Annotated in this window: 48 protein-coding genes and 3 pseudogenes (2 of these 51 cut by a window edge); 28 read left to right on the top strand and 23 right to left on the bottom strand. The window is 70.6% G+C overall.

The features are described 5' to 3' along the window. From ACIOHC_RS20925 to ACIOHC_RS20910, 4 genes are all read left to right on the top strand, one after another. Window positions 1–732, top strand: the end of a protein-coding gene (locus ACIOHC_RS20925) for a putative baseplate assembly protein (protein ID WP_365692377.1). It extends 3,117 nt beyond the left edge of the window; 732 of the gene's 3,849 nt are visible here — the last part of the coding sequence; its start codon lies beyond the left edge, outside the window; its stop codon occupies window positions 730–732. Next, window positions 732–2,891: a hypothetical protein gene (locus tag ACIOHC_RS20920; RefSeq protein WP_351080690.1), complete on the top strand. Its 2,160-nt coding sequence runs from the start codon at window positions 732–734 to the stop codon at window positions 2,889–2,891. The genes ACIOHC_RS20925 and ACIOHC_RS20920 overlap by 1 nt, the downstream gene beginning before the upstream one ends. Before the next feature lie 65 nt (window positions 2,892–2,956). Then, window positions 2,957–4,522, top strand: coding sequence for a DUF6519 domain-containing protein (locus ACIOHC_RS20915; protein ID WP_351080688.1), 1,566 nt, complete (start codon window positions 2,957–2,959; stop codon window positions 4,520–4,522). Further along, complete coding sequence (locus ACIOHC_RS20910; protein WP_351080686.1) at window positions 4,522–5,418, top strand: peptidoglycan-binding protein; 897 nt, start codon at window positions 4,522–4,524, stop codon at window positions 5,416–5,418. Before ACIOHC_RS20915 ends, ACIOHC_RS20910 begins: the two co-directional genes overlap by 1 nt. Before the next feature lie 238 nt (window positions 5,419–5,656). On the opposite strand, the gene ACIOHC_RS20905 is transcribed toward ACIOHC_RS20910, so the two are convergent. Next, complete coding sequence (locus ACIOHC_RS20905) at window positions 5,657–7,534, bottom strand: transketolase (RefSeq protein WP_365692379.1); 1,878 nt, start codon at window positions 7,532–7,534, stop codon at window positions 5,657–5,659. Between the two features lie 156 nt (window positions 7,535–7,690). Then, window positions 7,691–8,461 carry a dienelactone hydrolase family protein gene (locus ACIOHC_RS20900; protein WP_351080682.1) on the bottom strand — a complete coding sequence of 257 codons (771 nt, stop codon included), beginning with the start codon at window positions 8,459–8,461 and terminating at the stop codon, window positions 7,691–7,693. A gap of 260 nt (window positions 8,462–8,721) precedes the next feature. Between ACIOHC_RS20900 and ACIOHC_RS20895 the strand changes: the two genes are divergently transcribed. Continuing rightward, window positions 8,722–9,120 carry a DUF6221 family protein gene (locus ACIOHC_RS20895; protein ID WP_351080680.1) on the top strand — a complete coding sequence of 133 codons (399 nt, stop codon included), beginning with the start codon at window positions 8,722–8,724 and terminating at the stop codon, window positions 9,118–9,120. Here the strand turns inward: ACIOHC_RS20895 and ACIOHC_RS20890 are convergent, their stop codons facing one another. The 5 genes from ACIOHC_RS20890 to ACIOHC_RS20870 form a co-directional block, all read right to left on the bottom strand. After that, window positions 9,121–9,330, bottom strand: a complete 210-nt coding sequence (locus ACIOHC_RS20890; protein ID WP_401843440.1) for a metal-sensitive transcriptional regulator — start codon at window positions 9,328–9,330, stop codon at window positions 9,121–9,123. It lies immediately after the preceding gene. 45 nt (window positions 9,331–9,375) lie between these two features. Then, the gene (locus ACIOHC_RS20885) at window positions 9,376–10,296 is read right to left on the bottom strand and encodes a sulfite exporter TauE/SafE family protein (protein WP_351080678.1); all 921 of its coding nucleotides are present in this window, start codon (window positions 10,294–10,296) and stop codon (window positions 9,376–9,378) included. After that, window positions 10,293–10,877, bottom strand: a complete 585-nt coding sequence (locus ACIOHC_RS20880) for a rhodanese-like domain-containing protein (RefSeq protein ID WP_351080676.1) — start codon at window positions 10,875–10,877, stop codon at window positions 10,293–10,295. Before ACIOHC_RS20880 ends, ACIOHC_RS20885 begins: the two co-directional genes overlap by 4 nt. 116 nt (window positions 10,878–10,993) lie before the next feature. Continuing rightward, window positions 10,994–12,382, bottom strand: a complete 1,389-nt coding sequence (locus ACIOHC_RS20875; protein ID WP_351080674.1) for a rhodanese-like domain-containing protein — start codon at window positions 12,380–12,382, stop codon at window positions 10,994–10,996. Window positions 12,383–12,477: 95 nt separating this feature from the next. Next, the gene (locus tag ACIOHC_RS20870) at window positions 12,478–12,804 is read right to left on the bottom strand and encodes a rhodanese-like domain-containing protein (protein ID WP_351080672.1); all 327 of its coding nucleotides are present in this window, start codon (window positions 12,802–12,804) and stop codon (window positions 12,478–12,480) included. A 169-nt stretch (window positions 12,805–12,973) separates the two neighbouring features. On the opposite strand from ACIOHC_RS20870, the gene ACIOHC_RS20865 reads away from it, so the two are divergent. Then, window positions 12,974–14,242 (top strand): MFS transporter, encoded by a 1,269-nt coding sequence (locus tag ACIOHC_RS20865; protein WP_365692381.1) that lies wholly within the window; start codon window positions 12,974–12,976, stop codon window positions 14,240–14,242. Between the two features lie 648 nt (window positions 14,243–14,890). On the opposite strand, the gene ACIOHC_RS20860 is transcribed toward ACIOHC_RS20865, so the two are convergent. Then, window positions 14,891–17,122 carry a serine/threonine-protein kinase gene (locus ACIOHC_RS20860; RefSeq protein ID WP_351080669.1) on the bottom strand — a complete coding sequence of 744 codons (2,232 nt, stop codon included), beginning with the start codon at window positions 17,120–17,122 and terminating at the stop codon, window positions 14,891–14,893. A gap of 909 nt (window positions 17,123–18,031) precedes the next feature. On the opposite strand from ACIOHC_RS20860, the gene ACIOHC_RS20855 reads away from it, so the two are divergent. Both ACIOHC_RS20855 and ACIOHC_RS20850 read left to right on the top strand, forming a co-directional pair. Continuing rightward, window positions 18,032–19,129, top strand: coding sequence for a hypothetical protein (locus ACIOHC_RS20855; RefSeq protein ID WP_351080667.1), 1,098 nt, complete (start codon window positions 18,032–18,034; stop codon window positions 19,127–19,129). A 360-nt stretch (window positions 19,130–19,489) separates the two neighbouring features. Further along, window positions 19,490–20,134: a protein-L-isoaspartate(D-aspartate) O-methyltransferase gene (locus ACIOHC_RS20850; RefSeq protein ID WP_351080666.1), complete on the top strand. Its 645-nt coding sequence runs from the start codon at window positions 19,490–19,492 to the stop codon at window positions 20,132–20,134. Window positions 20,135–20,138: 4 nt separating this feature from the next. Here ACIOHC_RS20850 and ACIOHC_RS20845 read toward each other — a convergent pair whose 3' ends face one another. Next, window positions 20,139–20,591: a YbhB/YbcL family Raf kinase inhibitor-like protein gene (locus ACIOHC_RS20845; RefSeq protein WP_351080664.1), complete on the bottom strand. Its 453-nt coding sequence runs from the start codon at window positions 20,589–20,591 to the stop codon at window positions 20,139–20,141. Window positions 20,592–20,700: 109 nt separating this feature from the next. Here ACIOHC_RS20845 and ACIOHC_RS20840 point away from each other — a divergent pair, with 109 nt between their 5' ends. Next, complete coding sequence (locus ACIOHC_RS20840; protein WP_351080662.1) at window positions 20,701–21,261, top strand: nucleoside-triphosphatase; 561 nt, start codon at window positions 20,701–20,703, stop codon at window positions 21,259–21,261. Between the two features lie 571 nt (window positions 21,262–21,832). Here ACIOHC_RS20840 and ACIOHC_RS20835 read toward each other — a convergent pair. After that, window positions 21,833–22,255, bottom strand: coding sequence for a secondary thiamine-phosphate synthase enzyme YjbQ (locus tag ACIOHC_RS20835; RefSeq protein WP_351080660.1), 423 nt, complete (start codon window positions 22,253–22,255; stop codon window positions 21,833–21,835). Window positions 22,256–22,347: 92 nt separating this feature from the next. Between ACIOHC_RS20835 and ACIOHC_RS20830 the strand changes: the two genes are divergently transcribed. The 6 genes and pseudogenes from ACIOHC_RS20830 to ACIOHC_RS20805 all read left to right on the top strand — a co-directional run bounded on the left by ACIOHC_RS20830 (window position 22,348) and on the right by ACIOHC_RS20805 (window position 27,128). Beyond that, the gene (locus ACIOHC_RS20830; protein ID WP_350692898.1) at window positions 22,348–22,431 is read left to right on the top strand and encodes a putative leader peptide; all 84 of its coding nucleotides are present in this window, start codon (window positions 22,348–22,350) and stop codon (window positions 22,429–22,431) included. A gap of 196 nt (window positions 22,432–22,627) precedes the next feature. Next, window positions 22,628–23,286 (top strand): annotated as a pseudogene (locus ACIOHC_RS20825) (ABC transporter permease). Continuing rightward, window positions 23,259–24,068, top strand: a complete 810-nt coding sequence (locus tag ACIOHC_RS20820) for an ABC transporter ATP-binding protein (protein ID WP_351080658.1) — start codon at window positions 23,259–23,261, stop codon at window positions 24,066–24,068. Before ACIOHC_RS20825 ends, ACIOHC_RS20820 begins: the two are co-directional and overlap by 28 nt. Beyond that, a pseudogene (locus tag ACIOHC_RS20815) lies at window positions 23,999–24,586 on the top strand (ABC transporter substrate-binding protein); the annotation flags it as partial. The gene ACIOHC_RS20820 and the pseudogene ACIOHC_RS20815, both read left to right, overlap by 70 nt. Continuing rightward, window positions 24,583–25,791: an LLM class flavin-dependent oxidoreductase gene (locus ACIOHC_RS20810; RefSeq protein WP_389637456.1), complete on the top strand. Its 1,209-nt coding sequence runs from the start codon at window positions 24,583–24,585 to the stop codon at window positions 25,789–25,791. The pseudogene ACIOHC_RS20815 and the gene ACIOHC_RS20810, both read left to right, overlap by 4 nt. A 200-nt stretch (window positions 25,792–25,991) precedes the next feature. Further along, the gene (locus tag ACIOHC_RS20805; protein ID WP_389637454.1) at window positions 25,992–27,128 is read left to right on the top strand and encodes an NAD(P)-binding domain-containing protein; all 1,137 of its coding nucleotides are present in this window, start codon (window positions 25,992–25,994) and stop codon (window positions 27,126–27,128) included. Between the two features lie 125 nt (window positions 27,129–27,253). Here ACIOHC_RS20805 and mltG read toward each other — a convergent pair. Continuing rightward, window positions 27,254–28,101, bottom strand: a pseudogene (gene mltG, locus ACIOHC_RS20800) (endolytic transglycosylase MltG). A 386-nt stretch (window positions 28,102–28,487) separates the two neighbouring features. Further along, window positions 28,488–30,293 (bottom strand): ABC transporter ATP-binding protein, encoded by a 1,806-nt coding sequence (locus ACIOHC_RS20795; RefSeq protein WP_401843432.1) that lies wholly within the window; start codon window positions 30,291–30,293, stop codon window positions 28,488–28,490. Between the two features lie 141 nt (window positions 30,294–30,434). Here ACIOHC_RS20795 and ACIOHC_RS20790 point away from each other — a divergent pair, with 141 nt between their 5' ends. The 5 genes from ACIOHC_RS20790 (at window position 30,435) to ACIOHC_RS20770 (ending at window position 39,462) form a co-directional block, all read left to right on the top strand. Then, entirely contained in the window at window positions 30,435–30,878 is a 444-nt protein-coding gene (locus tag ACIOHC_RS20790) for a MarR family winged helix-turn-helix transcriptional regulator (RefSeq protein ID WP_401843431.1), read from the top strand. Window positions 30,879–30,961: 83 nt separating this feature from the next. Next, window positions 30,962–33,913 (top strand): FAD-binding and (Fe-S)-binding domain-containing protein, encoded by a 2,952-nt coding sequence (locus ACIOHC_RS20785; protein WP_401843429.1) that lies wholly within the window; start codon window positions 30,962–30,964, stop codon window positions 33,911–33,913. Between the two features lie 240 nt (window positions 33,914–34,153). Then, window positions 34,154–35,608 carry a Gfo/Idh/MocA family protein gene (locus ACIOHC_RS20780; protein WP_401843427.1) on the top strand — a complete coding sequence of 485 codons (1,455 nt, stop codon included), beginning with the start codon at window positions 34,154–34,156 and terminating at the stop codon, window positions 35,606–35,608. Between the two features lie 180 nt (window positions 35,609–35,788). Then, entirely contained in the window at window positions 35,789–37,684 is a 1,896-nt protein-coding gene (locus tag ACIOHC_RS20775) for an ABC transporter ATP-binding protein (protein ID WP_365692386.1), read from the top strand. Beyond that, window positions 37,681–39,462 (top strand): ABC transporter ATP-binding protein, encoded by a 1,782-nt coding sequence (locus ACIOHC_RS20770; protein ID WP_351084766.1) that lies wholly within the window; start codon window positions 37,681–37,683, stop codon window positions 39,460–39,462. Before ACIOHC_RS20775 ends, ACIOHC_RS20770 begins: the two co-directional genes overlap by 4 nt. Before the next feature lie 288 nt (window positions 39,463–39,750). Here ACIOHC_RS20770 and ACIOHC_RS20765 read toward each other — a convergent pair whose 3' ends face one another. The 4 genes from ACIOHC_RS20765 to ACIOHC_RS20750 are packed head-to-tail and all read right to left on the bottom strand — an operon-like array spanning window position 39,751 to window position 43,765. Then, the gene (locus ACIOHC_RS20765) at window positions 39,751–40,635 is read right to left on the bottom strand and encodes a nucleoside hydrolase (RefSeq protein WP_365694094.1); all 885 of its coding nucleotides are present in this window, start codon (window positions 40,633–40,635) and stop codon (window positions 39,751–39,753) included. Window positions 40,636–40,690: 55 nt separating this feature from the next. Then, window positions 40,691–41,557, bottom strand: coding sequence for a carbohydrate ABC transporter permease (locus ACIOHC_RS20760; RefSeq protein ID WP_351084770.1), 867 nt, complete (start codon window positions 41,555–41,557; stop codon window positions 40,691–40,693). A gap of 4 nt (window positions 41,558–41,561) precedes the next feature. Next, a complete protein-coding gene (locus tag ACIOHC_RS20755) occupies window positions 41,562–42,473 on the bottom strand; it encodes a sugar ABC transporter permease (protein ID WP_365694096.1) in 912 nt (303 codons plus the stop codon). After that, complete coding sequence (locus ACIOHC_RS20750; RefSeq protein WP_351084774.1) at window positions 42,470–43,765, bottom strand: extracellular solute-binding protein; 1,296 nt, start codon at window positions 43,763–43,765, stop codon at window positions 42,470–42,472. Before ACIOHC_RS20750 ends, ACIOHC_RS20755 begins: the two co-directional genes overlap by 4 nt. Before the next feature lie 115 nt (window positions 43,766–43,880). Between ACIOHC_RS20750 and ACIOHC_RS20745 the strand changes: the two genes are divergently transcribed. Next, the gene (locus ACIOHC_RS20745) at window positions 43,881–44,939 is read left to right on the top strand and encodes a LacI family DNA-binding transcriptional regulator (RefSeq protein ID WP_351084776.1); all 1,059 of its coding nucleotides are present in this window, start codon (window positions 43,881–43,883) and stop codon (window positions 44,937–44,939) included. A gap of 25 nt (window positions 44,940–44,964) precedes the next feature. On the opposite strand, the gene ACIOHC_RS20740 is transcribed toward ACIOHC_RS20745, so the two are convergent. Next, complete coding sequence (locus ACIOHC_RS20740; protein WP_351084779.1) at window positions 44,965–45,756, bottom strand: metal-dependent hydrolase; 792 nt, start codon at window positions 45,754–45,756, stop codon at window positions 44,965–44,967. Between the two features lie 78 nt (window positions 45,757–45,834). Between ACIOHC_RS20740 and ACIOHC_RS20735 the strand changes: the two genes are divergently transcribed. Continuing rightward, entirely contained in the window at window positions 45,835–48,408 is a 2,574-nt protein-coding gene (locus tag ACIOHC_RS20735; protein WP_351084782.1) for a DUF3516 domain-containing protein, read from the top strand. Between the two features lie 49 nt (window positions 48,409–48,457). Continuing rightward, window positions 48,458–49,330, top strand: a complete 873-nt coding sequence (locus tag ACIOHC_RS20730) for an acyl-CoA thioesterase II (RefSeq protein WP_351084784.1) — start codon at window positions 48,458–48,460, stop codon at window positions 49,328–49,330. A 12-nt stretch (window positions 49,331–49,342) separates the two neighbouring features. Here ACIOHC_RS20730 and ACIOHC_RS20725 read toward each other — a convergent pair whose 3' ends face one another. Then, a complete protein-coding gene (locus tag ACIOHC_RS20725) occupies window positions 49,343–49,582 on the bottom strand; it encodes a DUF6011 domain-containing protein (RefSeq protein WP_376221074.1) in 240 nt (79 codons plus the stop codon). A 69-nt stretch (window positions 49,583–49,651) separates the two neighbouring features. On the opposite strand from ACIOHC_RS20725, the gene ACIOHC_RS20720 reads away from it, so the two are divergent. Beyond that, on the top strand, window positions 49,652–50,359 hold the full coding sequence (locus ACIOHC_RS20720) for a hypothetical protein (protein ID WP_365694100.1): 708 nt from the start codon (window positions 49,652–49,654) through the stop codon (window positions 50,357–50,359). 34 nt (window positions 50,360–50,393) lie between these two features. Here ACIOHC_RS20720 and ACIOHC_RS20715 read toward each other — a convergent pair whose 3' ends face one another. The 3 genes from ACIOHC_RS20715 to ACIOHC_RS20705 all read right to left on the bottom strand — a co-directional run bounded on the left by ACIOHC_RS20715 (window position 50,394) and on the right by ACIOHC_RS20705 (window position 52,146). Further along, window positions 50,394–50,690 (bottom strand): SHOCT domain-containing protein, encoded by a 297-nt coding sequence (locus tag ACIOHC_RS20715; protein ID WP_351084788.1) that lies wholly within the window; start codon window positions 50,688–50,690, stop codon window positions 50,394–50,396. 87 nt (window positions 50,691–50,777) lie between these two features. Next, the gene (locus ACIOHC_RS20710; RefSeq protein ID WP_376275429.1) at window positions 50,778–51,155 is read right to left on the bottom strand and encodes a DUF6325 family protein; all 378 of its coding nucleotides are present in this window, start codon (window positions 51,153–51,155) and stop codon (window positions 50,778–50,780) included. Window positions 51,156–51,708: 553 nt separating this feature from the next. Further along, window positions 51,709–52,146, bottom strand: coding sequence for a hypothetical protein (locus ACIOHC_RS20705; RefSeq protein ID WP_365694102.1), 438 nt, complete (start codon window positions 52,144–52,146; stop codon window positions 51,709–51,711). Between the two features lie 157 nt (window positions 52,147–52,303). On the opposite strand from ACIOHC_RS20705, the gene ACIOHC_RS20700 reads away from it, so the two are divergent. The 3 genes from ACIOHC_RS20700 to ACIOHC_RS20690 all read left to right on the top strand — a co-directional run bounded on the left by ACIOHC_RS20700 (window position 52,304) and on the right by ACIOHC_RS20690 (window position 54,179). Beyond that, on the top strand, window positions 52,304–52,885 hold the full coding sequence (locus tag ACIOHC_RS20700; protein ID WP_351084794.1) for an XRE family transcriptional regulator: 582 nt from the start codon (window positions 52,304–52,306) through the stop codon (window positions 52,883–52,885). A gap of 49 nt (window positions 52,886–52,934) precedes the next feature. Next, a complete protein-coding gene (locus tag ACIOHC_RS20695; protein WP_401843420.1) occupies window positions 52,935–53,513 on the top strand; it encodes a GNAT family N-acetyltransferase in 579 nt (192 codons plus the stop codon). A gap of 177 nt (window positions 53,514–53,690) precedes the next feature. Then, window positions 53,691–54,179, top strand: a complete 489-nt coding sequence (locus ACIOHC_RS20690) for a glutathione peroxidase (protein WP_351084799.1) — start codon at window positions 53,691–53,693, stop codon at window positions 54,177–54,179. 183 nt (window positions 54,180–54,362) lie between these two features. Here the strand turns inward: ACIOHC_RS20690 and ACIOHC_RS20685 are convergent, their stop codons facing one another. Next, window positions 54,363–55,589, bottom strand: a complete 1,227-nt coding sequence (locus ACIOHC_RS20685) for an acyl-CoA dehydrogenase family protein (protein ID WP_351084801.1) — start codon at window positions 55,587–55,589, stop codon at window positions 54,363–54,365. 175 nt (window positions 55,590–55,764) lie between these two features. On the opposite strand from ACIOHC_RS20685, the gene ACIOHC_RS20680 reads away from it, so the two are divergent. Further along, window positions 55,765–56,415 (top strand): TetR family transcriptional regulator, encoded by a 651-nt coding sequence (locus ACIOHC_RS20680; RefSeq protein ID WP_351084803.1) that lies wholly within the window; start codon window positions 55,765–55,767, stop codon window positions 56,413–56,415. Between the two features lie 12 nt (window positions 56,416–56,427). On the opposite strand, the gene def is transcribed toward ACIOHC_RS20680, so the two are convergent. Further along, window positions 56,428–56,759 carry the 3' portion of a peptide deformylase gene (def, locus tag ACIOHC_RS20675; RefSeq protein ID WP_351084805.1) on the bottom strand. The gene runs 214 nt beyond the window's last position, so the window shows 332 of its 546 coding nt (coding positions 215–546); its start codon lies beyond the right edge, outside the window; the stop codon is at window positions 56,428–56,430.

Here is a 56,759-nt window from a genome sequence, read left to right as displayed (position 1 = left end):
GGGATCGGCCGGGCCGTCGCGGGTGAACTCTTCGACGGGCGACGGCGCGTCCTGCATGTGACGGTCGCGGGCACGGACGATGTCCCGCTCGCCGACGCCGTCGGGGATTCGGCCGTGCTGCGCGCGCTGCGCGGCTCGCTCACGAAGTACGGTGACGCGAGCCTGCCCGTCCGGGTCGACGTCCGCGAACCGGTGCTGCTCCTCATCTCCGCGAAGGTGAAGCTCGAACCCGACCACACCTGGGAAGTCGTCGAGCCGCGGCTGCGCCGGGCCCTGCTGCACCGGCTCGGTTTCGAAGGAAGGGAGTTGGGCGAGCCGGCGCGCCTCTCGGAGGTCCTCGCGACGGCGCATTCGGTGCCGGGGGTCGACTACCTGGATGTCGATGTCTTCACCGGCATCTCCGCTTCCGACGTCGCCGGCGCCACCGCACAGGAGCTGACACGGCTGCTCGGCACGCCCGGCGAGCCGCGGTCCACGGTCCCGGCGCGCGCGGCGACGTTCGACGAGAAGATCCACACCGTGCGCGAGAAGGGCGGCGAGACGCTGTCGGAGGTCTGCGCCCGGCACGGCGTGCCGCTCGCCGAACTCCTGCGCCTCAACCCCGACATCACCGATACGCGACGCCTCGCCGAGGGCCGTTCGGTGTTCGTCTTCCGCGGCATCCGCCCGGCGCAGCTCGTGATGCTGACGCCGGCGGCCGCGGACACGCTGATTCTGACGGAGGTCAAGTGATGTCCAGGGAGCCGGACGGGCTCGCTCAGCTGCTCCCCCCGTGGCACCGCCTCAGGGACGCCGAGGAGGGCGAGCCGCTGCGCGCACTCCTCGCGGTGATGGCCGAGCAGATCGATGTCGTACGCAACGGGGTCGAGCAGGGGTATGAAGACCTGTTCGTGGAGACGGCGGCACCCTGGGTGCTTCCCTACCTGGGCGATCTGGTGGGCTACCGCACTCTGCCCGGCTATGAGCGCGTCCTCACCACCGGTCTGCGGGGCGGCAGTTCGGCCGCCGCGCTGACGGAGGCGATCGCACCGCGGCGGGACGTGGCCGCCACGGTCGCCGATCTGCGCCGCAAGGGAACGCTGCACCTGCTCGAAGAGCTCTGTGCCCAGGTGACCCGATGGCCGTCCCGGGCGGTCGAGCTGTCCCGGCTGGTCTCGCACCACCAGCCGGTCAAGCTGTACGGATCCGGGGTCTTCGGGTCCGTGCACGCGAGCCGCTCGGAGCGCGGGCGTCTCGCCGATCTGCGCGACGGGTCCGCTCTGGACCTGGCGGGCTCCGCCTTCGGTGCCGTGGCCCGCTCGGTCGACGTCAGGAGCGCTTCCTCCGCCCGCAGGCAGGGCGGTTCGACGCCTGCCGGGGTCGGCCTCTTCGTCTGGCGGCTGAAGGCGCACTCGCTGACGTCCTCACCCGCGTACTGCATCGACCGGGCCCGCAACCTGTACACCTTCTCGATCCTCGGCAACGACGGCCCGCTGGTGACCAAGCCGGTCCCCGAACCGTCGGCGACGCACATCGCCACGATCGACAACGTCCCCGCGTTCATCCGGCGCCGCCGACTGCACGACCGGCTCGCCGATCACTACGGTCCCGGCAAGAGCTTCGTCATCCGGCGTGACGGCGAGGACAGGCCGGTGCCTTTGTCGGACATCGTGGTGGCCGATCTGTCGGACTGGCGCTACCGGCCCAAGCACGGACAGGTGGCCGTCGATCCGGAACTCGGGCGGATCGCGTTCGGGTCGCGGTCCGCGCCCCGGCAGGGCGTCTGGGTCGACTACCACTACGCGTCCGGTGCCGACATCGGCGGCGGCGAGTACGCACGGGACTGTCGGCCCCGCCCGGACGCCACGGTCTACCGGGTCGGGCCCGAGCAGTCGTACCGGCAGATCATGGACGCGTACCGGGCCTGGCAGCACGACCGTCGGGCCGGGACCTGCGGGCCCGGGGGCATCATCGAGATCACACACAGCGGCGCCCATCAGGAGCAGCTGGACTTCGACCTCGACCCCGGCGACCGCCTCGAACTGCGGGCGGCGGAGGGCACCCGCCCCGTGATCCGCCTGCTGGACTGGTACAGCAACCGTCCGGACGCGCTCAACATCCGGGCCGTGGACGGGGATGGCGCACCGGGCGAGCGTCCGCGGATCACTCTCGACGGGCTGCTCGTCGCCGGACGCGGCATCAATGTGACGGGGCCGATGGGCGCGGTCGTCGTGCGCCACACCACACTCGTGCCCGGCTGGTCCCTCGAACCCGAATGCGATCCGCACTCCCCGCAGGAGCCGAGCATCGTGCTGGAGCGCACCACGGCATGCCTGCAGATCGAGGACAGCGTCCTCGGCACGATCGAGGTCATCGGCGACGAGGTGACCGAGGAGCCTCTCGACATCCACATCCGCGACAGCGTCCTGGACGCCACCGGAAACGAGCGCCCGGCCCTGTCCGCCCCGGACTGCCGTCATGCCCACGCCGTACTGCACGCCCACCGCACCACGGTGATCGGCGAGGTGCACACGCACGCGGTGGCGATCGCGGAGGACTCCCTGTTCACCGGCCGGCTCCACGTGGCACGTCGCGGCATCGGCCGCCTGCGCTTCTCGTACGTTCCCGCGGGGTCGCGCACGCCGCGCAGGTACCGCTGCCAGCCGGACCTGGCCGGTGCCGACGAGGCCTCCCGCGTACGGCCCCTGTTCACGTCCGAGCGCTACGGCACGCCCTGGTACGGGCAGTTGGCGGACCGCTGTGCCCGGGAGATCCGGCGCGGGGCGCAGGACGGGGCCGAGATGGGCGCCTTCCACGACCTGTTCCGGCCGCAGCGCGAGGACAGCCTGCGGGCGCGGCTCGCGCAGTACACGCCCGCGGGCACGGACGCCGGGATCTTCTACGTCACCTGAGCGGGCCGTTCCGAGCCCGACGACACCCACGACCCGCACCTTCCTGAACCAGGGGGACTCCCTTCATGCACGCTGATCTCTCCCGCTCCACGTTCCGCCCGGAGCGGCACTATTCCGCGGTCATCTCCCAGCAGGGCCGCGTCCAGCTCGACGCCGACGCCAACGAGCAGGCCGCGATGGAGCTGCACCGGGTGCGTACGCTCGCCGCCGATCTGATCGGCCGGCACGGAGCCCCGCGCGACGCCGCGGGCTTCCGCATCCAGTACGTGGGCGGCAAGCACGACATCGACACCCTGAACATCTACGGCGGCCGCTATTACGTCGACGGCATCCTGTGCGACGCGGACCGGATCGCGCCCGGTGTGCCGGTTGCGGACGAGGGCGCCACGGACAACGATGCCGAGGCGAGCGCGGCCTCCGCGTTCTGGACGTACTGGGACCAGCCCGACGGCTTCCGGGATCCGGAGAGGCCGGGCGACCGGCTGCCGTCGCCCGCTCAAGTGCCCTTCGTGGTCTATCTGCAGGTGTGGGAACGATCGGTCACCGCGGCCGAGGACCCGGCGCTGCGCGAGGTGGCGCTCGGTTCGGCGATGCCGGACACGGCGGCGCGCGCGAAGGTCGTCTGGCAGGTCCTCGCGCTGACGCTCGCCGAGCTCGGCATCGAGGAGACCGATCCGTCGAAGGAGGAGGTGAGCGAGAAGTTCACCCAGTGGGCGCTCGCCCGGAGCGCCCCCTCGGCGCACCTCGCGGCCCGCGCCGAGCGGCCCGACCACGCGGACGGGGACCCGTGCCTGGTCAAGCCCGACGCCCGGTACCGCGGCCCGGAGAACCAGCTGTACCGGGTGGAGATCCACGAGGGGGGACCGGCCGGGGACGCCACGTTCAAGTGGTCGCGCGAGAACGGTTCGGTCGTCTACCCGGTGGACGAACTGGACGGCACCTGGGTGCAGTTGGCCACTCTCGGTCAGGACGACAAGCTGGACCTGGACGTCGGCGACCAGGTGGAGTTCACCGACACCGCGTACGCCTCACGTCTGGAGGCCCTGCCCCTGCTGCGGGTCGAGGAGCTGGACCTTCCGGCCCGTCGGGTGCGACTGTCCGCCGAACCGGAGCCGGGTGTGGGGCGGCTGCCCCACCTGCACCCGTTCCTGCGCCGCTGGGACCACCGGACGGGCCCCGGACGCCGGGGCCGTACCGCCGGTCTGCGGCGGGGCGCGATCGCTGTCCGGGAGTGCGAGTGGCTGTCGTTGGAGGATGGCGTCGAGGTGTACTTCGCCAAGGGCGGCACCTATCGCACCGGCGACCACTGGATCATCCCGGCCCGCACCGCGACCGGTGGCGTCGAGTGGCCCACCAACGACGCCCGCAAACCGCTGCTCCAGGCCCCCGCGGGCATCGCGCGGCACTTCGCGCCCCTGGCCCTGGTGAAGGGCGAGGACGCCCCCGTCGATCTGCGTCTCGTCTTCGCCCCGCTCGCGCACGTCGCGCCGGCTGCGGACGAGGCGGCGCTCGCCGCGGAAGCGCTCGCGGCCGACGAGGAGTACGCGGCGGAGGCCGCTCAGGACGCCCCGGCGGGACCCCGGTCCCAGACCACCGCCGAGGCGGAGACCGCAGTGGAAGGAGACAAGTGATGGCCACGCCACTGAGCGCGTCCAAGCTGGTGGAGATACTGCGCGCGGAGGGCCTGACGGTCCATGAGGTTCGCAACTGGCGCACGCACAACCGCAATACCAAGGGTCCGTGGGGTCCGATGAACGGTGTGATGATCCACCACACCGTCACCTCGGGCACCGATGCATCCGTGGACATCTGCTACAACGGCTACTCGGGCCTGCCGGGCCCCCTGTGCCACGGTGTGATCGACAAGCAGGGGCACGTCCACATGGTCGGCAACGGCCGCGCCAACCACGCCGGCCTCGGCGACGGTGACGTCCTGCGCGCCGTCGTCGACGAGCGGAAGCTGCCGCCGGACAACCAGGCCGACACCGATGGAAATCGCCACTTCTACGGCTTCGAGTGCGTCAACCTCGGCAATGGCAAGGACCCCTGGCCGGAGGCCCAGAAGGCGGCCATCGAGAAGGTCTCGGCCGCGATCTGCCGGGCCCACGGCTGGAGCGAGCGTTCCGTCATCGGCCACAAGGAGTGGCAGCCGGGCAAGCAGGACCCGCGCGGCTTCACGATGGACGGCATGCGTGCCCGTATCGCCGACCGCCTGCGGAACCACAAGCCGGGCGGTGGTGGAGGCACCCGGCCGCCGACCGGACCCCGGCCCTCGTACGAGCCGTTCCCCGGCACGGCCTTCTTCCGGGCCGGCCGTCGCGACCAGCTGATCACCGCCATGGGCAAGCGCCTGGTCGCGGAGGGCTGCGGCCGTTACGAGCAGGGCCCCGGGCCCGAGTGGACCGACGCGGACCGCAAGTCGTACGCGGCGTGGCAGCACAAGCTGGGCTTCAGGGGCAAGGACGCGGACGGGGAGCCGGGAAAGGCCAGTTGGGACAAGTTGAAGGTACCGGCGTCGCGTTCGTAGGAAGCCGAGGGTCTGCCCGCCGAAGGGCGGGCGGACCGGTGCACCGGTGGCATCCGACGGTGCCGGCCCGCACGAGCGGCTTCGGGCCGGCCGCTCCCGTGCCGACCGCCACGGGGTGGGACGTCGTCGTGGACGCGCTGCGCACCGTCGTCCGAGTCGTTCGTGACCTCGGTCAGGGCGATCGCCTCCGGGCCCGATGCCGCGTCGCCCGGAACGGGGCCGTGGCGGGAAACGGTGCTCAGCGGGCGGCGAGGTCGCGGGCGGTCCGGGCGATGTGGGTGCGTGAGATGCCCGCGATGTCGAGGAGCTCGGAGGAGGTGCCGGAGCCCGGCAGGTTGCGCACGGCGAGGTGGACGACGGTGGGCGCGAGTCGCTGTGTGGCGAGTGCGGACAGCACGGCCTCACCGATGCCGCCCTCCGGGTGGTGGTCCTCGACGACGACCAGCGCGCCGGTCTCCCGGGCCGCGTGGGCGAGTGTGTCGAGGTCCAGTGGCTTGACGGAGTACAGGTCGATGACCCGGACGGGAATGCCGTCGTCGGCCAACCGGTCGGCGGCGGCCAGGCATTCGTGGAGGGTGACACCGGCACCGATGAGGGTGACCCGGTCGCCGTCGCTCGCACGCAGGGTCTTGGACCCACCGACGGGGAAGGTCTCGTCGGGGGCGTAGAGGACGGGGTAGGCGCCCCGGGTGGTGCGCAGGTAGGAAATGCCGTCCAGGTAGGCCATGGCGGCGGTCAGGGCCGTGGCGGAGGTGGCGTCGCTGGGGTAGAGCACGGTGGAGTCGTGGACCGCCCGCATCATGGCGAGGTCTTCCAGGCCCATCTGGGAGGGGCCGTCGGCGCCGATCTCGGTACCGCAGTGGGTTCCGCACAGACTCATGGAGATCTGCGAGACGGCGGCCATGCGGATGAAGTCATGGGCTCGGGTGAGGAAGGCGGCGAAGGTGGTGGCGTAGGGGCGGTAGCCCCGTACGGCCATGCCGACCGCGCTGGCGATCATCTGCTGTTCGGCGATGTAGGTCTGGAAGTACCGCTCGGGGTGCGCCTTGCCGAAGTCCTCCGCGTGGGTGGAGTTGCCCACCTCGGCGTCCAGGGCCACGATGTCTGGCCGAGCACCGATCGCGGCGAGCGCCTTGCCGAAGGCGACGCGGGTGGCCACGGTGTCACCGACCCGGAATTGCGGCAGCGTCACCGGTACGGGAAGGGCCTGGGCGGCGGCGGGCGGGGCGGGCGGACGGGGTCCGCGTACGGTGAGGTGACGCACGCCGCCCAGTTCGTCGACGGCGCGCGCGGCGAGGTCGGCGGGCAGCGGTTTGCCGTGCCAGCCCTCGGCGTCGGCGACCTCCCGGACGCCCTGCCCCTTGACGGTCTTCGCGACGACGACGGTGGGGGCCTGCCCGTCGGCCGCGGCGGCCAGGGCCTGTTCGACGGCGGCGAGATCGTGGCCGTCGACCACGAGGGCGCGGCAGCCGAAGGCTTCGGCTCGACGGGCGTAGGCGCCGGTGTCCCAGCCCAGCTCCGTGGGGCCGCTCTGGCCGAGACGGTTCACGTCGATGATCGCGACGAAGTTGGCCAAGCGGTGACGGCCCGCCTTGTCCAGGGCTTCCCAGACCGATCCCTCGGTCATTTCGCTGTCGCCGCACAGCACCCACACCCGGTACGACTCGTGTTCCAGGTCGCGTCCGGCCAGTGCGATGCCGACACCGTAGGCGATGCCCTGGCCGAGAGAGCCGGTGGCCACGTCCACCCAGGGCAGCACCGGAGTGGGGTGGCCCTGCAGACGGGCACCGTCGCGGCGGTAGGTGGCCATCAGCTCTTCCTCGCCGATCGCACCGGCCGCGAGGAACATCGCGTACAGGAGCGGGGAGGCGTGCCCCTTGGAGAAGATCAGGTGGTCATTGCCCGGGTTCTTCGGGTCCTGCCAGTCGTAGCGCAACTGGCGTGTCATGAGAACGGCCATCAGATCTGCGGCGGACAGGCTGGAGGTGGGGTGCCCGGACCCGGCGGCCGTGCTGGCGCGCACGGAGTCCACGCGCAGCTGCTGAGCCAGCTGGAAGACCTGGTCCAGGCCGCTGTCGGGCCCGAGGGAGACAGTGGTGGTGTTCTCGGCCGACATCGCGGCCTCCTCTCTCGTCCTGCCTTCCGATCCGGTCGTTCCTGTCCCGACTGCTGATCCGGCCGTTCGGCAGTTGCGGTGCGCGAGCCGCGCACCGGGCTGTGCGTGGCACCTGTGCCCCTGCCGACCGTATGTCCGTGGCGCGAGCGCCGCGATTCAACCGCGTGCGGGTCCGATGGTGCGGTCCAGCAGCGCCGTCAGCGCCGTCCAGTGGCGTTCGTCCGCCGTGCTGTCGTACGCGGCGGTGTCGGCCTGGGTGAAACCGTGGTGCGCCCCCGGGTAGACCTCGCTGCGGTGGCGTACACCCGCTGAGGTGAGGGCGTCGTCGAGGCGGTCGATCTGTTCGGGGGGCAGCGAGGAGTCCTGGTCGGCGTGGCCGAAGTACAGCTCGGCGGTGATCCGGCCGGCGAGCAGGTGCGGGCTGTCGGCGGAGTCGGTGGCCAGGCGCCCGCCGTGGAAACCGGCCGCGGCCGCGACCCGATCCGGGTACGTGCCCGCGGTGCGCAGGGCCAGTCCGGCGCCCATGCAATATCCCGTGACGCCGACCGGCCCGTCAGTGGTCAGGGGCGATTCGGCCAGCCAGGTCAGGTAGGCGTCCGCGTCGCGCATCGCCGCATCGGGTGTCAGTGACTGCATCATCGGGCCGATGCGCTCGAAGAGCTCGGGGCGTGCGGCCGGGTCGATGAAGTCGGGAAGTTCGACCACCGGCGCTCGCCCATGACGGTGGAAGACATTGGGCACCAGAACCACGTATCCGGCCCCGGCCAGACGATCGGCCATCTTCTTCAGCCGCGGACGGAGCCCGAAGGCATCCGAGTAGACCAGCACAGCGGGGTGGGGACTGCTGTCGTCGGGGTGGGCCAGGTAGGCGTCGGCGACACCGTCCTGTGTGGGAATGTCCACGGATGTTCCGCGCACGGAGGTCATGGGCGGCTCTCCTCTCCTGTCGCGGTCAGTGATCGTAGACGGCCGGTGATCGCTCCGCCGGTCACCGGGCCGCGACCGGGCGCGTTGCCGGGCTGCGACCGGCGACGAAACTCGGGCAGGAACCGTCACGTCGTGGGTGCTGTGCCGGGCTTCCGACTCGGTATCGTCGTCCGGCGGCCCGGGTGAGCGAACAGGGACCGAGCAGGCAGCAGGTGCCGTTCCCGGCAGGGAGCCAAGACGGTGAAGGATCCGTAGCCCCGATGACAGACAACTCCGAGATGATCGACTTCGTTCGGGCGCGCCTCGCAGAGGAGGAACAGATCGCACAGGCGGCGGGCGGCGAGAGCTGGCGGTGCCCGGCCGACGTGACCGGTGAGGTCCACGACCGCTCCGGCGGCATCGCGTTCGTCCTGCGCGGGCGCGGCTTCGACCGGCATATCGCTTTCCAGGATCCGGCGCGTACGTCCCGGCGCATCGAGACGAGCAGGGTTCTTCTCGATGAATACGCGGAGATCGCCGACAGGGACACCGACCGACCCGAGCACGACTTCCCGTCCGGCCGAGCTGTCGGCCTCGGCTTCGCCGTCCGGCAGATGGCGGCGGAGCACGCCGGCCACCCGGACTACCGGGCCAAGTGGCTGCCACGGTTCATGCAGTAGTCACCGTCGCCGTCGGCCGGTGCCCTCGCCGGTGGCGTGCACGCCGCTGTGCCGCGGCCGGTCGTTCATGCAGGACGCCGCGGCGAGCTGGGTGACGACGTCCTTGCAGTCGCATCCGGCCTCCACCATCGCGATGACAGCCGCCAACTGCCCCTGGGCCCGCCCGAGTCGGTACAGGAAGGGTCGCACGGTCTCTTCTTCCACCTGCACGGAGTCCCTCCTCCAACCATTCCCGAATACCCCAGGGGGTATACGTTACTTCTTTCCGCCCGTCTCGTGGTGTCCTGCCGCGGCAGCCGGACGCGTCCGGGACGTCTCGGCGGAGCGTCGGTGCGGTGCGCGTCCGGCCTGCCGTGTCCGTGTCGCGGCGGCAGCGAGAAGCGCGATGCCGAGTCCGGCCCACGTGACGGGGTGGGTCCGGATGGCGGTGCTGAGCTGCTGGGCGAGGACGAAGACGCCCATGACGACGACGAACCACCCGAAGGCCGTGCGCAGGGTGTCCTGCGGAATGCGACCGGCGAGGCGCGCGCCGAGGAGACTGCCGACGACGGCCGCCGCGGTGACGGCCAGGGCGAGGCCCCAGTCGATCTGCACGTCCGAGAGGTGTCCGGCCAGTCCGGCGAAGGATTTCATGGCGATGACGAGAAGCGAGGTGCCCACCGCGATGCTCATGGGCAGCCCACCGAGGATCGCGAGTGCGGGCACGACGAGGAAGCCACCACCGGAGCCCACCAGGCCCGTGACGGCGCCGACGACCAGACCCTCGACAGCGATGTGCTTCAGAGGGAGGTCACGGTGCCGGGGCTTCGGTTCGGCGCCTCTGCGCGGCTTGCGAAGCATCGCCACCGCCGTGGCGAGCATCATCAGGGCGAACGCGACGAGGAGAGCGGTACCGGGGACGTACTCGGCGACCCGGCCGCCGCCGTAGGCACCGGCCATGCTGAAGGCACCGAAGAGCAGGCCGGTCCTCCACCGCACCCGGTGGGCACGCGCATGGGGGATCAGGGCGACCACGCTGGTCACACCGACGACGAACAGAGAGGTGGCGATGGCCTCCTTGGTGCCCTGTCCGGCCAGGTAGACGAGGATCGGCACGGTCAGGATCGAGCCTCCGCCGCCGAGAACGCCGAGGCTGACTCCGACGAACAGCGACGCCGCGACGACCAGGACGGTCATGACGTGCCCCGCAGTTCCGTGATCACCTTGCGGATGTCGGTGCGCGGTCCGCGGTTGTAGGGGAGCTTGGACAACAGGACGCCCATGGCACAGGAGTTGCTCAGAGCCGCGTACGTCAGGCCGGCGCCGACCGCGGTTCCGACGAGGTGCGCGCCGGGAACGAAGAGGCCCACCACCCCGGTGGCGAGGACGATCGAGCCGGCGACGAGCCGGACCTGGCGCTCCATGTCCCAGCGGTCGGCGCCGCGGTTCGTGGGAGCGCCTGCCATCTCCCAGGCACTGATGCCGCCCTCCAGCACACGGAGGTTCGGCAGGCCGGCCTCGGCCAGAGCCTTCTCGGCCTGGGCGGCACGGGCCCCGGAGCGGCAGACCAGGACGATGTCCTCGTCGAGGTGGGCCAGCAGTTCGTTCCGGTGCTCACGCAGGGTGTCGAGGGGCACGTTGCAGGCGCCGGGGATGTGGACCGTGCGGAACTCACCGGACGTGCGCACGTCGAGGATGCGCGGCGCGCGTTCCTCCTGCACGAGGCGGTGCAGGACGGCGGGGGTGATCGAGGAGGTCCGGGCGGACTTCTCAGTCATGAGGGGCTCCGTTCGAAGAGTTCATATGCGTGGGTGGTGGTTGATGGCCCGAGCAACCGCCCTGGGCAGGGGTTTCCCCGCCCAGGGCACGCCGGGAGACTGCGGGAGCAGAGCGGTCAGACGTCGGCGGGTTCCGCCGACAGGGCCCAGGCGGAGTAGCCGCCGAGGATGTCGGAGACGTCCTCGAAGCCGCGCCGGCGCAGGAGGCTGGCCGCGATCGAGGAGCGGTGGCCACCGGCGCAGTGCAGGACGAGGGGGCGGTCGGCGGGGATCTCGTCCAGGCGCTCGGGCAGTTCGCTCAGGGCCATGTGCAGGGCGCCCTCGATGAAGCCGTTCGCGCTGCGCTCTCCGCAGGTTCGCACGTCGATGACGAGCGGAGGGTTCTCTCCTCGCAGGGCGGTGCGCAGTTGCGCGGCGGCCAGGCGGCTCGCGGGAGCGACCTCCCCGGTCAGCGCCTTGAGGGAGTCCTCGGGGTTGCGCAGGTAGCCCACCGCACGGTCGAAGCCGATACGGGCGAGGCGGGTGACGACTTCCTCCTCCCGGTTCTCCGGAGCCATGAGAATCAGCTCGTCGGCCGGATCGAGGACGGTGCCGGCCTGTTCCGCGAACCGGCCCTCGACGGGGACGTTGACCGCCCCACGCAGGTGGCCGTTGGCGAATTCCTGCGGGGAACGGGCGTCGACCACGACCACCCCCGCCCTGCGCAGTTCGGTGAATTCGGCCAAGGACAGCGGCCGTGGCGCCGCGGCCGAGTCGAACAGGAGACGGTCCTTGCGGTTGAGTTCCGCGTCGAAGGCGAAGTAGCCGGGCGCGGCGGACTGGCCGGCGGTGACGAGTGCGACGAAGTCCTCACGGCTCATCGGCACGCACGCGTAGTTGGTGGCGCGCTGCTCCCCGATGGTGGACTGCTTCTCGGTGGAGAGGTTCTTGCCGCAGGAGGAGCCGGCGCCGTGGGCGGGAAAGACCCGGACCGCGTCGGGCAGTGCCATCAGTTTGTTCTGGACACTGTCGTGGAGCATCGCACCGAGTTCGTCGGCGGTCACGCCCACGGAAGCGAGCAGATCGGGGCGGCCGACGTCGCCGATGAACAAGGCGTCGCCGGTCAGCACCCCGTACGGAACCGTGTCATCGGCGTGCTCGTACACGAGGACGCTGATCGACTCGGGCGTGTGCCCCGGGGTCTCCATGATCTGCAGGGTGACATCGCCGAGGGAGACACGTTCGCCGTCGGCGAGCTTGCGGATGGGGTACTCGGTCTCGGCACGGCGGCCGTAGCCGATCCAGGCGCCGGTGCGGTCGGCCATCTCCAGGTGCCCGGCGACGAAGTCGGCGTGGAAGTGGGTGTTGATGACGCCCACGACGGTGAATCCGTGCGCCCGGGCGTCGGCCAGGTACTCCGAGACGTCTCTGCGTGGGTCGACGACCACGGCCTGGCCGGTCGTCTCGTCGGCGATCATGTACGACGCCTGCGACAGGCAGTCGAGGTAGTACTGGGTGAAGAGCACGGTGGAACCTCCGTCGGGGGACGCGCACCCGGCCGGGTGCGGAGTGTTGGCCGAAGGCGCGACAGCGCCTTCCGAATGGGTCCGGGGTCGAGGCTTCAGGCCGACTCGGCGGCCGCAGCGCCGTGGTCGAGGGAGTGACCTGCCCGTACCCCTGCGGCGGTGCCGCCCGCGACCGGGACGGCGCCCGCACCGAGAGCCTCGACGTGCTCGGTGGCCCGGCGGCTGCGGCTGCCGCTCGCGCAGATCACGGAGACGCTCCGGTCCCCGGGCAGAGCACTCACGACGGCGCCGAGCGCGGACGGCGGCGCGGGGTGCGCGCCGGGCACATGGCCGGCCCGGTACTCGTCGGGCTCCGGGACATCGATCACGAACGCGCCGTTCGCAAGCTCCGCAGCGAAGACGATCAGATCCACTTCACGCATGAAGATCTCCTGCTCTCGGATACCCCCATAGGTATTGATTGCTCCGACCGTAGGCAGTCCGGCAGCGGAAAGTCAAATACCCCTGGGGGTATTCTGGCTCACACGAAAAAATACCCATAGGGGTATTCTGGCCTGCGGGTTTTCTGATCCTGATCGGAATGGAGGAGCGATGGAACAGCGGACCGGCGCGGTCTCGCCCACACCTGGGGTGCGGCTGGGCCTCCGGGAGAACTGGGCTCAGTTCACTCTGCTGGTGATCGTCACAGCCGGCGTCGGTTCACTCGTCGGCCTGGAGCGCACCACGGTTCCACTCATCGGCACCGATGTCTTCGGGCTGACGAGCAATCTGGCCGTCTTCTCCTTCATCGTCGCCTTCGGCCTCGCCAAAGCCCTCACCAACCTCGCGGCAGGCGCCCTCACGGCCCGCTTCCGACGTCGGCAGATCCTCCTGGCAGGGTGGCTCGTCGGCGTTCCGGTGCCCTTCGTCCTGGCGTGGGGCCCGTCCTGGTGGTGGATCCTGACCGCGAACGTCCTGCTGGGCGTCAACCAGGGCATGACGTGGTCGATGACCGTGAATATGAAGATCGACCTCGTGGGGCCGGCGCGCCGGGGTCTGGCCACCGGACTCAACGAGGCCGCCGGTTACGTCGCGGTCGGGACGACGGCGCTGCTCACCGGCTACCTGGCAGCCTCCTACGGCCTGCGGCCGGCCCCCGAGGCGATCGGCATCCTCTTCGTCGCTGCCGGACTCGGTCTCTCGCTCCTGGTGCGGGACACCAGCGCCCATGTCGCCCTCGAACTGTCCCGGACGCCGCCCGCCCGGACCCCCGAGGAACGGAACCCCTCATTCGCAGCAGTGTTCGCGCGCACATCGTGGCGCGACCGCTCCCTGCGCGGCGCGAGCCAGGCCGGCCTCGTGAACAACCTCAACGACGGCCTCACCTGGGGCGTCTTCCCGCTGCTCTTCGCCGACCACGGGCTCGGCATCGCCGCCATCGGCCTGATCAAGGGGCTCTATCCGCTCCTGTGGGGCATGGGGCAGATACCCGCCGGCCACCTGGTGGACCGGATCGGTCGCAAACCTCTCATCGTCACGGGCATGCTCGTCCAAGCCGGCGGCCTCCTCACCGCTTTGGCGATCCTCGACCGTCCGCTCCTCGCGGGTGTCCTCTCCGCCGTAGCCCTCGGGATCGGCACCGCGATGGTCTACCCGGCGCTCATCGCGTCCGTCTCCGACCACGCCCACCCCGCCTGGCGGGCGAACGCGCTGGGCACCTACCGATTCTGGCGCGACCTCGGTTACGCGGCCGGAGCCCTCGCCGCGGGCATCCTCGCCGACGCACTCGGCCTGCGGACGACCGTCCTCACCGCCGCCGCCCTCACCGCGTCGTCCGGCCTGCTCGCCGCGCGCTGGATCACGGAACGACCGGGCCGGTGACACCCGCGGCGCAGCCTGAGACGGCGAGCGAGCGCGGGACTCCTGCGCAGCCGGTCCCGTCGCCGACGTGGCACACCGGAACGCCGCATCGGGTCCACCGTCGCCCCACGGGCCACACCTTCGAGCAGGAGCCCGCCGCGGACCCGACCGTCATGGTCGGACGCCAGAGCCGTCGGGGCCGCACCGGCAACGGCAGCGAGCACCGCTCACCGTCCGCCCGAGGGCACGGCCGGCCCCGCGGACGGGAACGTCCTCCTCACCGGGCCCCGCCGACAGGTACGTGACGTACGGGTCCCGGGCCGCCGCATGCACCTGGGACTCGCCACTTGCGTGGACTTCCACCAGAACCGGCCACAGCTCTGACTCATCGTCAGGCGCACTCGGTCCCAGGGTCATTCTCCGGTGATGCGCTGGTCCCGCCCTGCCGTGAAGGCGGCGTCCGGTGATTGGCCGAGCACGGCCCCCGAGCACCGTGCCGCAACCGTCGTCCCGACCTCATTCCGACTGCACGTTGATGTTGATGCAGCGGGATCGCCGCCTGCCCTACGGGTGCGTCGCGCTCGCACAGGACGCGACCTCGCTGCGCAAGCGACCGAGTGCGCCGCTGAAGTGTCCGCACGGCGAGGAAGGCGACCGGTTCCGCCGGGATCAGCCCGACTTCGGCGGCATCCGCGCGTCGAAGGCGAAGAGAGTGTTCTTGGCCGCGGCCACGATCACCGCACGCCCCGCGACGGTCACGCGCGGGCTTGCGCCCTGCTCCCCCGTCAAACCATCGGCCTGCGGATCCGTTGCCCACAGAGGTTTGCCATCGTGCGGCGACAGCGCGACCACCCGGCCGGTGGCCGAGCTGAAATACAGCGCGTCGGTTCCCGCCACGGGACCCGACGCGCCCTCCACGCCCGTCTGCCGGAACCAATTCGTCCGGCCGGTCGCGGGGTCGAGCGCCGTGACGAGACCGGTCTGGCTGCTCACGTAGAGGGTGCCGTCCGTCATTCCCGGCGTCCCCGAGTATGTCTCGGCCAGTCGGGAGTACGTGACCTTCCGCGAGGCCGGGTGGACCCGCGCCACCCCGTCGTAGCCGGCCAGGGCCGTTCCCTCCATGTGCACCTGAAGGAGTACGAGCCTGCCGTTGGCGACGCCCATCGGCACGGCGGGGCCGTTGACCGCGATGGGCCTGCCCAGTGTCCCCGAAGCGCGGTCGACCGGGTACAGGGTGGGGTGGCGCACCTCCAGGGCATCCACCTCCGCATCCGTCGCGCACATCGCGAAGAGCTGCGTGCCCACCGGGACGGGAGCGCACTGTGTGCCCACGGGGAACGGCGTCTTCCAGGCAACCGCACCGCTGTGCGCGTCCCGGGCCTCGAAGCGGGAGTTGGAAGCGTCGACCGTCACAACCGCGGAACCGACCACAAGGGCGTCCTGAGTCCGACCCGTGACAGCCTTCGACTGGGCGCCGGACGGCACGGACCACAGCTCCCGGCCATTGTTCGCGTCGATGGCCACCACCTCACTGCGAGGGTCCTGCGGGGCGTCCTGGGCGGCGAATCGGTAACCGAGCACCGTGTCGTCGGTGGCGCCCACCAGATGCATGCCCTGGACGGGGACGCCCGGACTCTTCGCCGTCCACACCCGCGAGCCGTCCGAGGCCCTGATACGGGTCGCGACAACACCGCCGCCCCCGCAGAACAGCGCGTCGCCGCGTGCGACGCAACGCAGTTCGTCGGGGATGTCCTCGCGACCGCCCGGCACAGTCCTGCGCCATGGCCCGAAGCCGTCCGGAAGTGCGGCACCCGGCGCCGCGACGCTGTTGCCCTTGTGTCCGCCGCTGTTCCCCCCGAAGCCGCCCGCCTTCAGCGTGGCGACTCCCCCACCGATCGCTGCCACCGCGACCGCGGCCGCGAGTACGGGGCGCCATCGGCGACGCAGACGGCGGCCGATGGGTGTGCCAGTGCTCCCTGTGTCGGGACCGGCCGGGGCAGTCGGCGCCGGGGTGGCCCGCATCGCGAAGTGATGCTGGGTGATCATGTCGCGGGTGCGGCCCGCGCCAACCCCCTTCGCGTCGGTCCCGCCGAGGTCGGCAGGCAGGTCCCGCAGCAGCACGAGGAGTTCGTCCGCCGAGGGGCGTCCCTCGGGCTCCTTGGCCAGGCACGACTCGACGACCGCGCGCAAGGCCACCGGCACGGCGTCCAGCAACGGCTCCTCGTGCACCACTTGATACGCCGTCATGTAGGGGCTGTCCGCGTCGAAGGGTCCGTGGCCCGTCGCCGCGTACACCAGCAGCGTCCCCAGCGAGAAGACATCGGACCGCGGACCCACACCACGCGGCGCCTGCAACTGCTCCGGCGACATGAAGGGCGGCGTACCGATGACCCGCCCTGTCATCGTCAGCGTCTGCTGGTCCACGGCACGCGAGATGCCGAAGTCGATGACGCGCGGGCCCTCGGGCGAGAGCACGACGTTCGAGGGCTTCAGGTCACGGTGGACGACCCCCGCCCGGTGGATGTCGCGCAGCGCCTCCGCCAGCCCGATGGCGAGCCTTCTCAGCTCCGCTCCGTTCAGCGGGCCTTCCGTCGCGATGCGCTGGGCGAGCGTGTGCCCCTCGATATAGGTCGTCGCCATCCACGGCTGCTCGGCCTCAGGGGCGGCGTCGACCACGGCGGCGGTGAACGCGCCGCTCACCCGCCTCGCCGCCGCCACCTCCTGCCGGAAACGGATGCGGAACTCGTCGTCCCCCGCGAACTGCTGGTGGATCAGTTTGATCGCGACAGGTCGCCCCGAGCTCGTACGGGCCAGAAAGACCGTGCCCATGCCCCCCGAGCCGAGTCGCGCCTCAAGCGGATAACCGCCGATCTCGGCTGGATCACCTCCGCGCAGCGACACTCTTCCCGACCTCCCGTCCCCCGTGCACCTCTGCCGCCACGGGCCTGCGTACCTGTCCTGCACACAAACTAGCCGCAGGGCAGTACGGCAGAGCAAAGCGGGTGACGAACAGTGAGCCCAGGGCTGCTCCCGTGCCACCCACGACGAAGCCCCGCCAAGAGGAGCAGGGCGGGCTTGGTCGTGTCGTGGAACACCGCACGGTACGGCCCATCACCACACGCCCCCGGATCAAGATCCGGGCCATTGCCGGACCATCGCCGCACCACATGGCTCGGAAGCCGCCGACCTGGCCGGCCAGCAGGGCAATGCCCCGCGCACCACGAGCGGACGAAGAGCCTGCCGGCCGCCATCGCCCACCATTCTGCATCCACACGCGCTGCTCATTCGATGCGGCCGGAGTTCGCCTCCGCAGTCCCACCGGGGCGACCGGCCAACCAATGAAACTCGGCCGCACCTGACGGTCCGTATTGCTGATGTTCGCATCCATCGGCCTCCGTCAAGACAGCCCCGACCCTACCGACAGGCCCGCCGCAGCCCCAATGGGTGATCCATGGCAACGATCGGAGGCTGCGGTCCCGGGGTCGGAGGCCGCTGGGTGTTCAGGTGGTCGCCGGGGCGGATGGAGCGCTGGCAGGTCATGGCGCCGTGGCCGAGCACCAGGTACTCGCGGGACGGGATGGGCCCGGGCCGCCATCGCCGCCACTGCTCAGCGCCCTGTTGTCCCTGCCCGCGGCCTGGCGGTGCTGGACGGCCTGGTCACCGCCACCATGCTCACGATGGGCCCGCTGCTGCCGGCCGGCGCCCGTCCGCCCCGCGTTCCGCACCGCTTTGCGCTGGTCGGGCTCCATCGGCCCCCGGGGCGCGCATCATCGAAGGAGGGGAGACGGAGACCATCGACGAGGAGTGGCGATGAGGTTGTCGTTTCTTGAACCCCTCTACGCGGAGCCGGGCCCGTTCGCCTCCGTGTACGTGGATACCTCCCGAGACGTCGAGCATCCCGAGCGGGCGATCGCGCTGCGCTGGCGGCGGCTGCGCGAGAGTCTGTCCCGTCAGGGTTCGGACCGGGCGCTGCTGAACGTACTGGAGGAGGCGGTCGGTGCCGACACAGAGGTGCCCGGGGTGCACGGTCAGGCCATCTTCGCCGCCCACGGCACACTCGTCCTGGACGGGGAACTGCCCAGGCCGCCCGAACGCGACTCCGCGCGCTACAGCACCCTGCCGGACGCGATGCCCCTGGTCACCCAGCACGTTCCGGAGATCCCCTACATGGCCGTAGTCGTCCACTACGGCGGCCTTCCGACCGCCGAGACCCACGGCTGGGTGACTCTGGAGGCAGAGACCGGCACCTGGCCCGCGTCCACCGTCACCCCGGGTGAGCGGCTCCACCGCAGGGTCGCGGTGGCGACCTGGCACCGCACCTCCCTCCGGCTCGGCCACCGGCTGGACGAACGGGCGCGGCGCGCCCATGCCGACGCCGTCGTCGTGGGCGGGGACGAGTGGGCGTGCAACGTACTGATCCGCCGCCTGCCGCACTCCCTGCGGGACAGGGTCGTACGCGTGGGCGGCCGGACCCCCACCGACACCGGACGCGCCCTGCTGGAGCCGCAGCTCGACGGCGTCTTCCGCGGCCGCATGGCCGCGCACGACCGGGAACTCGTGGACATCTTCATCGGTCGGCGTGCCCTGGAGGGACCCATGACGGAGGGGCTGGCCGCGACCGTCGCCGCCCTCCAGCGCGGCCAGGTCGCGGCACTGCTGCTGAACCGGCCGCCAGGTTCTTCGCTGCGGCTCTGGGCGGGCTCGCAGCCCACTCAGCTCGCCCTGACCGAGGCGGAGCTGATGTCCTTCGGCGTTCGGGCCCCGCGCGAGGAACGCGCCGACGAGGCCCTCGTCCGGGCCCTCGTCGGCACCGGTGCCGAGCTGGTCGTCGTACCGGAGAACGAGCTGAGGCTGTACGAGGGCGTGGGCGCCCTGCTGCGGTACACGGACCCGGGGACCCCGTCCTGACTCCGGCGCGCCGCGTCTCCCGGTTCACGGGTCGCCCCTTGCGCCCGACCGTCCCGGATCGCGCCGCGCGCGGAACGTGCCGACACTGGGCTGGAGCGGCAGTGCGGCGGATGAACGGCGGGTCGGGCGCATGGACAGGAGCAGGTGCGGCGCGGAGGAGACGGACGTCTTGATCACCCCGCCCAAGACCTGGACGGTAGCGTTGCCGGCGTCGGCCGACGCGCTGGGGTACTCCCTGGAACAGACGACGGTCCGCCGCCCGGTGGCTCGATCAGCAGGGCCGGCTCACCGAGCCGACGGCCGAGCGGCCCGGCTCGGACCACTACGAACCCATCGGCTGTGACGCGGCCCCGCGGTCCGATGCCCCATGAAGGGACCTCCGAGGACCTGGTCCGCGCGGCCCGCGCCGTGGGCGTGACCGACGACCGTCTCCTGGAGGCCGTACGGAGCGTCCCCCGGGCGGAATTCGTCCCCGCGGACGAGGTGGCATCCGCGTACCGGGACACGCCTGTGCCGCTCCCCCACGGGCAGGTGACCACCCAGCCCTCGCTGATCGCCATGATGGTCGCCGCTCTCGGCCTCACCGGAGGCGAACGGGTCCTGGAGGTCGGGACCGGATACGGCTGGCAGACCGCGCTGCCGGCCCGCTTGGCCGCGTACGTTGTCAGCGTCGAGCGCCGGCCCGACCTGGTCGACGAGGCCCGCTTGCGGCTGGCCGGGCAGGGCGTCCGCAATGCCGAAGTCGTACTCGGCGACGGGACCCTCGGAATGCCGGCCCGTGCCCCGTACGACGCCGTCATCGTCTGCGCGGCCTTCCCGCGAGTGCCTGAGCCGCTCGTGGACCAGCTCCGGTCCGGTGGCCGGCCCGTCCAGCCGATCGGGCATGGTGGGCAGGAGCACGTCCAGCTGTACGAGCGGCGGGCCCGCGGCCTGGTGCACCGCAGGATGGTCACCGCGGCCCGGTTCGTCCGGCTGTACGGCGCCCATGGCTACGACCAGCACTGACGCGTCAGCGCTGATAGGTCCCGACCAGGGTGCCGGAGGCCAGCTCCCTGCCCTTCAGGGCACGGTGCACGTCCTCGGCGCCCGGGTGGTCGTGCAGCGGCAGTGGCTCGGACAGGGCGTACAGGCGGAAGAAGTAGCGGTGCGGCCCGTGCCCCGGTGGAGGCATCGGCCCTCCCCAGCCGACGCGGCCGAAGCCATTGGGCCACGGAAGGCCCCCCTGGGGCTTCTGGCCCTCCGCCGCCCCGGCGGTCCTCGGATCGATGCCGGTCACCAGCCAGTGCAGGAAGGTCGCCCCCGGCGCGTCCGGGTCCTCGCACAGGAGCACCAGCTCCATGGCCTCGTGGGGCACCCCCGACCAGGTCAGGGGCGGTGAGATGTTCTCACCCTCCCCGCTGTACCGACGGGGGATCACCGTTCTGTCGTCGAACGCGGTGCTGCTGAGTTCAATTCCGCTCATGCGCGCCGCCATACCCGCAACGGCGGCACCGGCACCGGTCCGCGCCCCGAATCCCCCGTTCGGCCGAGCCCACCCGGGCCGCTTCCGGAAGCGGGGTGAAGATGGCAGTGTGCCCACAAGGATCCTGCTCGAAGGCCGCCCCGGCGCGGGCAAGACGACCGCCCTCCGCCGACTGGCCGCGCTGCTGCCCACTGACGCGGCCACCGGCTTCACCACGGAGGAGATCCGGCAATCAGGCGCCCGCGTCGGTTTCGCCCTGGAGACCCTGGCAGGCCGGCGGGAGGTGCTCGCCCATGTCGACCTGCCCGGTCCGCCACGGGTAGGAAAGTACGGCGTCGACCTGGGCGTCATGGAAGGACTGGCACTGACGTCGCTTCGGCCGGCAGCGACCGAGGAGACAACAGGGCGGCTGGTCCTCATCGACGAGCTGGGGCGGATGGAACTGGCGTGCACGGAGTTCCGGCACGCGGTCGGCGCGCTGTTCGTCGCAGAGGTCGACGTCGTCGCAACGGTCCACACGCACCGCGATCCGTTCACCGACACCCTCAAGCGGCGCGCCGACATCGAGGTCGTCCGGCTCACTCCGGCGAACCGGGACGACCTGCCGGGAGAGCTCGCGGCCCGACTGCAGCAGCCCCGGACGCACGGGAGGCCTCCCTCTCACGGATGAGAGAACCGCCTCCGCCCCCTCCTCGGTCGTGCGGATCACGGTGGCCCGGTACTCGGCGACGCGCTCGGCGAAGAGGGCTGCGGGATCGTTTCCGGCGTGGCTGCTCCGGTAGTCGCGGGGGGACGGGGACGCCAGGACGGACCTCCTCGTCCCAGCGGTGGCCCGCGCCGGCACCGCCGCGGCGCTCGCCCGCGCCACCACCCCTGACGAGAGCCTGCACTTCCTGCTGTGCTCGTACATCGAATTCGACTTCCAGCACAGCCACTTGATCGATCTGCTCATCGGCGGACCCGACCAGCTGCCGGAGAGGGGACGCAAGGCGTCGAAGCAGGCACAGCGCGACTGCCTCGCCCTCCGGCTCCGCGTCCTCGACGAGGTCGAGCCGGGCCTCGACACGGCCGGGGCCGAGATCACCCTGTGCGCGGTCCTCACCGTGGTCGACCACGCGGTCCGCAGCGGCTGCCTGGGCCGGCCCCGGACCTCGCGGACCGGCCGGCGGAGATCGGCTCGGCACTGCTCCTGTCACGCCGACTGCCACGTGGCACGGCCGGATATCGCGCCTGCCGTGCCGCTACCCGAGGAACGACAGCCGGACCTGACGCTCCGGATTATCCCTGTTCGTATCGACCAGGCACACCGACTGCCACGTCCCCAGTTCCAGCCTGCCCCCGATCACCGGCAGTGTCGCGTGCGGTGGGACGAGGGCGGGAAGTACGTGGTCGCGGCCGTGACCGGGGGTGCCGTGACGGTGCTGCCAGCGCTCGTCGGCGGGGAGCAGGGTGTGGAGGGTGGCCAGCAGGTCTTCGTCGCTGCCCGATCCGATTTCGAGGAGGGCGATGCCGGCGGTTGCGTGCGGTACGAAGATGTTGAGCAGACCGTCCCTGGCGGCGGCGGTCCGGGCGAGGAACTGCTCGCAGTCGTGCGTGAGGTCGGTGACGGTCTCCGTCGCTCCGGTGGTGATGTGCAGGACGCTCGTCGTGAAGGCGTGGGGCATGGGTCCATCCTCTCGCTCTGGCGGCGAGATCGCGCGTCCACGTGCCGAGACACCATTGACCGCTTCAGTCATGGATCGCTACGTTCGGCGCCATGTTCCGTTCAGCCCTGCTCACTTCGCGCGGTCACATCGACCTGCTGCGGGTGGCCTCCGCCGCCTGTCGCCGCGGTTGCTGACGTTCTTTCGGATCCTCCCTCTTCGGTGACCGGCCGCCCGTCCCCTCAGCTGTACGTGCTTGTTCGCACGTGCCCCGGCACAAGCCGCACCATCGACCGCGAGCCGTAGCCGCCGTGCCGTGATCACGGCAGCGGTTCACATACGCGTGCGGCCGGGTGTGGCTCCCCCGTCCGTGGACTGCTCAATGGAGCCCTCATGACCACCGGCCATGCTCTCGTCCCACCGGATATGTCCTCAGAATGCGATGGACAATCTGTGCTGTCCGCTCGCCGGTCGCTCGATCTGGAGCCGCTCGTACCGGCTTCCGCCCGAGGTGTACGCCTGCGAGCGGTACCCCGTTGGATACGGCGTGCCGTAGGGCCGCTGTTGCTTCTCGCGCCGTGGCAGGTGCTCAGCGCCACCGGAGTCCTGCACCCCGATGTGCTGGCGTCGCCCGGCGCCATCGCCCGTGCCGGATCGGATCTGATCGCCGACGGGACGCTGCCGTCGGCGATGGGGATCTCGTTGCAGCGGGTGGTGTTGGGCTGGCGCTCGGGGGTGTTGCCGGAACGGCGCTCGCGCTGGTGTCCGTCTCACGGCTGGGCGCGGCACGTGGTGCTGCCGGGCGCACTGCCCGGGGCGATGACGGGGCTGCGCCATTCACTCGCCACAGCATGGCTGGCTCTGGTCTTCGGTGAGTCCGTCAACGCCGATGCCGGGATCGGCTTCCTGATGAATCAGGCCGGGAGTTCTTCCGTACCGATGTCGTCGTCGTCTGCCTGGTCGTCTGTGCCTTCCTCGGTCTCGCCGCCGATGTCATCGTCCGCGTTCTCGAAAGGCTGCTGCAATGGCGACCGACGTTCACGGGCCAGTGAGTTCGAGCGCTCCGGCCACCAGCCCGGAGATCGCCGTGCGGGTCGAGGGACTGACCCGTTCCTTCGACGGCCGGGCCGTCATCGACGGGCTCGATCTCAGCCTGCACGCCGGCGACTTCACCGCGCTCCTCGGCCGCAGCGGCTGCGGGAAGTCGACTCTGCTGCGGGTACTCGCCGGGCTGGACCGGGAGATCGAGGGCACCGTGCTCGTACCGAGGCGGCGGGCGGTCGCCTTCCAGGCACCTCGGTTGATGCCGTGGAAGCGGGTGTGGCGCAATGTGCTGTTCGGGCTGCCCGGAAGGCCCGAACGGGCGCTGGAGGAACGTGCGTTGATGGAAGTCGGCCCCTCGGAGCGGTCCGGCGCATGGCCCAGGACGCTCTCCGGGGGAGAGGCGCAACGCGCCTCTCTGGCTCGGGCGCTGGTCCGCGAGCCCGATCTGCTGCTGCTCGACGAACCGTTCGGCGCGCTGGACGCGTGGACCCGGATCAGGGCTCAGCGACTGGTGGCCGAACTCTGGCAGCGGCGCGGCTGCGCCGTCCTGCTGGTCACGCATGACGTGGACGAGGCGCTGCTGCTGGCCGACCGTGCGCTGGTGATGCGGGACGGAGTCATCGCATACGAGACGCCCGTCGCCCTGGACCGGCCGCGCGCCGTCGGCGGCCCCGCGTTCGGTGCGCTGCGCTCCCGGCTGCTGACCGAGCTGGGCGTCGACAGAGCAGCCCCGCCCACTACCAGCTGGTCGCCTCGCTGCGGAAGGCGGGACTCGGAGTCACGGACGTGAAGCTGAAGTACCTTCAGCCGACCGATGCGCCGGCCGCGTTCAGCCGGCGCAAGGTCGATGCCTGGGCCATCTGGGATCCGTACACCTCTCAGGTGCTCCGTGGCGCGAAGGCCCGGGTGCTGACCACCGGCGAAGGTGTGGTGAACGGCCTCAGCTTCCAGGTGGCCTCGCCCTCCGCGTTGAAGGACGGCAGGAAGTCCAAGGCCATCGGCGACCTGCTGCTCCGCCTGCAGCGGGCGCAGGACTCGGTGTTCACACACCCAAAGGCGTGGGCGAAGGAGACCGGGCTGCCCTACGAGGTGGCCCTGGACGCGGTCGAGCGCAGTCACGGGACCAGGGTGCCCGTTGCCGTCGACCCTGACGCGATCGCTTCCGAGCAGGCGATCGCCGACATCTTCTTCGATCTGAAACTCATTCCTCGGCGCTTCTCCTTCAAGGACTACGTCGACACCCGCTTCAACCGTGATCTGCCCCCGTCCTCCACGACTCCCCGCTCGTACCGAAAGGCCACGTCATGAATGTTCATCTGCACTGGTTCCTGCCCACCGGCGGTGACGGCCGTACGCTCGTCGACCGGCACGCATACAACGACGGCGGGATCAAGCGGAACCGGATCACCCCGGTGAGCGGGGTGCGCGCGCCCGACATCGAGTATCTGACGCAGATCGCCAAGGCCGCCGAACAGCTGGGGTTCGAGGCTGTGCTGACACCCACGGGGACCTGGTGCGAGGACGCCTGGCTGACGACGGTCGCCCTGGCTCAGCACACCGACCGGCTCAAGTTCCTGGTGGCGTTCCGTCCGGGTGTGATCTCGCCGGTGCTCGCCGCGCAGATGGCGGCGACGTATCAGCGGATCACCAGGGGACGGTTGCTGCTCAATGTGGTGACGGGTGGCGACTCGACGGAGCAGCGGCGCTTCGGCGACCATCTGGACCACGACCGGCGCTATGCGCGGACCGCGGAGTTCCTCTCGGTGGTGCGGGGTGCGTGGAGCGGACGGCCTGTTGATTTCGACGGTGAGCACTACCGGGTGGAAGGCGGACTGACCGCGCTGCCGCCGGACCCGCTGCCGGACATCTTCTTCGGTGGGTCGTCGGCGGCTGCGGGGCCGGTGGCCGCCGCGCACGCCGATGTCTATCTGACCTGGGGCGAGCCCCCGGCGGCGGTGAAGGAGAAGATCGACTGGATCCGTGGACTGGCGCGGGAGCAGGGCCGAACGGTCCGTTTCGGTATCCGGCTGCACACCATCTCCCGCGACTCCTCGCGCGAGGCGTGGGCGACGGCCAACCGGCTTCTGGGCGATCTCGATCCCGAGACGATCGCCGCCGCTCAGCAGGCGTTGGGGCGGAGCGAGTCGGTCGGGCAGCAGCGGATGCTGGCGCTGCACGGCGGCTCACGCGACAAGCTGGAGATCGCGCCGAATCTGTGGGCGGGTGTCGGTCTGGTACGGGGCGGTGCGGGCACCGCGCTGGTCGGAAGTCATGCGGAGGTCGCCGACCGCATCGAGGAGTACCACGCGCTGGGTGTGGAGCACTTCGTACTGTCCGGATACCCGCATCTGGAGGAGGCGTACTGGTTCGGCGAGGGCGTGACACCCGAGCTGGCGGCGCGCGGTCTGCTCTCCACCGTCCCGGCGTCGCCGCTGCTAGGGGTGCCCGCCGCGAACGGCCGGCCCGCGTCCGCGCCGGGCGGGGCTCCGCTGCTGGTCGCCGGCGGCCGGTGAGCCCGGTCGGGGTGGTGAACCGGTCGGGAGTTCGTCGGAGCGGTGAGCCGGCCTGCCTGTGCGGTCGGGCGGCCGAAGCGGTCGGGGAGGTGAATCGGTAGGGCGGTGTCCCGGTCGGCGGGCCGGGCCGTGGGAGCCGGTGAGCTGGAATCGTGGCCGCTCCCGGGAAGATCCGCACCCCCGGACAAGTTGGTAGAAGCGTGAACAACTTCGGGGCGGCTTCAGCACGGACGGTCGATGTCGTCGTAGTGGGCGCCGGGCAGGCAGGATTGTCCGGCGCCTACCACCTGCGACGTGTCGGCCTGGAACCCGACCGCGACTTCGTCGTGCTCGATCACGCCCCGCGCCCCGGCGGGGCCTGGCAGTTCCGCTGGCCCTCACTGACGTACGGCAAGGTCCATGGCATGCACGCCCTGCCCGGCATGGAGCTCACCGGAGCCGATGACGGCCGGCCCTCGTCCGAAGTGATCGGCGAGTACTTCGACACCTATGAGCGCACCTTCGACCTGCGGGTTCACCGGCCGGTCGAGGTGAGCGCGGTGCGTGAGGGCGGGGGCGGGCGGCTGCTCGTCGAGACGTCCGAGGGTACGTATGCCACCCGCGCCCTCATCAACGCCACCGGCACCTGGGACCGGCCGTTCTGGCCGCGCTACCCGGGCCAGGGGACCTTCCGGGGGCGGCAGCTGCACACCGCGAACTACCCGGGGCCCGACGAGTTCGCGGGGCAGCGCGTGGTGGTGGTCGGTGGCGGAGCCTCCGGTACGCAGCATCTGATGGAGATCGCCGAGGTGGCGGCGGAGACGTACTGGGTGACCCGTCGGCCGCCGGTCTTCCGGGACGGGCCGTTCGACGCGGACCAGGGGCGGGCCGCCGTGACCATGGTGGAGGAGCGAGTACGGCGCGGGCTGCCGCCGCGGAGTGTGGTGAGCGCGACCGGGCTGCCGCTCACCGACGCAATCCGGCGCGCCCGCGAAAAGGGTGTCCTCGACCGGTTGCCGATGTTCGACCGGATCACGCCGACCGGGGTCGCCTGGGACGACGGCCGTACGGTCGAGGCCGATGTCATCGTCTGGGCGACCGGGTTCCGGGCGGCCATCGATCATCTCGCGCCGTTGAAGCTGAGGGAGCCGGGCGGCGGCATCCGGGTCGAGGGCACGCGGGCGGTGCGGGACGGACGGATCCACCTCGTCGGGTACGGGCCGTCCGCCAGCACGATCGGCGCCAACCGGGCCGGGCGGGCAGCGGTGCGTGCGATCACACGGCTGCTGGACGAGCCGGAGGCGGGGAGGGGCACAGGGAGAGGGACGGACGAAGAGTTCGCCCCCGCCGTGGTGTGACGGCACGGGTGCCGACCGCGCCGACGTGACAGCACGGGTGCCGACCGGACGTGGGCGACAGCGGCGGGTATCGACGGCCCGGGTGCCCAGGTACCGAGTTGCTCGGCCCTCAGGTCCTCCGGAGCTCAGCCGCTGGACGCGCTGCGGCGGTTGCGGTTGAACTCCGCCACGTTCCTCTGCTGTTCCGCGTAGCTGCTGGTGAAGCGCGTGTCCCCCGGCGCGACCGTGACGAAGTACAGCCACGGTCCGGGTGTGGGGGTGATCGCCGCCGTCGTCGCCTGCTCCCCCGGATTCCCGATGGGTGTGGGCGGCAGCCCCCTGCGCTCATAGCCGTTGTACGGGCTGTCGATCTTCGTGTCGCCGGTGGTGGTGTCCAGGGAGCTGCGGTTCAGGGCGTAGTTGAGCGTGGAGTCCATCTGGAGCGGCATGCCCCGGTCGAGCCGGTTGCAGATGACTCTGGCGACCTTGCCCATGTCGTGGTCGGTGGCCGCTTCGGCCTGCACGATGCTGGCGATCGTCACCGTCTGGTAGACGGAGACCCCATTGCGTCGCGCACCCGTGGTGATGTGGTCCGCGCCGAATCGCTCGACCGCCGTGTCGACCATGTACCTGAGCAGTCCTTGCGGGGTGGTGCGGGAGGTGACGGGGTAGGTCGCCGGGAAGAGGTAGCCCTCGGGGTTGCCGTTCGCCTCGGCCGGCAGCGGCAGATCCGCCGCCGCGGCGGCCTTCTCCGTGGTGCCGGACGCGACGGACAGGGCCCGGTCGACCGCGGCGTACACCTGGGACGCCCGCCGGCCTTCGGGGATCACGAGGGGGCGCGCCCGCTCGACCTTGGCCCCCGTGTCAGCAACGGTACGAGGATCGCTGCCGCCACGACGAGAACGAGGACGAGGACGATGAACAGCGCCAGGCGCCCGCGGCGCGGGGCAGGGTGCGTGTGGTGCGGCGGGCTGTCCGGGGACTCGTTCACCATGCGGGCACGCTATCCCGCCGCCCGGAATCCAGAACCGGTCGACACGGCCCCTGCCACCCGCGACAGAACACACGAACAAGGGATCGGATGTTCGCTGGAACGCGTGATCGTTTCGCTATTCGTTGCTCAACTCCCCCGCGAAAGATGATGATTACGGGGCGCAAGCAACGGGCTGCAGACCGCGACTGCGCTGTCCCACAGATTGCACCACGTACAAGGAGAAACACCGGATGAACCTCATCACCAACCTGCTCGCCGGCATCGTCCACTTCGTGGGTTGGCTCGTCTGACCATTGCTCCGCACGACGCCGTCGCTCCCTGTCCCACGGGAGCGGCGGCGTCGCCGCGTGTTCAGGCCTCGGCCGGGGTGCGTCTGGGCCCGCCGATCAGCTTGCCGCGGGAGCCAGTTGGGTGTCCCGCCGCACCAGGGCGGCGTAGCGGCCGTCCCGGTGAAGGAGTTCGTCGTGGCTGCCCCGCTCCGCCGTACGGCCGCCGTCCAGCACGATGATCTGTTCGGCGTCGCGGACGGTGGAGAGCCTGTGCGCGATGGTGATGGTGGTGCGCCCCGCGGAGAGGGCGTCGATCGCCTCCTGCACGGCGAACTCCGTTCGGGTGTCGAGGGCGCTCGTCGCCTCGTCGAGCACCAGGACGGGAGGGTCGCGCAGGATCGTACGGGCGATGGCGAGACGCTGCTTCTCACCGCCGGAGAAGCGGTAGCCGCGTTCACCGACCAGGGTGTCGTAGCCGTCGGGCAGTGAGGCGATGTGGTCGTGGATCTGCGCCGCACGGGCGGCCGCCTCGATCTCGGCGTCGGTCGCATCGGGTTTGGCGAAGCGCAGGTTGTCGGCGACCGAGGCGTGGAAGAGGTAGGTCTCCTGGGAGACCACGCCCACGGCTCGTGCCAAGGTGTCGAAGTCGAGGTCGCGCACGTCGACCCCGTCGAGCGTGACCCGGCCGCCGGTGACGTCGTAGAGCCTGGGAACCAGGTAGCTGAGCGTGGACTTTCCGGAACCGGTGGGCCCGACGACCGCCAGGCTGCCGCCGGCCGGCACGGTCACATCGATGCCGCTGAGCGTCGGGCCGCTCTTCTCGTCGTAGCTGAAGTCGACGTCCTCGAAGCGGATCTCACCGCGGATCTCTTCCAACCGGACGGGGTTCTCCGGCTCGGTGATGTCCACATCGAGGTCGAGGTACTCGAAGATCCGCTGGAAGAGCGCGAGGGACGTCTGCATCTCCACCCCGGTGGAGAGCAGGCTCACGGCGGGGCGGAAGAGGCCCTGCTGGAGCGAGACGAAGGCGACGAGCGTGCCGATGGAGACGGCGGGACCACCGGACTGCAGGGCGAGTCCCGCCGCCCAGTAGATGACGGCGGGCATGGCGGCCATGACGATGCCGATCGTCGACATCCGCCACCGCCCGGCCATGCTGGAGCGCACTTCGAGGTCGACCAGCTTCTCGGACTCCTCGGCGAAGCCCTTGGTGAGGGAATCCGCCCGGCCCATCGTCCGGCCGAGCAGGATGCCGCTGACGGAGAGCGACTCGGTGACCGTGGCCGCCATGGCGGCCATCTGCTTCTGACGGCGAGTGGTGATCTTCTTGCGTTCGCGGCCGACCCGGCGGCTGATCCAGACGAAGACCAGCAGCAGGAGCAACGAGACCAGGGTGAGCCGCCAGTCGAGCGCCAGCATGGCGACGACCGTGGCGACGACCGCGGTGAGATTGGAGACCAGCGACGTCGCCGTCGACGTGACGGTCGCCTGCATGCCGCCGATGTCATTGGCGATGCGGGACTGCACCTCACCGGTGCGGGTCCTGGTGAAGAAGGCGAGCGGCATCCGCTGCAGCTGGGCGTAGACCGCGGTGCGCAGATCATGCATGACGCGCTGGCCGACCGTGGTGGAGATCAGGGTCTGCAGGACGCCGAAGACGCTGTTCATCACGGCGGTGAGGATCATGCCGAGGGCGAGCAGCGACAGCAGTCCCGTACGCCCCTGCGGGATGGCGGTGTCCAGGATCTCGCGCAGCAGGAACGGCGAGGCGACCGACACCAGCGACGAGGCGCCGACGAGCAGTCCGACCAGGGCGAGCCGGCCTCGGTAGGGATGGAAGAGAAGCAGGATGCGGCGCAGCTCGGCGGGCGGGCGGCGCTCGTCCCGGGGCGGTGGTGTCCAGGTGATTTCGTCGGGTTTCATGGGCTCCTTCGTCGGGCTCGACAGCGCGGCCTCGATGCCGGGTGATCGGATGCCACGACGCGGATCCGGCACTCGGATTTTGAGAGCATAGCTCATTGTTACCTATACTCACAATGCACAAGATCCTGATATTGTTCCTCCATGGACTCCTCCGACGCCGACGGCGTGCTCGCCGAACAGCTGCTGCGGGTGACCCGCAGGCTCCAGCGGATTCAGAGCCGCCAGCTGGAGCCGATCGGTATCACTCCCGCGCAGTTCCGACTGCTGCGCACCGTCGCCCACTACGACGGTCCGCCCCGGATGGCGGATCTCGCGCAGCGCCTGGATGTCGTCCCGCGCGCCGTGACCAGCCTGGTCGACGGCCTGGAGGCGAGCGGACGGGTCCGTCGCGCCCCCGATCCGGACAGCCGCCGGGTGGTCCGGATCGAGATCACCGAGGAGGGCCTCGCCACGCTCCGGTCGCTGCGCGACGCGCGCCGGGCCGCCGCAGAGGAGATCCTGGCTCCATTGACCGCCGATCAGCGCGAGGTGCTCGGCGGGCTGTTGTCCGCCCTGGTCGACGGGATGCCGCAGCGCCGCTGCTGAACCGCGCGCCCGCGCGCACCCGAGGGGTGTAGCGCGTGCCGCCGCTGTACCGAACCGAACAGAACAGCCGAGGAGAGCCCGACATGCCACTGCTGGAGCCGAAGCCGGAAGCACTCCGCCCCGGTGCGGTGCGTACTCCGTCCCCGGACCGGGTCCCCGACCGACAGGCTCCGGGTACGCCGGAACCGCTGCGCGGCGAGCTGATCGACCTGCTGGGGCCGGAGAAGGTGCTGTGGAAGGTCTCCGACCTGGTGAAGTACGCCTCCGACGCCAGCCCCTACCGGTTCGTCCCCCAGGTCGTCGTGGTCCCGGAGGACATCGACGACATCTCGGCGATCCTGTCGTACGCGCACGGCAAGGGACGCGAGGTCGTCTTCCGGGCGGCCGGCACCAGTCTGAACGGCCAGGCCCAGGGTGAGGACATCCTCGTCGACGTGCGCCACCACTGGGCGGGAATCGAGGTGCTGGACGACGGCGCGCGGGCCCGCATCCGGCCGGGGACGACGGTCCTGCGGGCCAACGCCGCCCTCGCCCGGCACGGACGGCTGCTGGGGCCCGACCCGGCCAGCGCGATCGCCTGCACGATCGGCGGAGTCGTCGCCAACAACGCCTCCGGAATGACCGCGGGAACGACCCGCAATTCATACCGAACCGTCTCCTCCCTGACCTTCGTGCTGCCGAGCGGCACGGTCGTCGACACGGCTGACCCCGCGGCGGACGAGGACCTGGCCCGTGCCGAACCGCAGCTGTGCGAGGAACTGCTGGCGCTGAAGGCGGAGATCGAGGGCGACGCCGGGCTCACCGCCCGGATCCGCGCCAAGTACGAGATCAAGAACACCAACGGCTACCGGCTCGACGCCTTCCTGGACGGCTCGACGCCCGTGCAGATCCTGCGTGGCCTGATGGTCGGCTCCGAGGGCACCTTCGGCTTCATCTCCGAGGTCGTGTTCGACACCCTGCCCCTGGACCGCCGTGTCTCCACCGCTCTGCTCTTCTTCCCCTCCCTCACCGCGGCGGCGGCCGCTGTGCCCCGGTTCAACGAGGCGGGGGCGATCGCCGTCGAGCTGATGGACGGCAACACGCTCCGCGCGTCGGTGAGCGTCCAGGGTGTGCCTGCGGACTGGGCCGAGCTGCCCAAGGAGACCGCGGCGCTGCTGGTGGAGTTCCGTGCTCCCGACGAGGCGGGGCAGGAGGTGTACGAGCGGGCGGCGGCAGCCGTGGTCGAGGGGCTCGACCTGGTCGCCCCCGTGGCCTCGGTGACCAATGGGTTCACCCGCGACGCCAAGGTCATCTCGGGCTACTGGAAGGCCCGCAAGGCGTTCGTCACCGCGGTGGGCGGCTCCCGTCCCTCGGGCACGACGCTGATCACGGAGGACTTCGCGGTGCCGCCCTCCCGGCTGGCCGACGCCTGCGAGGCCCTGCTCGCGCTCCAGGCGGAGCACGGCTTCGACGCCGCCGTGGCCGGTCACGCGGCGCACGGCAATCTCCACTTCCTGCTCGCCTTCGACGCGGCGAAGCCGTCCGACGTCGATCGGTACGCCGCGTTCATGGACGACTTCTGCCGGCTGACGGTGGAACGCTTCGACGGCTCCTTGAAGGCGGAGCACGCCACCGGCCGCAATATCGCCCCCTTCCTGGAGCTGGAGTGGGGCCCGAAGGCCACCGAGCTGATGTGGCGCACGAAGCAGATCATCGACCCCGACGGGGTTCTGGCGCCGCGGATCGTCCTGGACCGCGACCCGAAGGCCCATCTGCGGGGGCTGAAGACCATCCCCGAGGTCGAGCTGATCGCCGACCCCTGCATCGAGTGCGGCTTCTGCGAGCCCACCTGCCCCAGTCATGACCTGACCACCTCACCGCGACAGCGCATCGTGCTGCGCCGGGAGATGATGCGACAGCCCGGCGGTTCACCGGTGGAGGAGCGGCTGCTGGACGCCTACGGCTACGACGCCGTCGACACCTGTGCCGGCGACTCGACGTGCAAGCTCGCCTGTCCGGTCGGCATCGACACCGGTGCCATGATGAAGGACTTCCGTCACCAGCGGCACTCCCCGCGCGAGGAGCGGATCGCGGCACTCACGGCGAAGAACTTCAAGGCGGTCGAGGCGGCGGCACGGCTCGCCGTCGCCGCCGCCGACCGGATCGGCGACCGGATCGGCGACGGGCCGCTGGAGACCATCACCGGACTGGCCCGTAAGGCCGTACGCCCGGACCTCGTGCCCGAGTGGCTGCCCGAGATCCCCGGCGCCGCCGCGCGGAAGCTGCCCCGCACCTCCCGCGTCGGGGCGAGCGCCGTCTACTACCCGGCGTGTGTCAACCGCATCTTCGGCGGTCCCGAGGGCCATCGTGGCCCGTCGCTGCCGCAGGCCGTCGTCGCCGTCTCCGCTCGTGCCGGGAAGCCGGTATGGATCCCGGACGACGTCGCGGGGACCTGTTGCGCAACGATCTGGCACTCCAAGGGCTACGACGAGGGCAACACCGTGATGGCCAACCGCATCGTGGAGGCGGCCTGGGGCTGGACTGCGGGTGGAAAGCTGCCGCTGGTCGTCGACGCCTCGTCGTGCACACTGGGCATCGCGCATGAGGTGGTGCCCTATCTCACCGACGACAACCGCGAGTTGCACCGGGAGCTGACCATCGTCGACTCCCTCGTCTGGGCGGCCGACGAACTGCTTCCGAAGCTGACAGTTCTCCGCAAAATCGATTCGGCAGTCCTGCACCCGACGTGTTCCATGCAGCATCTGAACGACGTGGAGCAGCTGCGCACGGTCGCGGAGGCCTGCGCCGAGGAGGTCGTGATCCCCGACGACGCCGGGTGCTGCGCCTTCGCGGGTGACCGGGGCATGCTGCACAAGGAACTGACGGCCTCCGCGACGGCGAAGGAGTCGGCCGAGGTCAACACGCGGGAGTACGACGCGTATCTCTCGGCCAACCGCATGTGCGAGATCGGCATGGACCGGGCCACCGGGCACTCGTACTACTCGGTGCTGATGGAGTTGGAGCGGGCCACGCGGCCGGGGGCCGTCGTTCGGTGATCACCGTGGTCGTCCGGTCGACCGGCTCGGCCACGGTCGGCCGCCGGGCCTGACGAAGTCCGCAAGCGCCGGGTGGGCTCGGATTCCGAGCCCACCCGGCGCTTGCGTGTGCACGAAAGTCCATGGTTTCGGAGCAGGAGTCCAATCACTCCCCTTGCGCATCAACAGCCTCGACTACCAAGGTCCTTGGCGAGGTTCATTCACCAGCCGCGCACGTCAGACCCCCCTTCTGGAGGATCGATGAACGACGCAGCACAGCAGAACGACGGTACGCAGGACGGCGACGAAGGCTCGATGAGCCGCCGCTCGGTCCTGTGGACGACCGCCTCGGTGGCCGGCGCCGGGCTCGGACTCGGCGGTCTCGGCAGCGGCACCGCAGCCGCCGCCACGCCCGGTCGGGGCCCGGAAGCCGCTGTCACGGAACAGGCGGCCGCTCCGAAACGCCAGGGGCGCACCATGGTGGGAGTGCCGTTCGACCGGCGGTCCACCGTCCGGGTCGGCATGGTCGGCCTCGGCAACCGTGGCGGCAGCATGATCGACCTCTTTCTCGCCGTCAGCGGCGTACAGGTCGTCGCCGTCTGCGACCCGGTCAGGGCCAAGGCCGAAAGGGCGGCGGCGAAGGTGACCGCCGCCGGTCAGCCGGCACCCGCCGTCTACACCAACGGCGAGGACGACTACGAGAATCTCTGCAAGCGCGGGGACATCGACTTCGTCTATGTGGCGACGCCCTGGGACTTCCACTTCGAGATGGCGAAGACCGCCATGCTGAACGGCAAGCATGTCGGCGTGGAGTGTCCGATCGCCCTCCGGCTCGACCAGCTCTGGGAGTTGGTCGATCTCTCCGAACGCACCAGACGCCACTGCATGCAGCTGGAGAACTGCTGTTACGGGCAGAACGAGATGCGGGTGCTCCGCATGGCGCACGCCGGGCTCTTCGGTGATCTGCTGCACGGCGCGGGCGCGTACAACCACGATCTGCGTGGCCTGATGTTCGACCCGAAGTACTACGAAGGTCCCTGGCGCAGGCTGTGGCACACCAGGTTGCGGGGCGATCTCTACCCCAACCACGGCTTCGGTCCGGTCGCCAACTACATGGACCTCAACCGCGGCGACCGTGCGGTGAGCATCACCAGCGTCGGTTCACCGTCCCTGGGGCTCGCCGAGTACCGCGAGAAGAACATGCCGGCCGGCGATCCGAGCTGGAAGGAGACCTATATCGAGAGCGACCGGACGATCAGCCTCGTCCAAACCGCCAAGGGACGGGTCATCCGTCTGGAGCACGACGTGTCCACTCCGCATCCGTACTCGCGGATCAACAGCCTCGGCGGTACGAAGGGGGTCTTCGAGGACTACCCGGCCCGCATCTACATCGAGCCCGACCACACGGACGACAACTGGGGCGACTTCTCCAAGTACGCCCAGTGGGACCACTGGCTGTGGAAGGAGCACGCCAACCCGCCCGGCGGACACGGCGGCATGGACTACATGCTGGTGTTCCGGCTGATGCAGTGCATGCGGCTCGGCCTCGTTCCCGATTTCGACGTGTACGACGCGGCGACGTGGACGTCGCCCGTGCCGCTCAGTCATCAGTCCATCAAGGCGAAGGGCGCCCCTCAGCAGATCCCGGACTTCACGCGCGGTGAGTGGAAGAAGGCCCGCTCCGGCATGGATTCGGAGAATCCGGAGAAGGGCTGACCGGCCGGCACCACGGGATGCGGGCCCGGCTCCAGCGAGCCGGGCCCACATCCCGACGGTCTCACGGCCATGGCGCGATTCACGCCGTTCACGGAGAAAATCAATTGCTCCGACGGACGTCCCGGAGAGAGCCTTGCACGGTTTGAGTCATTCAACGAACAAACCGACACATGGGACGTCATGCACATTCGCGATCTTCCGTACTCGGATCCTGGCGATCCCGACGTCCGGTCGGGGCCACGCTTCCTGCTCTGGCTCGGCCGCAGCCAGCTCGGCGGTCAGTTCAAGGCCATGTCCTGGGGCCTGTTGCACCAGTGTTCCCTGGCCGGACTGCCACCTGCCATCGGCTTCGCCGTACAGGCCGTCGTCGACCGGTCGGGCAGCCGGCTCGCGTGGGCGGGCGGCCTGATCGCCGTCCTGGGTGTGCTGATCGCACTGGGCGACACCATGCTCCACCGGACCGCCATCACCAACTGGATCACCGCCGCCGCGCGTGTTCAGCAACTGCTGGCCCGCAAGACCGCGGAACTCGGCTCGGCGTTGACCCGCCGGGTCGCCGCGGGCGAGGTCGTCGCGGTCTCCACCGGCGACGTCGAGAAGATCGGCTGGTTCGTCGAGGCGCTGTCCCGCTTCGCCGCGGCCGCGGCCGCCCTGGTGCTGATCTGTGTGGGGCTCATCCTCTATCTGCCGTCGCTGGGCATCCTGGTGACACTCGCCATGCCGTTGCTGGCCCTGGCGGTTCTGCCGCTGCTCCCCCGGGCCACCCGGCGCGCCGACCTCCAGCGGGAGAAGGCGGGCAAGGCGACCGAGTTGGCCTCGGACACCGTCGCCGGGCTGCGGGTGCTCCGCGGGATCGGCGGTGAGGAGCTGTTCCTCGGCCGCTACCGACGCGCTTCCCAGGAGGTCCGCAAGGCCGCGGTGCGCAGTGCCCGGATGTGGTCACTGATCTCCGCGATCCAGGTGCTCCTGCCCGGCGTGCTGCTCATCTCGCTGGTCGTGTACGGGGCGACGCTGGCCCGCGACGGCAGGATCCAGGTCGGTCAGCTGGTCACGGTGTACAGCGCGGCGACGCTGTTGCTGTTCCCGCTGCGCCACTTCGAGGAGATCGCGATGGCGTACTCCTTCTCGCGCCCCTCCGCCAAGCGTGCGGTACGGGTGCTCTCGCTGCACCGCACGGACCGGCCGTCGACCCTCGACGCCACCCCGGTCGGCGACCTGTACGACCCGGTCACCGGGCTGATGGCCCCGGCCGGTCTGTTCACCGCGGTGGTCTGTGGCGATCCGGACGAAGCGGGACGGCTGGCCGAACGGCTGGGCGGACACGCTCAGGCGGAAGCGGACCGGGGCACGGACATGGTCACGACGGAGGACGGAACGCGGAGCGGACCGGCTGCCGGAACGGACGGCGCCGAGGACGACATGGCGGCGGCGCAGCACCCCCCGTCCGTCCTCCTCGGTGGAGTGCCGCTGGACGAACTCCCGCTGTCCTCCGCCCGGACGGCGGTGCTGGTCCAGGACAAGGACCCGGTCCTGCTCTCCGGCACACTGCGTGAGCTGCTCGATGTTCCCTCGTCCGGCCGGGTGAGCGCCGAGGACGCGCTGTCCGCCGCCCAGTGCGGTGATGTGCTGGACTCGTTGGCGCAGGCGTCCGTGACCACGGACGGCGGCCCGATGACGACACGCATCACCGAGCGCGGGCGTTCGCTCTCGGGCGGTCAGCGCCAGCGGCTCGCCCTGGCCCGTTCGCTGGTGACCGACCCGGAGGCGCTGATTCTCGACGAGCCGACCTCCGCCGTCGACTCGCACACGGAGGCCCGGGTCGCCGCCGGAATCAAGGCACTGCGCCAGGGGCGTACCACGGTCGCCTTCGCCTCGTCGCCGCTGCTGCTCGACCTGGCGGACCGGGTGGTACTGGTGCACGAGGGCGTCGTCGCCGCAGTCGGCGCACACCGTGAACTGCTGCACACGGACGCCCGCTACCGGGCGGTCGTGACGCGCGAGACGGACGACGAGATCGCGGCCCTGGCCTCCCAGGGCACGCTCAGGACGATCGAGGAAATCGAGGAACGGGCATGATCGGCGTCGCAGAACCGACGTACGACCCGGCCGCGCCGGAGTCGGCGACGACCCTGCCGGTCGGCACTCCCGCGACCGTACGAGGCTATGTACGGGATCTGCTGGGGCGCCATCGCAGGCCGTTCGCCGTGCTGGTCACGTTCAACGCCATCGCGGTGATCGCCTCGATCGTCGGCCCGTATCTGCTGGGCGGACTGGTCGAGGACCTCTCCGACGGCGTCACCGACCTCCATCTGGAGCGCACCGCCGGAGTGTTCGCGCTCGCGCTGATCGTGCAGACCGTCTTCACCCGGATGATGCGTCTGCGCAGCGCGATGCTCGGCGAGGAGATGCTGGCCGATCTGCGCGAGGACTTCCTCGTACGGTCGGTGGGTCTGCCACCGGGTGTGCTTGAGCGGGCCGGGACGGGGGATCTGCTCTCCAGGATCACCACGGACATCGACCGGCTGGCCAACGCGATGCGCGAGGCCGTGCCGCAACTGGCGATCGGCGTGGTGTGGGCGGGGTTGCTGCTGGCCGCGCTGACGGCGACGGCTCCGCCGCTGGCCCTGTCGGTGCTGATCGCCCTGCCCGTCCTGATCATCGGCTGCCGCTGGTACTTCGAACGGGCGCCGTCCGCGTACCGTTCGGAGGCCGCGGGGTACGCGGCGGTCGCGGCGATGCTCGCGGAGACCGTGGACGCCGGGCGGACCGTGGAGGCGCACCGTCTGGGTGCGCGCAGGGTGATGCTGTCGGACCGGCGGATCAAGGAGTGGACGGCTTGGGAGCGGTACACACTGTTCCTGCGTTCCGTTCTCTTCCCCGTCATCAACACCACCTATGTGACGATTCTCGGTGCGGTGCTGATGCTCGGCGGCTGGTTCGTCATCGAGGGCTGGCTGACCGTGGGGCAGTTGACGACGGGTGCGCTGCTGGCGCAGATGATGGTCGATCCGATCGGCCTGATCCTGCGCTGGTACGACGAGTTGCAGGTCGCTCAGGTGTCACTGGCGCGGCTGGTCGGCGTGCGGGACATCGAACCGGACGCGGGCGACGCGGAGGTGATCCCGGACGGCCGGGACGTTCGGGCCGACCAGGTGCGCTTCGGCTACCGCGCCGGGGTCGACGTTCTGCACCGCGTGTCGCTGGACGTGGCACCGGGTACACGCCTCGCGCTGGTCGGCCCGTCCGGGGCCGGCAAGTCCACGCTGGGCCGGCTGCTGGCCGGCATCTACGCGCCACGGACCGGTGAAGTGAAGCTCGGCGGTGCGGAGTTGTCGCACATGAAGGCCGAGCACGTACGTACGCATGTGGCACTGGTCAATCAGGAGCACCATGTGTTCGTCGGTTCGCTGCGGGACAACCTCCTGCTGGCCCGAGCCGGTGCCGAGGACGCCGAGCTGTGGGCGTCGCTCGCGGCGGTCGACGCGGACGGCTGGGCGAAGACGCTGGAGAAGGGATTGGACTCCGAGGTCGGCTCCGGCGGCCTGGCACTGACGCCCGCTCAGGCACAGCAGATCGCACTGGCCCGGCTGGTACTGGCCGATCCGCACACCTTGGTACTGGACGAGGCGACGTCGCTGCTGGACCCGCGGGCCGCCCGGCACCTGGAGCGGTCGCTGGCCCGGGTGCTGGACGGTCGTACGGTCGTGGCGATCGCCCACCGGCTGCACACCGCGCACGACGCGGATGTGATCGCGGTGGTGGAGGGCGGCCGGATCAGTGAACTGGGCAGCCATGACGAGCTGGTGGCGGCGGACGGCGCCTACGCGGCGCTGTGGCGGTCCTGGCACGGCTGAGGCGCGATCACGTTCGATGTGCCGTACGGAGCCCCGCCCGCCGAACCGGTCCCGGCGGCCGACCGGTCGGCCGGTCCCTCGCTCCCGGTGACCTCGCCGCCGTGACGGTCGGGCCCGTGCGCCCCCGCCGACGAGGTCCTCGTCGGCGGGGGCGCGAACCGGTTGCCCCGGGCGGCCCGGTCGCTGTCCTGCGCGGTGCGAACGGCCGGGGGCCGTACCACCGGGAGCACCGGCCGAACCGGCCACGGCCGCATCGCTGCCGGTCCCGCCGCGCCCGGCGGCTGGTGCTCAGTCGCGCCGGGAGGCCCGGACGATGCGGGCGACGATCTCCTCCGCGACGGCCTCCATGTCGGCGTCCACGACGAGGTCGACGTTTCCGTCCGGGTCGGCCGTGAAGACGGTCAGCCCTTCGTCGGTGACCTCGACCGTGCCGCGCCGGGTGGTGTAGAGGTCGGGACGCAGCAGGGAGAGCACCGTGATCGGGTCGTGCGGGACGCTCCACGGTTCGCCGGTGAAGCCGGTCCAGGCGTCGATCTCGCGGGCGAGTGCGGCACCGTAGGCGCCGGCTTCCCGGATCGCTTCGATACCGGGCCGTTCGACGCGCAGCCGGGTGGTGATGTCCAGGCCGGTGACGACGGTGCGGATGCCGGAGCCGAACACGATGCGGGCGGCCGTGATGTCGCTGACGATGTTGTGCTCGGCCTTGGCCCCGGGCCCGAAGCTGCCGCCCATCATGTACAGGGTGCGTACGCCTGCGGCGAAGCGGTCGTCGAGGCGGATCGCGCGGGCGATGTTGCCCAGCGGGGCGATGGCGATGACATCGGTCGCGCCGGGCCGCGCGAGGACGGAGTCGACGAGGAAACGGTCCGCGGCCACGGTGTCGCGTACCGGTTCGGTCTCCAGGTCGGTGAAGGCCCTGCCCTCGTGCCCGGCCCACCAGACCTCCTTGCCGGAGAGGGTCTCGGTGGCTCCGGGGACGACGGTGAGGTCGTGGCCGGCGAGGGCGCCGAGCCGGTGTGCGAGCCGGGCCCGGAGCAGGGTGTCGCCGTAGACGGTGGTGATGCCGGTGATGCGGGCCTCGGGCGAGCCGAGCAGCACGCCGAGGGCGAGTGCGTCGTCGACGTCGCTGCCGATGTCGGTGTCCAGGAGGATGTGGGCGAGGGGATGGGTCATGGTGTTCCTCGGGTCGTGGGGATGGGTTTCGTCGGCCGGCCGGTTCGGCCGGAGGTCACTTGAGGCCGCTGCCCGCGATCGACTGTGTGAAATACCGCTGCAGGCGCAGCAGGACGACGAGCGGGATGACGGTCAGGACGACGGCGGCGGCGAACACCTGGCCGTAGTCGACGACCATCTGGCCCTGGAGGGTGCCGAGTGCGATCGGGCCGAGTTGCTTGTCCGGTTCGGTGCCGACGAGCAGCGGCCACATGTAGGACTGCCACTGGAAGGTGAACAGGGTCAGTCCGGCGCCGATCAGCGCGGGCCGCGACAGGGGCACGTGGATCCGCAGGAGGATGCCCCACCAGCCGAGCCCGTCCATGCGGGCGGCCTCGACGAGTTCGCGCGGAATCGCGAGGAAGAACTGGCGCAGCAGGAAGATCGCGAGGCCGTTGCCGATGCCGGGCAGGACGAGTCCGGCATAGGTGTTCTGCAGACCCCAGTCGCGGAAGACGTCCGAGAGCGGGATCGCTATGGCGTCGAAGGGGATCATGAAGCTGAGCAGGATCACGGCGAAGACGAGCCCGCGGCCTCGGAAGGTGAAGACCGAGAGCGCGAACGCGGCCATCGCCGAGAGCAGCAGCCCGAGCAGGACGGTGGCGGCGGCCACGCCGATGGAGTTGAGCACGGCGCGGCCGAAGTCGCCCTGGAAGAGCGTCACATAGTTGTGCAGCGTGGCATCGGTCGGAATCAGGCTGCTCCAGGAGAGCCGGTCGAGTCCGGCCAGGACCTTGTCGCCGGGGCGGAGCGATCCGGTGAGCACCCACAGGAGCGGGAGGGCGAAGAGCACGCCGATGACGACGGCGGTGACGAGCGGCATGTGTCTGAGCGCGAAGGGGCGGCGCCCCGTCGGCTGCTGGGAGGCGGTGGTTGTCTTCATCGGTTCACTCCTCGCCCTTGCCCCGCATCATCCGGAACTGGACGGCCACGACCGCGAGGGTGATGGCGACGAGCACCACCACTTCGGCCTGGGCGAAATTGATGTCGCCGACGCTGTAGGCGCGGCGGAACACGTCGTACATCATGAGATCGGTCGAGCCGTCGGGACCGCCGCGGGTCAGCAGTTGCACCGGGGCGAACACCAGGAAGTTGGCGACGGTGTCGGCGACCAGGACGAAGGCGATCGGGCGGCGCAGCAGCGGCAGTGTGACATGGACGAACCGCTGCCAGGCGGTGGCGCCGTCGACCGCGGCCGCGTCGTAGCACTCCTGCGGGATGTCCTGGAGTCCGGCGATCAGGAACATCATCCAGTAGCCGACGCCGACCCAGGACATCAGCACGATGACGGCGAAGAGCGCCTGTTGCGAGCTGGTGAGAAAGGGCTGTGGCGGAATGCCCATCGTGCCGAGGACGGCGTTGAGCGGCCCTTCGGGGCGGTAGAGGATGCCCCAGATGACCGCGGAGACGGCCGGCGGTACGGCGATGGGTGCGAAGACCAGCGACCGCCAGAAGCGGACGCCCGCGAAGCGGCGGTTCAGCAGGACGGCGAGGCCGAGTGCGATGAGCACCTGGAGCGGGTTGATGACCAGGCTGAACAGCAGCGTGACGCGGACGCTCTGCCAGAACTGGCTGTCGGCGAAGAGGTCCGCGTAGTTGTCGAAGCCGACGAAGGTGGTGGCGTCGTCGACGAGGCTGTGGTGGCGCAGGCTGCTGATGACCGCCATCGCGGCGGGCAGCAGTCGCAGTACGACGAGGGCGAGCAGCGCGGGTGCCAGGAAGTACAGGGCGGTCCGGCCCTGCGAGGCGGGGCGGCGGCGCGGGGAGCGCTTCTGGGGCCGTGGGGCCGTGGTGGTCATCGCAGTCGCTCCCAGGTACGCACCAGTTCCCCGGATGCCTTGACCAGCCGGGGTTCCACGGCCGAGCCGTTGCGGATGTCGGAGAAGGCGGAGCCCATGACGGTCTCGAACTGGGTGTAGCCGATGCTGCGAGGCCGGCTGACGGCGGTGTGCGCGAGTTCGTACCGCATGATCGTGGCCACGCCTGCGGTGCTCCTGGTGGCCTTGTGCTCCAGGTCCGCCGCGTAGCGCTCGAAGGCCGCGCGGTTGGACGGGATGAGCGGGGACGCCTCGACGGTTTGCAGGCTGCCGCCGGTGGTGAGCGCGGCGTACTCCATGAACCGCAGCGCCGCGTCGGGGTGTTGGGCGTACGGGTTCACTCCCCAGGACCAGGAGTCGGTGGGGGTGACGGCACGTCCCTCGGCGAACTTCGGCTGCGGCGCGGTGCCCCAGGTGAAGTCCTTCAGTCCGGCGAAGGCGCCGAGGTTCCAGGGGCCGCCGACGAAGAACGGCACCCGGCCGGAGGTGAAGAGCGAGGAGAGCTGATAGGAGGGGATGCCGCGGGGTGAGGAACCGTCGGCGAAGAGCGTCCGGTACCAGTCGAGGGCGTCGATCCAGCCCCGGGTGGTGACGGCGGGGGTGAGCATGTCCTCGCCGGTGATGCCCGAGCCGCCGTGCAGGGACTCGACGAGCGGCTGGAGCCCGTAGTAGAGGTCGGTCTGTTCCAGCAGCAGGGCGTGGTCGGCACCGGCCCGTTCCATGGTGCGGCGGCCGACGCTCTTGGTCCGCTCCCAGCTCCAGCGGTCGGCGGGGGCCGCTCCGGGCAGGGGTGCGCCGGCCCTGGTCAGCAGGTCCGCGTTGTAGAAGAGGTACTGGGTGGACGTCCAGATCGGCAGCGAGCGGAGCCTGCCCTGCCAGGAGCTGACCCCGTACTGCTCGTGGGTGACGGCGGCCCTGGCCCGGTCGGCGATCGGAGTGAGGTCGGTGAGGAAGCCGCGCGCGCTGAGTGCCGGTACGCGGGGCTGGTCGACGGCGTACACGTCGATCGCGTCGTCCTTCGCGGAGAGCCGCAGCTGGAGGACGTCACCGAGTTGGTCCGGCGGTACGGGGGTGTAGTCGATCCGCAGGTCGGGATTGGCCCGCTCGAAGCCTCGGATGACCGCCCGGAACGTCTCGGGGGTCTCCGGGCCGAGGAACCGTACCGCTGTTCTGCCGTCCGCCGGACGACCGCCCGAGCAACCCGCCAGGACCGCGGCCGACGCCGCGCCGAGCGCGGCACCGAGCACGGTTCTGCGGCTTGGAGAGCTCGTCATACGGCTCTCCGGCCTGCGATGGACATCAAGCCTCCAAAACGTTTTGCATCCCTGACACGGCGCATGCGCGGCGCGATCGCAAGCACCATACAAAACGTTTTGCACAATGGATAGAGTGACCTCGAACACCAGGACAACATTCCTGGACGACAGCGGGAGGCCGATGGTGCAGGGCGGGAGCCGGGTCAAGATCGTGGATGTCGCGTCCGAGGCGGGCGTCAGCGTCACCACGGTCTCCCATGTGCTGAGCGGCCGACGCCCCGTGTCGGCCACCACCCGCGCCCGGGTCGAGGACGTCATACAGCGCCTCGGTTACCAGGCCGACCCGTCGGCGCGCGGCCTGCGCACCCAGCGCACCCGCACCCTGGGGCTGGTCGTCCCGGACATCACCAACCCGTTCAACACCTCGATCGCCGCGGGCATGCAGGAGATCGCCCTGGCCCACGAGTACCTGACGGTGGTCTGCGAGGCCCCCATGGACGGCCCGCACCTGCCCGCGGTGATCCGGCAGCTGGTGGCGCGCCGCATCGACGGCATCGTGATCGGCCGGTACGGCGCCACCAAGCGCGACCTGGACCGCGTCGTGGCGTCGGGATCCAAGCTCGTGCGGCTCGGAGGGCGGCTGGAGCCGGCGCTCGGCGATGTGGTCAGGGCCGCCGAGACCGAGGGAATGCACGACCTGGTCAGCCATCTGGTGGGCCGCGGCTACCGGCGGATCGCGTTCATCGGCGGCACACCGGGGGTGGAGCCGGGCGGCGAGCGGTTCACGGGCTACCGCAAGGCCCTGGAATCGGCCGGGCTGCCGGTCACGGACGAGCTCGTCGTCTGGACCGGCTTCACCCGCGAGGGCGGGCGAGCCGGGGCCGCGGCCGTGCTGAACGCGGCGCAGCGCCCGGACGCCGTGGTGTGCGCCAACGACCTGATCGCGATCGGCGCACTGGACACGGCACGGGCCGCCGGGCTGCGCGTGCCGCACGACGTGGCGATCACCGGGTACGACGACATCGAGGCGGCCTCACTGGTCTCCCCCGCGCTCACCACCGTGCTCAACCCGGCCCGCGAGATCGGGCGTTCGGCCGCACAGCTGCTGGTCGACCGCCTCGACGGGGACGGCGCGGGGGCGGCCAGGGAGATCGTCCTGGCCCACCGGCTGGTACCGCGCGAGTCCGCCTGAGCGCACCGGGTGCCGGACGCGGCGGTCAGATGAAGTTCAGCGCCGCCGCTCCGCCCAGTCCCCCGAGCACCATGAAGGCGGGCATCAGCACCTTCAGCTCCACCCAGCTGCCGGCCCTGAACCGCATGCCCTTCGGCGGCCCGATCGGGTACCAGCGCTTGCGGCCCAGCGGTATGGGCCACAGGATCGGGCAACCGGAGACGGTCAGCGCGTCACCGATGTCGTGGACGAGCGCCCCGAGCACGATCGGCAGCCCGAGCCACAGATACTCCTGGCCCGGGGCGCTGAACAGCCAGTCCGAGCCGTTGCCCGGCTTGTCCAGGACACCCGCCAGTATCCAGGCGCTGGTCGCGCCGAGCAGCCACACCAGGACATCGCTGGACATCCGGGCGGCCCGCCACAGCAGCCCTTCGACAGCGAGCACCAGGTGGACGAAGAGGATCGCCAGAACCGCCCACCGACCACCGGTGATCGCCGCGCCGGAGGCCCCGGCACCGATCAGGACCGCCCAGAGCCAGGTGTGGGTCAGCGTCCGGTGACCGCCGTTGCGGCGCGGATCGCCGGACCCCCGGGTCGCCTTGTAGACCGCGTGCGAAAGCTTGTCGACGATCTCGCAGAGCCCCCTGGAGACCGGCCCGAAGGCGCGCGAGATCGTGGCGGACTTGTGGTCGAGGTCCGGTGCGAGCGCCGCCCCGGCGGTGATCAGGGCGCCGACGACCAGGACGGGCCACGGCATCGCGTGGCCGGCGGCCGCCGCCGCCGCGCCCACCCCCAGCCAGGCCGCCGCCCCTGACAGAGAATGTGCCGGTCCCATCATGGTTCTTCCCGCCCCCAAAGTCGTCCTGCCGCCATTGCCGCCCAGGCACGGCCGAGTTGAGTGGGCAGCGTATCGTCCGTGATCTTCGTGCGGTCGTCCGGTTCCCTCATCCGGACGGAAGGCAGGCAAGATGGGGGCGTGACCCTTATCGATCAGCTGCCCCCGACCGACGACCCCGACGCCCTCTTCGAGGCTTTCTCGTCCTGGACCGAGACACGGGGCATCACCCTCTACCCCGCTCAGGAGGAGGCGCTGATCGAGGTGGTCTCCGGCGCGAATGTGATCCTTTCCACCCCGACCGGCTCCGGGAAGAGCCTGGTCGCGGCCGCTGCGCACTTCACGGCGCTGGCCCAGGACAAGGTCACCTTCTACACCGCGCCGATCAAGGCACTGGTCTCGGAGAAGTTCTTCGACCTGTGCAAGCTGTTCGGTACGGAGAACGTCGGCATGCTCACCGGCGACGCCTCCGTCAACGCCGATGCCCCGGTGATCTGCTGCACGGCCGAGGTGCTGGCCTCCATCGCGCTGCGTGACGGGAAGTACGCCGACATCGGCCAGGTCGTGATGGACGAGTTCCATTTCTACGCCGAGCCGGACCGCGGCTGGGCCTGGCAGATCCCGCTCCTGGAGCTGCCGCAGGCCCAGTTCGTCCTGATGTCGGCGACGCTCGGCGACGTCAGGATGTTCGAGGAGGACCTGACCCGCCGCACCGGCCGCCCCACGTCCGTGGTGCGCTCCGCGACCCGGCCGGTGCCGCTCAGTTACGAGTACCGGCTGACCCCGATCACCGAGACCCTCACCGAGCTGCTGGAGACCAGGCAGTCGCCGGTGTACATCGTGCACTTCACCCAGGCCGCGGCCGTCGAGCGGGCACAGTCGCTGATGAGCATCAACATGTGCACCAAGGAGGAGAAGGAGAAGATCGCCGATCTGATCGGCAACTTCCGCTTCACCACCAGGTTCGGCCAGAACCTCTCCCGCTACGTGCGCCACGGTATCGGGGTGCACCACGCGGGCATGCTGCCGAAGTACCGGCGTCTGGTGGAGAAACTGGCCCAGGCGGGTCTGCTGAAGGTGATCTGCGGTACGGACACCCTCGGTGTCGGTGTCAACGTACCCATCCGCACCGTGCTGTTCACCGCGCTCACCAAGTACGACGGCAATCGCGTCCGCACGCTGCGCGCCCGGGAGTTCCACCAGATCGCGGGCCGCGCGGGCCGGGCCGGATTCGACACGGCGGGCTTCGTCGTGGCGCAGGCGCCCGAGCACGTCATCGAGAACGAGAAGGCCGTCAAGAAGGCGGGCGACGACCCCAAGAAGAAGCGCAAGGTGGTCCGCAAGAAGGCCCCCGAGGGCTTCGTCGCCTGGTCGGAGACCACCTTCGACAAGCTGATCCAGTCCGATCCGGAGCCGCTGAATTCCCGCTTCCGCGTCACGCACACGATGTTGCTGTCCGTGATCGCGCGTCCCGGCAACGCCTTCGAGGCGATGCGGCGCCTGCTGGAGGACAACCACGAACCGCGCAGGGCACAGCTGCGTCACATCCGCCGGGCCATCGCGATCTACCGCTCACTGCTGGACGGCGGTGTCGTGGAGCAGCTCGACGAGCCGGACGCGGAGGGCCGGATCGTCCGGCTCACCGTCGATCTCCAGCAGGACTTCGCGCTCAACCAGCCGTTGTCCACCTTCGCGTTGGCCGCGTTCGACCTGCTGGACCCCGACTCCCCCTCGTACGCGCTGGACATGGTCTCCGTCGTCGAGTCGACGCTCGACGACCCGCGGCAGATCCTCGCCGCCCAGCAGAACAAGGCGCGCGGCGAAGCGGTCGGGCAGATGAAGGCCGACGGCGTCGAGTACGAGGAGCGCATGGAGCTGCTCCAGGACGTCACGTACCCGAAGCCGCTGAGCGAGCTGCTGTGGCACGCGTACGACGTGTACCGCAGGAGCCACCCGTGGGTGGGCGACCATCCGGTGTCGCCGAAGTCCGTGATCCGTGACATGTACGAACGCGCCATGACGTTCACGGAGTTCACCTCCCACTACGAGCTGGCCCGCACCGAGGGAATCGTGCTGCGCTATCTCGCGAGCGCGTACAAGGCCCTGGAACACACCATCCCGGACGACATCAAGTCCGAGGACCTCCAGGACCTGATCGCCTGGCTCGGCGAGATGGTCCGCCAGGTGGACTCCAGCCTGCTCGACGAATGGGAGCAGCTCGCCAACCCGGAGGTGGAGACCGCCGAGGAGGCGCAGGAGCGGGCCGACGAGGTCAAGCCGGTCACGGCCAACGCCCGCGCCTTCCGGGTGCTGGTACGCAACGCGATGTTCCGCCGGGTGGAGCTGGCCGCACTGGACAAGGTCGGTGAACTCGGCGAGCTGGACGGCGACGCGGGCTGGGACGAGGACGCCTGGGGCGATGCGATGGACGCCTACTGGGACGAGTACGACGATCTGGGCACGGGTCCGGATGCCCGCGGGCCGAAGCTGCTGAAGATCGACGAGGACGCCGCGCACGGTCTGTGGCGGGTCCGGCAGACCTTCGCCGACCCGAACGGCGACCACGACTGGGGCATCAGCGCGGAGGTCGATCTGGCCGCGTCCGACGAGGAGGGCCGGGCCGTGGTCCGCGTCACCTCCGTCGGTCAGCTGTGAGGGCGTACGCCGTGGGGGCGGCGCCGCTGCGAGAGTGGAGACGAACCGCATGACGAACCCGGCCGAGCGCCTGGTCGATCTGCTCGACCTGGAGCGGATCGAGGTCAACATATTCCGTGGCCGCAGCCCCCAGGAGTCCCTGCAGCGGGTCTTCGGCGGGCAGGTCGCCGGACAGGCCCTGGTGGCAGCCGGCCGTACCACCGACGGGGACCGGCCGGTGCATTCGCTGCACGCCTACTTCCTTCGTCCGGGCCGGCCGGGTGTACCGATCGTCTACGAGGTCGAGCGCATCCGGGACGGCCGGTCGTTCACCACCCGCCGGGTCACGGCCGTCCAGCAGGGCCGGACGATCTTCAATCTGACGGCGTCCTTCCACCGGCCGGAGGAGGCGGGCTTCGAGCACCAACTGCCGCCCGCCCGCGAGGTCCCCGACCCCGAGGAGCTGCCGACCGTCGCCGAGGAGGTGCGCGAGCACCTCGGGTCGCTCCCGGAGGCGCTGGAGAGGATGGCCCGTCGGCAGCCCTTCGACATCCGGTACGCCGACCGACTGCGCTGGACGGAGGAGGAGGTCAAGGGCGCGGACCCGCGCAGCGCCGTCTGGATGCGCGCGGTCGGCCCGCTGGGCGACGACCCGCTCGTGCACACCTGCGCCCTGACCTACGCCAGCGACATGACGCTCCTCGACGCGGTCCGCATCCCGGTGGAGCCGCTCTGGGGTCCGCGCGGCTTCGACATGGCGTCGCTGGACCACGCGATGTGGTTCCACCGGCCGTTCCGGGCCGACGAATGGTTCCTCTACGACCAGGAGTCGCCGGTCGCCACGGGCGGACGGGGGCTGGCGCGCGGCCGGATCTACGACCGCGGGGGAAATCTGCTGGTCTCCGTGGTTCAGGAGGGGCTGTTCCGCCGCCTGGGCGCGTAGCCGCGCGGAGGCTCAGATGCCGGGGAGCGGGTCCTGCTCGACCTCGTGGCGGCGGGTGCGGATGTCCGGGGGCGCCGGGTGCAGTTTGGCGTCGCAGGCGGGGCCGAGGCCGGTGCGGCGTGAATCCGTGCCGGTGAGCGGGCGGCCGCACATGCGGCAGCGCACCACCCGCCGACGGGTGGTGCGGTCGGCCGGGCCGTCGTCGGGCAGGGGATCGATCCCGGATCCGGGGAGGGGTTCGGCAGAGTCCACGGATCGATCTTCGCAGGACGCCCGTCTACCGTGCGACTTCCGAACGGCACACGACGGAGGAGTTCACGGGTGAGCAGCGTGCTGACACTGGAGTCGGTCCCCCGGCCGAAGAAGGACAGGAAGGCGGAACCGCAAGGCGTTCCGGACGCGGTCGATCCCATCGGTCATGTCGTCAGGTTCGCCGACGAAGTCGGTGGCGAGTCCCGGGTGGTCGCCCATGTGGAGCGCGAACTGCCGCCCGGCGGGATACCGGCGTACCTCGCGGCCCGCAAGACGGGTGCGCGTTCCTTCGTCCTGTGGGCCGATCCGGAGCGCCGGACCAGGCTGGCCACCTTGTCCACCGCGTCCGCGGCCGACGGCGTCACCACGTACCAGGTGTGGGGCGCGCAGGGCGAACTCATCGGCACACTTGTCCGTGAGAAGGCCCTCTGCGGCAAGGGGCTGCGGACCCGCTGGACGGTCGCCCAGCCCGGTCGCCCCGAGGCCGTCGGCCTCAAGGGACGGATCTTCTGGTGGTACGTGTGGTGGCTGCTGTTCCCCGTCCAGGTGGCCATCGGCGTGGGCAGTGTCCTGAGCGGCGGCGGCGATGTGGCGCGCGGGCCGCGGCGCATCATCTGGCGGGCCCGCGAGGAGATCCCACCGGAGTTCTGGTCGGACGGCGACGAGATCCACGTCCACGCGCCATGGGTCGACCAGCGGCTCGCAGCCGCGCTGACGGCGCTGATCCGCACCTTCGACAGCTGGCTGGGCACTCCGTGGGACGACGGGCAGAAGTGAGCCGGACGCGGCCCCGGTCCTGCGGCCCGACCGGTCAGGGGGCGAGGACTCTGGCCTTCTGGGCCTCGAACTCGCTGTCGCTCAGCACTCCTTGGCTCTTGAGGTCACCCAGCACCTTGAGCTGAGCGATCTTGTTGCTCATCTCGTCCTCCTGCGCGAGGGACGTGGGCACGGGGGACGGGGGCGCTGCGGGGGCGGGCCGGGCCTGCGACCGCACGGCGTCCTGCTGCGCCCAGCGGCCCGCCTGTCGCCGGGAGACCCGGTTGGAGACCGAGGTGGCTGTTCCGGCGATCACCGCTGTACGGGCGACACCGCGAAGAAGGCCTGGCATGGTGCATCTCCTTTGACTGGCTCCACGGGAACGGTCGACCCGGCCGAGCCGCGCGGGGACGGTCGGTCCGACGGGACCGCGGACGGCTCAGGCCCTGGCCTCGGCCGCGTCGAGCGAGGCCAGGACCTCCTGGATCGGGATACGGCCGTCGGCGACCACTCGGCCTCCGGAGCGGCGCAGGGCGGCCGCGAACGGTCCCGCCCACACGTTCTCGTAGATGAGGATTCCGGCCGCGCTGCCGGGTTCGAGGATCGCGCTCGCCTCGTCGATGTCCTCCTGGCCGAGCAGGCCCGAGGACGCCCCTTGGAACACGGTGAGTGCGTCGCCGCCGTCCCCGGTCAGTTCGGAGAGCTCCACTCCGTCGACCGTGCCGTCCTGGTTCTTCCTGACGAAGGTCAGATCCAGGATGCGGATGATGCCCCGGTCGACGAGGTCGACCAGCATCGGCAGTCCTTCTCCCGTCATCCGTCTGCCCGCCGGAAACTCGACCACCAGGTAGTCGATCGGTCCCGTCTCGTCGCTCTCGCCGCTCACACCCGCTCCTCAGCATCTCGACTGTCCCGGGTCCGCCGCAGACCACGGCCTCCGCCATTGCACCAGCGGGTGGGCCGGAACGCATCTCGGTCAGGGACGCGGGTGGGCGCGGGCCCGGGTGTGCCATCGGACGGACAGCGGGTCGCCCCGATGGGCGATCGGCGCAGGCTTTGCCTCTCCTGTCCCGCGCCGCCACGGCCGGTCGTCGCGCCCGGTCTGCCTGCCGGGCGGGCCCGGATTCCGGCCGCCGGAGCGTCCTCCTCGTGTCGACGCGTCCCCTGGCTCGGATCCTGCCGGTCCCGCGCCGCCGGGCGGGTGAAGGACGACGATGTCGCGGGAGCGCGCGGGCGTGCGCTCTTCGGTACGGGGGCCGACAGGACGGGAGCCGGCCCGTCGGTCCTGCTGAGTCACCCGTGACGTACCTGAGCAACTTGTCGAAGGTGTGGCGGGCCGGGGCATCGACGACGGCAGGTCGGGCGCGGCCTCAGACCGCCTTCTTCTCCTGCGGACTCGCGCACAGCGCCCAGAGGATGAAGACATTGATCGCGATGAGCACGATCGACCACAACGGGTAGAAGGGCAGCCATACGAAGTTGGCGAGTGCGCCCAGGCCCGCCAGCACGATGCCGACGACGCGTGCCCACTCGGCCCCGGTGAACAGCGCACAGCCGGCGAGGAGGATGACGATGCCCAGAACGAGGTGGATCCAGCCCCAGCCGGTGAGGCTGAACCGGAACACGTAGGTGTGCGTGGCGAGGAACACTCTGTCTCTGCCGATGGCGGCGATCCCTTCGAAGATCGCCATCGCCCCGCCGAAGATCATCAGAATTCCGGCGAAAGCGGTCCATCCGTATCGGAAAGGATGGTGCGAACTCGGGACCGTGTCACGCGCCACACTCGGCCCGCTGCTGGTACTGGCCATTTCGGCCTCCTCGGGTAGCAGAGCGATCCGGCGGACCCGAGTGGGCCCGCCCGAGCGTCTCCGCACCAGCGTGGCACGTCCGTACCGGGTCAGCAGAACGACCACGTCCGGCCGTCCCCCTGACAGGAATTCTCCAATCAGGGATATCCTCTCCATTATGAGAGAATCTGGTGCGGCGGAGCCCGGCTCCGTCGACGCCCGGCTCGCCGCGCGGCTGGGCGAACTGCGTACCGAACGCGGCTGGTCGCTGGACGAGCTGTCCCGGCGCAGCGGGGTGAGCCGCTCCACACTGTCCCGGCTGGAACGGGGCGAGTTGAGCCCGACCGCCGCTCTGCTCGGCACGTTGTGCACGGTCTACGAGCGGACCATGTCCCGGCTGCTGAGGGAAGTGGAGGCGGAACCAGCGCAACTCGTTCCCGCCGCGCGGCAACCGGTGTGGCGGGACGAGGCGGCAGGCTTCGTACGCCGCTCGGTCTCGCCTCCGCACACCGGCCTGCGCGCGGAGATCATCGAGGGCACGCTCGGCGCGGGGGCCGCCATCGCGTACGAGAACGCACCCGTGCCCGGCGTGGAGCAGCACGTCTGGGTACTGGAGGGGACTGTCGAGATCACCGTCGACGGCATCACGCACACCGTGCGCAGCGGTGACTGTCTGCGCTTCCGACTGGCCGGCCCTTCTCACTTCCACTGCCCGGGACCGGAGCAGGTCCGCTACGCACTGGTGATCGTCCTGCCATGAGAACCGCAAGAACCATGAACGCCGTGAACGCCGCGAGAGGACTCGCTTCATGATCGAGATCGTCCCGGTCTCCGGACCCGAACTGATCACCTACGCCGACGAGTTGGCCGCCCTGCTGGTGGAGACCGTGAACGGCGGATCGTCGGTGGGCTTCCTCGCTCCGCTGGAGCGCGACACGGCCGCCGCCTGGTGGCGGGAGAGGGCCGGGGCCGTCGACGCCGGACACCTCCGGGTGTGGATCGCCCGGGACGCGGAACGGGTGACCGGAACCATCGGCCTGGTCCGGGCTCCGCTGCCGAACGCCCGCCACCGCGCCGAGGTGGCCAAGCTGATGGTCCGTCCGTCGGCCCGCGGCCAGGGGGTGGGCCGGTCGCTGCTCGCCGCCGCCGAACAGTCGGCCGCGGAGTCGGGGATCACGCTGCTGGTGCTGGACACCGAGAGCGGCAGCCCCGCCGAACGGCTCTACCGTTCGGCGGACTGGACGGAGTGCGGATCGATTCCGGGCTACGCCGCCGATCCGGCGGGGGTCCTGAAGCCGACGACCCTCTACTGCAAGGCGGTCGGATCCGCGCCGGAGAGATCCGATCGCGCGGCGGGCCGGGCCACGCCGATGCCCTCGCGTTCATAGACGGCGACATCCCCCTCACCGGCAGGATGCTCCCGGGCCCGCGAGGGCCTGGATCTCCTGGGCGAGGCACAGGAGTTCGATGGCCTCACTCGTACCGGCGCTCGGGACCGCCCCTCGGGATCGACGGTGCGCGCGGGCGGGACAATGACCCTGGAAGCCCGACTACGAGGAGACCTCATGGCGCTGTACGACATTCCCCTGCGCACGCTCACCGGCGAGCCCACCTCCCTGGCCGACTATCGCGGCCGGGCGGTCCTGTTGGTGAACGTCGCGTCGAAGTGCGGACTCACCCCGCAGTACGCCGGCCTGGAACGGCTCCAGAACGCGTACGAGGACCGCGGCTTCACCGTTCTCGGCGTGCCGTGCAACCAGTTCGCGGGGCAGGAGCCGGGGACGCCGGAGGAGATCCGGACGTTCTGCTCGACGACGTACGGTGTCAGCTTCCCGCTGCTGGAGAAGACCGACGTCAACGGGGAGGGGCGCCACCCGTTGTACGCCGAGCTGACCGGCCTCGCGGACGAGGACGGCGAGGCCGGTGACGTCCAGTGGAACTTCGAGAAGTTCCTCATCTCGCCGACGGGTGAGCCCGTCGCGCGACTGCGCCCGCGCACGGAGCCGGAGGACCCGGAGCTCATCGCCGCCATCGAGTCCCAGCTGCCCGCCTGACCGTTGCCGTCCTCGGTGCCGGACGGCCGCTTCGCGCCCGATCGCCGGACGGGCTGGACTTTCGGCCTGTCCGGCGAGCGAGGACAGCCGGTGCCGGGGCGCGGGCGGCGCGAGCATGAACGGTGCACACCACCGCCCCGCGCCAGTGCCGCGGCCGGAAGGTGAACCCTTCCGGTCACAGCACTAACGGATCGGCATGCCCGAGAGGGTGCGGGCGATGACCAGGCGCTGGATCTCGCTCGTGCCCTCGAAGATCGTGTAGATCGCCGCGTCGCGGTGCATCCGCTCCACCGGGTACTCACGGGTGAAGCCGTTGCCCCCGAGGATCTGGACGGCCTGCGCGGTGACCTTCTTCGCCGTCTCGCTCGCGTACAGCTTGGACATGGAGCCCTCGGCCGAGGTGAACGGCTTGCCGGTGGTCGCCATCCAGGAGGCGCGCCAGACCAGCAGCCGGGCCGCGTCGATCCGGGTGCGCATGTCGGCGAGCTGGAAGGCGACGCCCTGGTTGTCGATGATCGGCCGACCGAACTGGGTGCGGGTCTTCGCGTAGTCCAGCGCGACCTCGTACGCCGCACGGGCGGTACCGACCGCCATGGCGCCGACCGCGGGGCGGGATGCCTCGAAGGTGGCCATCGCCGCGTTCTTCACCCGCTCGCCACCGGACGCGGCGCGCTCACGGGCTCGCGCCAGGCGCTGGTCGAGCTTCTCCTTGCCGCCGAGCAGGCAGTGACCGGGAACCCGGACGTCCTCCAGGACCACCTCGGCGGTGTGCGAGGCACGGATGCCGTGCTTCTTGAACTTCTGCCCCTGAGAGAGGCCGGGGGTGTTCGGCGGCACGATGAACGAGGCGTGCCCCTTGGAGCCGAGCTCGGGGTCCACCACGGCGACCACGACATGGACGTTGGCGATGCCGCCGTTGGTCGCCCAGGTCTTCGTGCCGTTCAGCACCCACTCGTCCCTCGCCTGGTCGTACACCGCGCGGGTGCGCATCGAGGCGACGTCGGAGCCCGCATCCGGCTCGGAGGAGCAGAAGGCCGCGACCTTGACATCGTCCGCGTCGCCGTACATCTGCGGGATCCAGGTGCCGATCTGCTCCTCGGTGCCGTTGGCGAGGACGCCCACGGCCGCCAGGCCCGTACCGACGATCGACAGGGCGATGCCCGCGTCGCCCCAGAAGAGCTCCTCCATCGCCATCGGGATGCCGAGGCCTGTCGGGTCGAAGAACTGCTGGGCGTAGAAGTCGAGGGAGTAGATGCCGACCTTGGCCGCCTCCTGGATGACGGGCCAGGGTGTCTCCTCACGCTCGTCCCACTCAGAGGCCGCCGGACGGATCACATCCGCGGCGAAGCCGTGAAGCCAGTCACGGACCTGCTTCTGGTCGTCGTTGAGTTCGAGCGTGAACTCGGCCATGTTCCCCTCCACGTACTGCCCTGAAAAAACCACTCGTTACTTGCGGTAACCGCAGTCTGTTACCGACAAGTAGCCCCTGTCAACCGCCCGGGTGCCGATCCGCACACCACAGGGCAGGGTGTTACGTTGCGCAGGCAGGACGCAATGTGCACGGCAGGGGCGGGGAGAGGGCGACATGGAGACCACACGACAGGCCGAGCGGCAGCGGACAGCGGCCGAGACCCGCCGCCGCGAGCTGCTGGAGGCTGCCGACCGCGTGGTGCTCAGGGACGGGCCGGGGGCCTCGATGAACGCCATCGCGGCGGAGGCCGGAATCACCAAGCCCATTCTCTACCGGCACTTCGGCGACAAGGGCGGCCTCTACCGCGCTCTGGCCAAGCGCCACACCGACGCCCTCCTGATCGCCCTGCGGGCCGCGCTCGACGCCCCCGCCGAGCGCCGCAGACGCGTGGAGTCCACGCTCGACACCTATCTCGCGGCGATCGAGGCCCGACCTCAGGTCTACCGCTTCCTGATGCACCCGTCCGACGACTCGGCCCCCTCGACCGAGCAGGGCTTCGATGTCGGCCGGCACTCCGCGCCGCTGCTGCGGCGGCTCGGCGAGGAGCTCGCCCTGGTGATCGCCGAGCGGGTGGACCTGGGTCCCGACAGCGAGGCGATGGCCCGCATCTGGGGCCATGGCATCGTCGGCATGATGCATGCCGCGGGTGACTGGTGGCTGGGTGAACGCCCTTGTTCGCGCGAGCAGTTGGTGCGCAGTCTGGCGGATCTACTGTGGGGCAGGCTGGCCGCCGCGGGCGACCGGCCCGGGGGCCCCGGGTTCTGAGCGGGCGTGCGGTCAGCGACCGGGAGCCCAGGGCGCCCGGCGGACCGCGCGCAGAGCTCTCGCCCGGCGCAGCCCGGTCAGCCGGTCCGTGTAGACCGTGCCTTCGAGGTGGTCGCACTCGTGCTGCAGGCAACGGGCGAAGAAGCCGGTCCCGGTGACCCGCACCGGCTCGCCCGCCACGTTCACGCCCTCGACGACGGCGCGGTCGAAGCGCGGGGTACCGGCCTCGATGCCGGGCAGCGAGAGACAGCCCTCCGGGCCGCGCACGGTGATGCCGTCCGCCTCGACCAGCTTCGGATTGACGAGATGTCCGAGATGCCGGACGTCGTCGTCGTCCGGACAGT

Origin of the sequence: Streptomyces sp. NPDC088252, assembly GCF_044740965.1 — a bacterium.
GTDB lineage: Bacteria > Actinomycetota > Actinomycetes > Streptomycetales > Streptomycetaceae > Streptomyces.
The sequence above is the reverse complement of the archived record's forward strand: the minus strand, read 5'-3'. Positions and strand labels throughout refer to the sequence as shown.

Bases quoted from the DNA above. Each gene is read 5' to 3' on its own strand.
- ACIOHC_RS20920 (WP_351080690.1), top strand. From the start codon at position 732: ATGTCCAGGGAGCCGGACGGGCTCGCTCAGCTGCTCCCCCCGTGGCAC.
- ACIOHC_RS20915 (WP_351080688.1), top strand. From the start codon at position 2,957: ATGCACGCTGATCTCTCCCGCTCCACGTTCCGCCCGGAGCGGCACTAT.
- ACIOHC_RS20910 (WP_351080686.1), top strand. From the start codon at position 4,522: ATGGCCACGCCACTGAGCGCGTCCAAGCTGGTGGAGATACTGCGCGCG.
- ACIOHC_RS20905 (WP_365692379.1), bottom strand. From the start codon at position 7,534: ATGTCGGCCGAGAACACCACCACTGTCTCCCTCGGGCCCGACAGCGGC.
- ACIOHC_RS20900 (WP_351080682.1), bottom strand. From the start codon at position 8,461: ATGACCTCCGTGCGCGGAACATCCGTGGACATTCCCACACAGGACGGT.
- ACIOHC_RS20895 (WP_351080680.1), top strand. From the start codon at position 8,722: ATGACAGACAACTCCGAGATGATCGACTTCGTTCGGGCGCGCCTCGCA.
- ACIOHC_RS20885 (WP_351080678.1), bottom strand. From the start codon at position 10,296: ATGACCGTCCTGGTCGTCGCGGCGTCGCTGTTCGTCGGAGTCAGCCTC.
- ACIOHC_RS20880 (WP_351080676.1), bottom strand. From the start codon at position 10,877: ATGACTGAGAAGTCCGCCCGGACCTCCTCGATCACCCCCGCCGTCCTG.
- ACIOHC_RS20870 (WP_351080672.1), bottom strand. From the start codon at position 12,804: ATGCGTGAAGTGGATCTGATCGTCTTCGCTGCGGAGCTTGCGAACGGC.
- ACIOHC_RS20865 (WP_365692381.1), top strand. From the start codon at position 12,974: ATGGAACAGCGGACCGGCGCGGTCTCGCCCACACCTGGGGTGCGGCTG.
- ACIOHC_RS20855 (WP_351080667.1), top strand. From the start codon at position 18,032: ATGAGGTTGTCGTTTCTTGAACCCCTCTACGCGGAGCCGGGCCCGTTC.
- ACIOHC_RS20850 (WP_351080666.1), top strand. From the start codon at position 19,490: ATGCCCCATGAAGGGACCTCCGAGGACCTGGTCCGCGCGGCCCGCGCC.
- ACIOHC_RS20845 (WP_351080664.1), bottom strand. From the start codon at position 20,591: ATGAGCGGAATTGAACTCAGCAGCACCGCGTTCGACGACAGAACGGTG.
- ACIOHC_RS20835 (WP_351080660.1), bottom strand. From the start codon at position 22,255: ATGCCCCACGCCTTCACGACGAGCGTCCTGCACATCACCACCGGAGCG.
- ACIOHC_RS20830 (WP_350692898.1), top strand. From the start codon at position 22,348: ATGTTCCGTTCAGCCCTGCTCACTTCGCGCGGTCACATCGACCTGCTG.
- ACIOHC_RS20820 (WP_351080658.1), top strand. From the start codon at position 23,259: ATGGCGACCGACGTTCACGGGCCAGTGAGTTCGAGCGCTCCGGCCACC.
- ACIOHC_RS20810 (WP_389637456.1), top strand. From the start codon at position 24,583: ATGAATGTTCATCTGCACTGGTTCCTGCCCACCGGCGGTGACGGCCGT.
- ACIOHC_RS20795 (WP_401843432.1), bottom strand. From the start codon at position 30,293: ATGAAACCCGACGAAATCACCTGGACACCACCGCCCCGGGACGAGCGC.
- ACIOHC_RS20790 (WP_401843431.1), top strand. From the start codon at position 30,435: ATGGACTCCTCCGACGCCGACGGCGTGCTCGCCGAACAGCTGCTGCGG.
- ACIOHC_RS20785 (WP_401843429.1), top strand. From the start codon at position 30,962: ATGCCACTGCTGGAGCCGAAGCCGGAAGCACTCCGCCCCGGTGCGGTG.
- ACIOHC_RS20780 (WP_401843427.1), top strand. From the start codon at position 34,154: ATGAACGACGCAGCACAGCAGAACGACGGTACGCAGGACGGCGACGAA.
- ACIOHC_RS20775 (WP_365692386.1), top strand. From the start codon at position 35,789: ATGCACATTCGCGATCTTCCGTACTCGGATCCTGGCGATCCCGACGTC.
- ACIOHC_RS20770 (WP_351084766.1), top strand. From the start codon at position 37,681: ATGATCGGCGTCGCAGAACCGACGTACGACCCGGCCGCGCCGGAGTCG.
- ACIOHC_RS20765 (WP_365694094.1), bottom strand. From the start codon at position 40,635: ATGACCCATCCCCTCGCCCACATCCTCCTGGACACCGACATCGGCAGC.
- ACIOHC_RS20760 (WP_351084770.1), bottom strand. From the start codon at position 41,557: ATGAAGACAACCACCGCCTCCCAGCAGCCGACGGGGCGCCGCCCCTTC.
- ACIOHC_RS20755 (WP_365694096.1), bottom strand. From the start codon at position 42,473: ATGACCACCACGGCCCCACGGCCCCAGAAGCGCTCCCCGCGCCGCCGC.
- ACIOHC_RS20750 (WP_351084774.1), bottom strand. From the start codon at position 43,765: ATGACGAGCTCTCCAAGCCGCAGAACCGTGCTCGGTGCCGCGCTCGGC.
- ACIOHC_RS20740 (WP_351084779.1), bottom strand. From the start codon at position 45,756: ATGATGGGACCGGCACATTCTCTGTCAGGGGCGGCGGCCTGGCTGGGG.
- ACIOHC_RS20730 (WP_351084784.1), top strand. From the start codon at position 48,458: ATGACGAACCCGGCCGAGCGCCTGGTCGATCTGCTCGACCTGGAGCGG.
- ACIOHC_RS20715 (WP_351084788.1), bottom strand. From the start codon at position 50,690: ATGCCAGGCCTTCTTCGCGGTGTCGCCCGTACAGCGGTGATCGCCGGA.
- ACIOHC_RS20710 (WP_376275429.1), bottom strand. From the start codon at position 51,155: ATGACGGGAGAAGGACTGCCGATGCTGGTCGACCTCGTCGACCGGGGC.
- ACIOHC_RS20705 (WP_365694102.1), bottom strand. From the start codon at position 52,146: ATGGCCAGTACCAGCAGCGGGCCGAGTGTGGCGCGTGACACGGTCCCG.
- ACIOHC_RS20700 (WP_351084794.1), top strand. From the start codon at position 52,304: ATGAGAGAATCTGGTGCGGCGGAGCCCGGCTCCGTCGACGCCCGGCTC.
- ACIOHC_RS20695 (WP_401843420.1), top strand. From the start codon at position 52,935: ATGATCGAGATCGTCCCGGTCTCCGGACCCGAACTGATCACCTACGCC.
- ACIOHC_RS20690 (WP_351084799.1), top strand. From the start codon at position 53,691: ATGGCGCTGTACGACATTCCCCTGCGCACGCTCACCGGCGAGCCCACC.
- ACIOHC_RS20685 (WP_351084801.1), bottom strand. From the start codon at position 55,589: ATGGCCGAGTTCACGCTCGAACTCAACGACGACCAGAAGCAGGTCCGT.
- ACIOHC_RS20680 (WP_351084803.1), top strand. From the start codon at position 55,765: ATGGAGACCACACGACAGGCCGAGCGGCAGCGGACAGCGGCCGAGACC.